This window comes from Corynebacterium sp. CNCTC7651, from assembly GCF_021496665.1.
Lineage (GTDB): Bacteria > Actinomycetota > Actinomycetes > Mycobacteriales > Mycobacteriaceae > Corynebacterium.
This window is the reverse complement of record NZ_CP071246.1, coordinates 622840-680510: the sequence shown is the minus strand read 5'-3', so window position 1 is coordinate 680510 and position 57671 is coordinate 622840. Positions and strand designations below refer to the sequence as shown.

Here is a 57671-nt window from a genome sequence, read left to right as displayed (position 1 = left end):
GTGATCGCGGCCGAGATCAATGAGCGCCGCGAAGAAGGCGACCTGAAGGAGAACGCGGGCTACGACGCTGCTCGTGAGCAGCAGGATCAGGAAGAGGCCCGCATTAAGCAGATCTCCGAGATCCTGGCTAACTCCACGACGGAGCGCTCCGGCGTCATCGAGGGTGTCGCACACGTCGGTTCCGTGGTGCACGTGTACTACGACGGGGATGAGAATGACCGCGAGACGTTCCTGATTGGTACCCGCGCCGCCTCCACCGACAACAAGGACTTGGAAACCTACTCCGAGAACTCTCCGCTGGGTGCCGCTGTGGTCGGCGCCGCTGAGGGCGAGACCCGCACCTACACCGCGCCGAATGGTCGCGAGATTTCGGTGACGGTGATCTCCGCTGAGCCTTATGATTCTGATAAGGCCTCCACGCCGCGCGCGAAGTAGCGTCGCTTATTGCCTTGCACGTACTGAAGATTGAAGGATAGAACCCGTGACTTCCTCCCCCGCACGTAAAACTGCCGCCGCCGCCCTCGCAGCGCTCGCAGCCCTCGGCATCGCTGCCTGCTCCCCGCCGAACCAGAACGATTCTGACCAGAAGATCGACACCGCGACGAGCCAGAACCCGAGCGCTCTCGCATCCTCCGGCCTGAGCGGCGAGACCTCCGCAGCTGCAGCTACCAACGTTGCTGAGGCTTCCTCCGTGCGCGCTTCCGAGACGGCGAGCGAGACCGCGACCGCGCTGAAGGCTGCGGACGGCACCCCGCAGTTCAACAACTGCGACCAGCTGGGCTTGGAGCGCCCGACCTCCTTGAGCCTGGATTGCAAGGACAACCGCGAGTACCTCGAGGACATCGTGTGGGATTCCTGGGACGCGAACGGCGCGAAGGGCACCGCAACCCGCATCACCGTTGACCCGGACCGCGTCATCGAGGGCGAGACCGTGACCCTCGGCGCACCGAAGGAGGTTGACGGCCGCCTGGTCTTCACCGTCATCTCCGTCGGCGGCAACTCCATCAACCCGGAGTCCAACTACTAAAAGCGGACACGAAATAAGCCCTGCACGCACTGTGCAGGGCTTTTTGCTTGCCGACGTTCGCTTGTTAGCGATCCGACAGCAGCGACAGCAGTCGCAGGATCTCGGTGTAGAGCCACACCAGGGTCACCGCGAGGCCCAGGGCCACGCCCCACGCTGCCTCCTGCGGTGCGTTGGTGCGCACGAGCTTGTCAGCCAGGTCGAAGTCCTGCAGGAATGCAAGAGCTGCGAGGACCACGCAGAAGACGCCGAACAGGATGGACATGGTGCCGCCGCCGCGCAGCGGGGACAGGCCGGTGAACAGGTACAGCAGGAAGTTGCCCAGCGCCATGATGAAGGCACCGAAGATCACGCCGGTGAGGATGCGGTTGAAGCGCGGGGTCACGCGGATCGCGCCGGTGCGGTACACAACCAGCATGCCGATGAACACGCCGATGGTGCCCAGGATGGCCTGGCCGATCATCATGCCGGCATCCGCGCCGCCAACGCTGAAGGCGCCGGACACGGCGAAGGAGAAGCCGCCGAGGAACAGGCCCTCAAACACGGCGTAGAGCAGGGTGATGGTGGGGGAGCCGAACTTCTTGCCAAAGGAGTGGACCAGAACGGTGATGAAGGCTGCGATGGCGCCGCCGAACGTCAGCACCGCGGCGAGCGGCTGCACACCTGCGCCCCACAGACCGAAGGACACGACGGCGGCGGCGATGATCACCGCGAGGGTGATGCCGGTCTTCGCCGTGACATCATCAATCGTCATCGGGCGGGACACCGGCTGCCCCATCGGGGCGCCGTACTGGTCGTATCCGTATTCGTAGCCGGGCTGGTACGGCTGACCGCCGCGCGAATTCTGAACCTCTGCCCCCGGCAAATTCTTCAAAACAGGGTTAGTGCTGCTCACGTACCCTCGTTCCTTTCATTGTCGGTGATGTAACTCACCTCTACCAACGCTTCGGCCGCCAGATTAGTTCCCAGATTGTTGAAAATGGTAGTTCGCAACGCCACCCGGCGTAGATTTGGGCGCATGCGGTGGATTTCGGACTATGCGGCGCGCCTGCGCCAAGGCCCGCGCCTAGGCGGGCACGTGGTGCGCGAGCACATCGCGGAGGCGACAGGCGACGCAAACGCGGCGGCAGACCCGTTCATTTTCCGCTTCGACGAGTTCGAGGTCCACGCCTACCACGCGGAGCTGCCGCTGCCCCACACCCTGTACGCCACGTACGGCCTATCCCGCGTGAATTCGACAGTCCCTGTCGCCGGCACACAGACCGAGCTGACCATGCGCGTGCCGGCGGACACCCCTGTCCCCTACGCGTGGCCCGCGGAACAGCTCGCGGCCATGGTCGCCTTGATCCGCCGGACCGGCAACGAAATTGCGCCGGGCCACCACCTGCGCCTCGCCGCGCCAGTGACCGAGGATGCGACGATCTGCGGCTTCACCTTTGTCACGGACCCGATCCTGGGTGTTATTGAGACGCCGACAGGAGTCGTCCGCTTCACCTACGCCGTAGGCGTGACGGCACAAGAGTTGGACGCAGCACTGTCCTGGGACCCGACCAAGTTCACCGGGGTGCTCGGCGATTATGTGCCGCTGGGTATCACGGACCCCGCGCGGGAAACCATTCTGTCCTACCCCGACGCCCGCGCGCGGGTGGAGGCGGGGACGTTGGAGGATGGATCGTCGATAAGCGCGGCCCACGCCAAGCTGCTGGCGGTGGACAGCAAGGGCCGCATCGACATGGACACTCGCGCGGCGCAGGCGCTTCTGCGCGCGGCTCGGCACCGTCTGGGGCGCGGCCGCTCCTTCGCCCTGGTGCGCGACGAGACGTGGCTGCTGCTCGGCCCGGACGCGCCGTTCGAGGCCGGCGCCACACACCTGCAGGTCCCCGCGACGCGCCCGCTTATCGACGAACTCCTAGCCACCTTCGACACCACCCCCGGCGTGTACCGCCTTCGGACCGTGCCGGTGGAGATCCACGTGGTGGGTGACCGTTAATGCCGCACTCGCAAACACCCACTCTGGTCTGGTTCCGCGACGATCGCCGCCTGACGGACAACGCCGCGCTTGCCTGGGCAGCCGAGCGAGGTCCTGTTGTGGGCCTCACGATCGATGAAACCGTCGGCCGGCCGCTCGGGGCGGCTGCTCGGTGGTGGAGGGCGCGCAGTGAGGCGTCGTTAAGCACGAAGCTCCCGCTGATCCGCGCGAAAGGTGACCCTCGGGAGGTGGTGCCGCGAATCGCCGCCGAGCTCGGTGCGCGGGTGACGTGGAACCGGTGAACACCGGCTCCGGCACCCCGTTTCGCGTGTTCACGCCCTTCTCCAAAGCGGTGCAGGCCTTGCTTGCCGACGTTCCCCCACAGCCCCTCCCCGCCCCCGACATCACCCCATCTTCAACCCATTACTGCAGCAGGAGAAGTTCGACCCGGAGGGAACGTACACCACCCGCTGGGTGCCCGAGGCGTTCACCCCGCTCTACCCAGAACCGATGGTGGACGTGAAAGAATCTCGCAGGCAAGCGTTGGAAAGTTACAAGGAAATGCGCGGGGGCATGTAGGTTCGACCGTATGCAACGCCAAGGTACGTCCCACGCTGCCGCCATCGTAGTGGTGCTGTGCACTTTCCTGCTGGGTCTCGCAGGCATCGCAGCGCCCGCGGCCCAGGCCCAGCAGGGCAACGTGGTGGTCTTCGGTGACTCCTTCCCGGCAAACCCGGACCAGCACCGCAACAGGATTGCAAAGATCCCCGGCTCCTCCAACCTGCCGTACATCGCGGACTACCCGCGCACCGGCAACTGCATCCAGGGCCCGGATAACTACCCGCGCCAGCTGGGCCTTATCACCGGTTACGACGTACGCGATTGGTCCTGCTCCGGCATCGCCTCGCGGCACATGATGAAGCGGGTCGACATGCCGATCGAGGCGGGCGACCTGAACCCGGGTACCCGCGCGGTAGTCCTCGCCGTCGGGTTCAACGATTTCTGGCCCACCGGCCTCCACGAGATCGGGCCGGGTTTTGATCCTGGGCGCATCCACGATGAGTACGCGGCCAACATGCGCGCCGTCGCAGCCCGGATCCGCACGGTGGCCCCGTACACCAAACTGATCATGCCGGGCATGCTCTCCATCTCCGAGCCGTACGGCCTCAACAGCGTCTGCGTCCTCAACGTTGTGCCGAACGTGCCGTTGGGCGTTCCGCTGCCGCTGCTGCAGGATGTGGAATCCTGGGTCCGCGACAACCAGGAGGATGCGGCGCGGGAGATCGGCGCCCACTTCATCGACATCAAGAGCCAGACCACGGGCAACAACACCTGCGCGCGCGACCGCGACCGCTGGGTCTCCGGATACGTTGACACCACCACCGCCCACTACCAAATGCCGTTCCACCCGGCGCGCGCCGGCTCCATCTACGTAGCCCAGCAGATCGCCCAGGTGCTGTAGTTCCCCGTGACCGACACTTTCCTAAAGCGCTACGACCGCATGTGCGACCATGCGGCCGCCCAGGTGATCGAAGGGTACTCCACGAGTTTCTCGCTGGCATCGAAGTTCCTGGCGCCGCCGGTACGCCGCGACATTGCCAACCTGTACGCAATGGTGCGCATCGCGGACGAAATCGTAGATGGGACAGCATCCGCTGCAGGTGTCGATCCAGCCGATGCACTCAGCGCGTACGAGGCGCAGGTGCTCGCCGCGCCGAGCACGCGCTTCCACACCGATCCGGTGCTCCACGCCTACGCGGCCACCGCGCGGCGCTGCGGATTCGATCCGGAACACGTGGGGGCATTCTTTGCGACGATGCGCAGCGACCTCACCCAAACCGACTACGCCGATGGCGATCTGGAGACATACGTCTACGGCTCCGCGGAAGTCATCGGCCTGCTGTGCTTGGGCGTTTTCCTGGCCGGCCGCGACACCGACCCCGCCGCCCGCGCCGAGATGGAGGCCGGGGCCCGCGCCCTCGGGTCAGCGTTCCAGAAAATCAACTTCCTGCGCGACTACGGCGAGGACCGAGACACCCTGGGCCGCCGCTACTACGATCTCGACGACGCGACGAAAGCCGCGGTCATCGACGAAATCCGCGCCGAACTCGCCCAGGCGAACGAAGCTATTCCCTTGCTGCCTCGTTCTGCACGCGCTGGCGTCGCCGCGGCTGCTGCCCTGTTCACTGAGCTGACCGATATCGCCGACCGCACCCCCGCCGCCGTGCTGGCCACCACCCGCATCAGCGTCCCCACCCACCGCAAGCTCGTGCTCACTGCCCGGGCGGTAACGGGGCGGCCATGACACAGCAGACACAGCACGCCATCATCATCGGCGCCGGTGTTGCGGGCCTTGCCACCGCGGGACTGTTAAGCCGCGAGGGCTACCGGGTCACGGTGCTCGAGCGCCTAGACACCATCGGGGGCCGCGCCGGGGAAGAAACCATCGAGGGCTTCCGCTTCGACACCGGCCCGTCCTGGTACCTCATGCCAGACGCGTTCGACCACTTCTTCGAGCTCATGGGCACGTCCACCGCGGCGGAGCTGGACCTCGTCGACCTCTTCCCCGCATACCGGCTCTTCCCGGAGCACCGGGCGCCTATCGACGTTCCCTCCGGCCGCGCAGAAGCCCAGGCACTGTTCGAATCGATCGAGCCGGGCGCCGGAGCAGCATTGGCCGACTACCTCGATTCAGCCGCACAGACCTACGACATCGCCGTCGACCGGTTCTTGTATACGAACTTTGACAGCGTGAAATCTTTCGTCGATAAGCGGATGCTCCCCCGATACCGTGAGCTGGCGAAGTTCCTCGCGGTGCCCTTGGATCGCTTCGTGGAGGCGCGGTTCGCGGATACGCGGCTGCGGCAGATGCTGACGTATCCTGCGGTGTTCCTGTCGTCGCGGCCGTCGCGCACGCCATCGCTGTACCACCTGATGAGCCACACGGACCTCACCCAGGGCGTGCAGTATCCGCAGGGCGGGTTCGCCGCTGTGACGGATGCGCTCTACCGGCTCGCGGTGGCGAACGGCGCGCAGATCCGCTGCGGCGCCGACGTTGCCGCGATCACCTACGCCGGCCCGCGCGCAACCGGCGTGCGCCTGACCAACGGCGAGGAACTCGCGGCCGACATCGTCGTCTCCTGCGCCGACCTCCCCTTCACCGAGACGCGCCTGCTGCCGAAATCGAAGCGCACCTACGATGAGGCCTACTTCGCCCCCCGCGATCCCGGCCTGGGCACGGTGTTGGTGATGCTCGGCGTGCGCGGCGAGCTGCCGCAGCTCGAGCACCACAATCTGCTGTTCAGTGAGGACTGGGAGGACGATTTCGACGCCGTGTTCAACGCGCCGGCAGCCGCCCGTCCGCTCGGCTCCTCGCGCTCCATCTACGTGTCTAAGCCCTCCGCGACCGACCCGTCGACCGCCCCGGACGGCTGCGAGAACCTGTTCGTGCTGGTCCCGGTCGCAGCCGCCGAATCACTCGGGCACGGCACCATGTATCGCGGCGACGGTTCCGAAGCCGTCGAGCGCATTGCGGACGCGGCGGTGGCGCAGATCGGCCAGTGGTGCGGCATCGAGGACCTGGCTGAGCGAGTGGTGGTGCGACGCACCCTCGGCCCCGCCGACTTCGCCGAACGCTATCACGCCTGGTCCGGTGGCTCGATCGGTCCCGCCCACACCCTGCGCCAATCCGCATTCCTACGCGGCTCGAACCGCTCAAAGAAGTTGAAGAACCTGTACTACGCCGGCGCAACGACGGCGCCGGGTGTCGGCGTTCCCATGTGCCTCATCTCCGCCGAGAACGTGCTCAAGCGCTTGCGCGGCGACCGCTCTCACGGGCCGCTGGAATCGGTGCCCCCAGTCGGACTCGAACCGACACTTGGCGGATTTTAAGTCCGCTGCCTCTGCCAATTGGGCTATAGGGGCCTTTGCTTATCGACGAAACTCCATGCAGCATACGGCACCCCACCCCGCGCCCTGCAATATGCCACCGAAAGGCCCGCCAGGCGAATCGGTTAGATCACGTAGAGTGGCTCCAACTTTGACATATCCGAATCTTCCACTTTCCGTGATCGAAATTCTTAGCCAATTATTACCCTACTTACCTTGCTAACAACTCTGATGTCGAATACATTATCTAGTAACGTTAAACGTGCTGGACGAAACGGAGGTGGATCGTGCACTTCACCACAGAGATGAACAATGACCTTTGCAAGGTCGGCCAGGCGATGCGCGATGCCGAGTTTGCCGTTTTTGGCCGCTTCGCGGAACCCGGGTGGGAGCTCGCAGACCTTGAGCAGGAAGCGCTGCTCATTGCCACTTCCTTAGGACGCAGCACACGCTGGGCGGAAGGCTGCATCATGGCGTACCACGCCCTGCAGATCTTTCCCCGCCTAGTTGCGTTGCAGCGCGACACCCGCCGCCTTGACATCTCCCGCGTTGAAGCCATTGCAGAAACTGCACTTATCCTGTTCAACCTGAACGAGGCAGAGATTTGGCAGGAGTTCGACCAGGTGCTGGTGGACATGTTCACCCCCACCAAAGTGGCACAAGCAATGCCTTCCCCTGCCGCCATCCGCCGTCGCCTCAACATGCGGTTGCGCCGCATTGATGCCGCACTCGCCCCAAACCCCAGGAAGAAGAAGGAACGCAAGGAAGCTCAGGAACGCGAGTTCCCCACCAGTTCGATCGACTTCTTCGGTTTCAACGAGCTCGAATCTTCCATGACGTTCACCAGCGATGCAGGCACCCTCGAACAGGTCCACACCTACATCAACGATGTCGCCAGAGCCCTCAACTTGCCTCTCGCCGAGGCCGCCAAGACCGTGTTCACCGGCCGGGGCGGTACCGCCCCCAAGGTGGTTCTCCACGTCTTCGCGCCGAAGGACGACCGCTCCTCCTACTACCTCCCCAACTTCGGGTGGACCGATAGCAGCGGCACGGCGGAGCTGGATGCCCTCATGGAGGAGCGCCCGCCAAAGATCGTTGACTTAGACGTCGCAGCCGAAGCCACCACGGAGTCCTACACGCCCACGGCGGCGATGAAAGCCTTCGTTCAGGCCCGTGACGGCCACTGCATCTATCCAAACTGCGATAAACCGGCAACGAAGTGCCAACTGGACCACAGGATCCCCTTCGGGGCTGGCGGCCCCACCACCGCATCAAACCTCTTCTGCCTCTGTGCAACACATCACAACAGGAAAACCGATAAAAAGGCGTTCTACCTGCCCGATCCCGCCACCGGAGACATCGTGTGGCTCTTCGCGGACGGCACCTACGCCACCACACAACCCGAAGGCATTCTCACCAGATTCACCGCCCCCACGTCACCACGATGGGCCACCACCCTTGCCCAAAAGCAGCAGAGACTCGCGGACGCTGCAGAGTTCGATGCGCGTTGCCATGCTGCCGTCGAAAAGTACGAGCACTCCCGGGACCTCTGGGAGTGCTACACGGAGCTCGACGCGCTGGAGAAGCAGTTTGGCAAGCGCTTCGACTACTGGCCACTCGGCCCCGACGAGGACGACCCGTACTGGGACACCCTGGAAGCTGCAGAAGACGCAGAGAACCCCGAGGGCGCAGTCCCGTTTTAAGTACTACGGTGGGGGTGGCTTCAACCCACTTAAGGAGTGCGCAATATGAATGCTCGCAATGATCGCGAACGCTTCGGCTTCATGGTCAACCCGGATTTGACCTACCGCCGAATCATCTTCAACACCGATGCTGCGAACCAGTTCCTCGGACCGGTGGTCCACGAGACGGTCCGCGTCGCTTTCGTCCAGCAGGACAACCAGTTCGATGCCGTCTTCTCTCCGGAAGCGCGCGAAAACTGCGCGCTGCCGAACCCGCTCGCCTCCATGGCACTGAACACCGCGACCACCGATAACCCGGACTTCCTCACCGACCCGACGAATGCCATCTCCGGCCCGGTGATCTTCCTGGGCCGCGGCGGCAAGAGCATCGACGACGACATCGTAGAGCAGATTAAGCAGGCCATCCGCGCGGTGCGCAATTACCGCGAGGACAACCCGGAGGAGTTCCAGCTCTGGCAGAACGCGGTGCTGAACATGGGCAGCCACCAGGAGTAACTACTCACTGAAGCTGAACACCTTCCCGCCGCCCTCGCCGACGGCCGTCGAACCACCGACGGCCACGGCGGGGGCGTCGAACATGTCGGTGAGGAAATCGGCCACCCACTGCACCAACTCCGTATCGCGCAGGTTCGGGCTGTTGATGGCTTTGGACTCGCGCGGCATCGGGACCTGCAGCGTCTTCGCCGCGGCACGGAAGTTCGCGCCCGGGTACAGGCGCTTCAAACGCACCTGCTTGGAGTCCGGCAGCTCCACCGGGTGGAACTTAATGCGCGTGCCCTGGCTCAGAATATCCGCAACCCCCACCGCACGTGCCTGGTGGCGCAGGCGCGCCACAGCCATGAGGTGCTCCACCTCCGTCGGCAAGGGGCCGAAGCGGTCCACCATCTCGTCGGCCACCTTCTGCAGGTCATCTTCGCTGCGGGCCTCCGCAAGCTTGCGGTACACCTCGAGGCGCAGCCGCTCCGCGCTGATGAAGCCCTCCGGAATGTGCGCGTCAACGGGCAGGTCGATGCGGATTTCCTTGGGGGCTTGATCGGTAGCGTCGACAAGCGTGCCCTGCATCAAAGCCTTGTAGGCCTCCACCGCCTCGCCGACAAGGCGCACGTACATGTCGAAACCGACACCGGCGATGTGGCCGGACTGCTCCGCGCCCAGCACGTTGCCGGCGCCGCGCATCTCAAGATCCTTCTGCGCAACGGCAATACCGGCGCCGAGGTCGTTGTTCTGGGCGATGGTGGCTAGGCGGTCATAGCTCGTCTCCGTGAGCGTCTTGTCCTTCGGGTACAAGAAGTAGGCGTATGCGCGCTCGCGGGAGCGGCCCACACGGCCGCGCAGCTGGTGCAGCTGGCTCAGGCCCATGTTCTGCGCGTTTTCCACGATTAAGGTGTTCGCGTTAGCGATATCCAGGCCGGTTTCCACGATGGTGGTGCACACCAGCACGTCGTACTCGCGGTCCCAGAAACCCTGCACCGTCTGCTCCAGCAGCTGCTCGCTCATCTGGCCGTGCGCCACCACCACGCGCGCCTCCGGCACCAATTCTCGCAGCTGACGCGCGGTTTTTTCAATGTCGGAGACCTTGTTGTGGATGTAGAAGACCTGGCCGTCGCGCAACAGCTCGCGGCGGATCGCGGCAGCCACCTGCTTGTCCTCGTAGGGGGCCCACGTAGGTGAGCACGGGGTGGCGGTCCTCCGGTGGGGTGGTGATGGAGGTCATCTCGCGGATGCCCGTCAAGCTCATCTCGAGGGTGCGCGGGATCGGCGTCGCGGTCATGGTCAGCACGTCCACGTGGCTCTTCAGCGCCTTGATGTGCTCCTTGTGCTCCACGCCGAAGCGCTGCTCCTCATCCACCACAATCAGGCCGAGGTTCTTCCACTGCACGCCAGTTGCCAAGAGGCGGTGGGTGCCAATCACCACGTCGACGGAGCCGTCCGCCAGCCCCTTGATGATCTCCTTCGACTCCGTCGCAGAAGTAAAACGGGACAGTTCGCGCACCGTGACGCCGAAACCGTCCATGCGCTCGGAGAATGTGGCGTAGTGCTGCTGGGCCAAGAGCGTCGTCGGTACGAGCACCGCGACTTGCATGCCGTCCTGCACCGCCTTGAACGCGGCGCGCACCGCCACCTCGGTCTTGCCGAAGCCGACGTCGCCCACGATCACCCGGTCCATCGGCACCGGCTTCTCCATGTCTTCCTTCACGGCCTCGATGGCGGCGAGCTGGTCCTCCGTCTCCACAAACGGGAACGCATCCTCCATCTCGTGCTGCCACGGCGTATCCGGGGCGAATGCGTGCCCCGGCGCCGCTTGGCGCTTCGCGTACAGCTCCACGAGCTCGCCGGCGATCTCCCGCACCGCCGCACGCGCCTTGCGCTTGGTGTTCTTCCAGTCGCTTCCGCCCATTTTGCTTAACGACGGCTGCTCCCCACCCGAATACTTCGACAGCAGGTCCAGCGACTCCATGGGCACCCACAGCTGGTCGCCCGGCTGCCCGCGCTTGGCGGGCTGGTACTCCAGCACAATGTATTCGCGGCGGGAATCTGCGATGGTGCGCTCCGCCATCTTCACAAACTTGCCGATGCCGTGCGTTTCATGCACCACGTAATCCCCCGGCGTGAGCGCCAGCGGGTCGACGCGGTTGCGGCGGCGCGGGGCGCGGCGCTTGGCTCCGGCGATGTCGCCGACGCGGTTGCCGGTGACATCGGTCTCGGTCACCACCACCAGGCCCGGGCCGCCGAACACAACACCGCTGTGGGATAGCGCCTGGTACAGGGTGACTGCGCCCTCCACGGGCTCAAGGCCCGGGGTGGCAACGCGGGCAGAGATCCCGTGCTCGCGCAGGCGCTCCGCAGTGCGGTCAATGGTGCCCTTCGCCGGGGCGATGAAGGCGACCTTGCCGTGGTTGTCCTGCACGTGCAGCTTCAGGGTGGCGTAGAGCTGCTCGATCGCCTTCGGCTCGCCCTTCGGTGCGGGCGCGGATTCGAATTCCAACGGCAGCGTCTGCGTATCGTCCGCCACGAACATGCCCGGTGGCGCGTACGTCCACCAGGCGTTGCCGGCCTTGCGGGCGGAGACCTGCAGGGACTCGTAGGAACGGTAGGAGGACGCGGAAACGTCGAGGCCCTCCACTGCCACTGGCCCCTCCGCGCCCATTGCCGCAGCCTCCCAACCGGCCTCGAGGAATTCGCGGTCGGTGGACTGCAGGTCCTCAATGCGGGCGCGCACCTTCTCCGGTGCGGTCACCAGCACCACGGACCCGGACGGCATGAGCTCCGGCAGCACACTCCACGCCTCGTTGGTCAGCGCAGGAAGCAGGGCCTCTTCGCCGTCCGCATGGGTGGATTCGCTGATCCTGGTCAGCAGACTGACAAGCGTGGGGTTGGAGGGGAATTGGCGGGCGAGTTCGTCGGCGCGGCGGGCAACGGAATCGTCGATAAGCAATTGCCTCGCGGGGAAGAGCTCGACGGTGCCGACCTCTTCGATCGTGCGCTGGTCCGCCACCGCGAAGCTGCGGATGTCGGTGACCTCGTCGCCCCAGAATTCAATGCGCACCGGGTTGGAGGCGGTGGTGGGAAAGACGTCGATAATGCCGCGGGTGGCAAATTCGCCGCGCTTGGCCACCATGTCCACATGCTCGTAAGCGAAGCGCTCGATGCGGCGGATCAGCGCCTCGAAGTCCTGCTCCTGGTCTAACGCAACCGTGATCGGCTCAACTGGGGGCAGCGCAGGCTGGCACACGGCGCGGGCCGGCGCGACGATGACGCGCGGCATCTCCCACGCAACCTTGGCGCGGCGGCCCACCACGTCCGCGGCCGGGGAAAGGCGCTCGTGCGGCAGGGTCTCAATCGCCGGGTAGTGGCCGACGTTGTCCTCGCCAGCGATGGCGCACAACTCGCCGGCAAGATCCTCCGCCTCGTGGCTGGTGGGCGTGACCACAAGGACCGGTGTCTCGCGTGCAATGGCGCCCGCCACCCAGGCGCGTGCCTGATCGATGGCGGTGATGTGCAGCGCCTCGTCCCCAACACGGGCGCGGACACCCTTGAGCTTCGGATCCGTCAGCGCGGCGGTGAGTACCCCGGCAAGCGGCGGGATGTCCTGCGGTGTGCGTGTGGTCATGCGTCCTTCTCGGTCTCAACATCTGCGACGTGCGGCAGCGCCTCCAGCCCGCGCAGCCCGTTCCAGCACAGGTTAGCGATGTGCTGGGCCGTGGAATACTTGTCCGGCTTACGCTCATCCAACCACCACAATGCAGTGTTGGACACGGTGCCAACGAGGGCCTGACCGTACAGCGTGGCCGCGCCCTCATCCAATCCGCGGTGCTGGAAGGCCTGCGCCAGGAGGTAGGACACCTGCGCGGTGACCATGTTCAAGATGGTGGAGTACGTCCGCTCCTCCCCCGGCAGCTGGCCGTGGGCCAGGATGATGAAGCCGTCCGTCTCCTCTTCGACGAACGTCAGCAGCGCCAGCACGCCGTTCTCAATGCGCTCGCGCCAGCGTCCCTCCTGGATCACGTCCACAATAGCGTCGTGCAAGCGCTGCATCTCACGCTCCACCACGGCGCGGTAGAGGCCCTCCTTGCCGCCGAAGTGCTCGTACACCACCGGCTTGGATACCCCCGCCCGGGCCGCAATCTCCTCCACCGTCGTGCCTTCGAACCCGCGTTCCGCGAAGGTGGCGCGGCCGATAAGGATGAGTTGCTCCCGGCGCTGCGCACCGGTCATTCGCTGACGGGCCATGACACACAAGCTTACGTCCCAGTTCATGTACCGCTGCTTGGGGTTCACCTGAGGATCGGATACACTGACCAACTGTTCTTTCCCCATGGTGTAATTGGCAACACTACGGTTTTTGGTACCGTCATTCATGGTTCGAGTCCATGTGGGGAAGCCAACACACTTTCACCCCCGCGGGGGTATTTTTCGGGCAACTTTTCGGCCTATTTCGCGCTACTTTCGGCAGGTGAGGTACCCAATCTCGCAACAAGCACGGAAAGGAAGCGCCATGTCCACCGCAACCCCGAACCCGAACGATCCGAAGCGCACCGGCGACGCTGCACAGACCCGCGCCACCGACTCGAACACTGAAGAGCACGTGAGCACCAACGCCGGCGGCGGCTCCAACAGGTGGCTGTGGTGGGTTGGCCTGCTGCTCGCCGCGATCCTGCTGTTCTTCGGCTTCCGCTCCTGCAGCGGCGGCGATCAGGAGCAGCCGACCTCCCCCACCGCGGAGGTGACCGCCACCGCAGGCGAGACCACCACCGCCGCGAACTAGTGCTTCTGTAGCGCCGGCTGCTGCCCCGGCTCGACCACGACGAACTGGCCCATCATGCCGGAGTCCTCGTGGAAGAGCATGTGGCAGTGGTACATGTAGGCCAAGGTGGGATCCGGGTAGTAGCCGATCTCAACCAGCAGGGTCACCGTCGCCAGCGGCGGGATGACGATGGTGTCGTGCCAGCCGTCGGGCAAGGCAATTGCGCCGCCTTCCACCTCAACCACCGCGAAGCGGGCGTTGTGGATGTGGAAGTTGTGCGGCCAATCGTCGTTTTCATTGGCCACTCGCCAGAGCTCGCGCCCCGCATGGTCCACCACAAAGTCCACGCGGTTCATGTCCATCGTCTGCTCGTTGATCTGGAAGCCGTTCAGGCGGAACTCGCGCTCCTCCACGGCGCCGTCCAAGGTGACCGCTTCGGCGCTCAATGTTTCCGGCAGCGGGGCCGGCTCGGCGGTGTCGGCGAGCGGGGCCTTAATTTCGAGCAAGTCGAAGGTGTCCGCGAAGCCGAACCCCTTCGCCGCCTCCGCCGGCAAACCGCCCCGGCGGGGGATGCCCACGCTGCGGAGCATGAGATCCTTGCCCGGTTCCAGGTCCACGATGATCTCGGCGCGCTCCCCGGGGCTGAGCAGGATCTCATCCACCTCCACAGGCGCGGGCAGCAGGCCCTGATCCGTCGCCACCACGTTAAACGGCACACCCAGCGCCAGATTGTGGAAGCGCATCGTCGCGCCGTTGACTAGGCGCAGGCGCACCCGGCGCGTGGCAGCGTCGAACCGCGGCTGCGTGATGCCGTTAACTACCGGCGTGTCCCCCAACAGGCCGTACGTGGGGTCGATCGTTTCGTCGAGGTGGCCGTCCGCGGTGAACTTCGCGTCGGTGATGATGACGGGGATGTCGTCCACCCCGTAATGTTGCGGCAGCCCCAGCGCGTCCGAGGGATCGTCCGCCACAATAATGCCGCCCGCCAACCCGCGGTACGCGTGCAGCGCGGACATTGCGTGCGGGTGCGGGTGGTACCAGCAGGTTGCGGCGGGCTGATCCACGTCCCATGCCGGCTCCCAGGTCTCGCCCGGACCGAAAGCGAGCGCCGGGCCGCCGTCCGCCGCCGCCGGCAAGTGCAGGCCGTGCCAGTGCACCACCGTCGGCTCATCCACGCCGTTGCGCACGCGCATCTCGATGCGCTCCCCGCGGCGCATGTACAGCGTCGGGCCGAGCCAGGCACCGTTGAAACCCCAGGTCGGCGTGTGCTTGCCTGGCAGAATCTCGTGCTCGCCGGCCTGCGCCGTCAGTTCGAAGCGGCGGGTGGCGCCGTCCAACTCCCCCTCCTCCAGCGGTGGGATGGGCAGCGGCCGCGGCTGCTCGAATGACGTGCGCGGGGCCGCGCAGCCTGCAAGGACGGCGGCCGCAGTCAGCACCGCCCCTTTCACGAACGTCCGCCTGCTGAACTGAGCCACGTAGAACCTCCCGGTAAGCCGACACTTATAAAGCACAAGGCTACGCCAGACCCTACTATCCGGAAGTTGTGTCGAAGCTGCCCAACGAAGACCGCAACGCGCGCCGGTTCATCTGGTCGAACGGCCTGCAGAACATCGGCGGCCAGATCGTCGCCCCGAAAACCGTGCTGCCGTGGCTGTTCACCGCCGCAGGCGTGCCCGCAATCTTCACCTCCTTCCTCGTCCCCATCCGCGAATCCGGCTCCATGCTCCCCCAGGCCGCGCTCACCCCGTGGGTGACATCGCAGCGCTCCCGCAAACGCGTGTGGCTCATCGGCTCCTGGGGGCAGGCCGCGGCCGCCGCAGGTATCGCCCTGAGTGCCCTGCTTTTCGACGGCACCTTGCTCGGCCTCCTCGTCCTTTTCCTGCTCGCGGTCTTGGCCGTCTTTCGCGCTCTATGCTCCATCGCCGGCAAGGACGTCCAGGGCCGCACGATTTCCAAGGGCCGCCGCGGGGAGATCACCGGCCGGGCTACGGCTCTCGCGGGAGCGTTCACCCTGGTAATCGGTCTTGTCCTGACGTTTCTGCCCAACGAGCTGCCCCAGTGGGCTGCCGCCGCCCTCCTCGCGGCGGGCGCCTCGACGTGGGCCTTCGCCTCCCTCCTCGTATTCCGAGGCATCAAAGAACCTGAGGCGGAGACCGACGGCACCAAGGGCGGGGGCAGCAGCCTGCGCGACACATGGGAACTGGTCAAAAGCGACAGCGACCTGCAGCGCTTCCTGCTTGTGCGTTCCCTGATGCTGGTCACGGGCTGTCCACGCCGTTCATCGTGGTGCTGGCCAGCGCGGAGGGGGCAGACCTGACCGGCCTCGGCGCATTCATCATCGCCTCGGGCGGCGCATCGCTTTTGGGTGGGCGGATTTCGGGGCTGTGGTCGGATCGATCGTCGAAAAGCACGATGGCCTGGGCTGCGGGCGTGGCCTCCGTGGTGCTCGTGCTTCTAGTGCTCAGCGCGCGCCTGGCACCGGAAGGGGTCAACGCGTGGGTGTTCCCGCTCGGGTTCTTCCTTGTCAACCTCGCACACACCGCTGTGCGGGTGAGCCGCAAGACGTACCTGGTTGATATGGCGGAGGGGGATCGCCGCACCGTGATTACCGGCGCGTCCAACACCGTGATGGGCGTGGTGCTGCTGGTGGTGGGCGCGGTTTCGTCGGCGGTTTCCATGCTCGGCCCGCAGGCTGCGCTACTCTTCCTCGCGGCGATCGGTTTCGCCGGAGTTGTCGGCGCGTCGCGGCTCAAGGACGTCTCGGCCGACACTGCCTAAGCGTTATGCTGGTGGGCATGCCTACCCATTCAGAACGCGCCGTTGTGGTGCTCGCCGCGGGTGCGGGTACCCGCATGAAATCGGACCGCCAAAAGACGCTGCACGAAATCGGCGGGCGCAGCCTACTGTCCCACTCCCTCCACGCCGCGGCCGGTGTTTCGCCGGATTATCTGGTTGCCGTGGTTGGCCACCAGCGCGACCAGGTCTCCCCTGCCGTAGACAGCATCGCAGAGGCTATGCACGTGACCATCCTGCAGGCGGTGCAGGAGGAGCAGAACGGCACCGGCCACGCAGTGCAGGTGGGCCTTTCCGCGATTCCGGACTTCCAGGGCACCGTGGTGGTGACCAACGCGGACGTGCCGCTGCTGCAGCCTGAGACAATCCAAGCGCTCGTGGAAAAGCACGAGCTCGAGGAAGCGGCCGTGACGGTGCTCTCCCTCGAGTTTTCCAACCCCACCGGCTACGGGCGCATCATCCGCGACGCGGACGGCAACGTCCAAGAGATCGTGGAGGAAAAGGACGCGAACGAAGAGCAGCGCCGCGTGCGCGAGGTCAACTCCGGCGTCTTCGCGTTCGACGGCGCCGTGCTGCGTGACGCACTGACCCGCATCACCACCGACAACGCGCAGGGCGAGCTCTACATCACGGACGTGTTGGGCATTGCGCGTGCCGACGGCAAGAAGGTCGCCGCCTTCACCGCCCCCGATGCGCGCGAGCTCGCCGGCGTGAACGACCGCGTGCAGCTCGCCGCCGCGGGCAAGGAACTCAACCGCCGCCTGGTGGAGCGCGCGATGCGCGCCGGCGCGACGGTGATTGATCCGGCGACCACCTGGATCGGCGTCGAGGTGGAGATTGGCCGCGACGTTATCATCCACCCGAACACCCAGCTGTGGGGTTCCACCGTGATTGGCGACGGCGCGGTCATCGGCCCGGACACCACGCTCACCGACATGGAGGTCGGTGCCCGCGCCAAGGTCGTACGTACGCAGGGCGAGCTGGGCGTTATCGGCGAGGAAGCATCCGTCGGCCCGTTCACCTACATCCGCCCCGGCACCGAGCTGGGCGCGCGCGGCAAGCTCGGCGGCTTCGTGGAGTCCAAGAACGCAAAGATCGGCGAGGGCTCCAAGGTGCCGCACCTGACCTACGTGGGCGACGCGACGATTGGCAAGGAAACCAACATCGGCGCCTCCAGCGTGTTTGCGAACTACGACGGCGTGAAGAAGCACCACACCGTCATCGGCGATTACTGCCGCACCGGCTCCGACACCATGTTCGTTGCACCCGTGACCGTGGGTGATGGCGCCTACACCGGCGCGGGTACAGTGTTGACTCAGGATGTTCCGCCGGGAGCCCTGGCTATCAAGGAGGGCCGCCAGCGCAACATTGAAGGCTGGGTGGAAGCCAACCGCCCCGGCACCGACGCGGCTGAGGCCGCACGAAAAGCACGAGAAAGTTAGGCAGGATACGCATGACTGGTTACTCGACTGAAAGCCACAAGGACCTCAAGGTCTTCTCCGGCCGCGCTCACCCAGAGCTCGCGGAGGCGGTTGCCAAGGAGTTGGGCATTGACCTTGTGCCGACCACGGCGCGGGACTTCGCCAACGGCGAAATCTTCATCCGCTTCGAGGAGTCTGTCCGCGGATCCGACTGCTTTGTCATGCAGTCCCACGCGCAGCCGCTGAACAAGTGGCTGGTGGAGCAACTCATCATGATTGATGCGCTGAAACGCGGTTCCGCCAAGCGCATCACCGCGATCCTGCCGTTCTACCCCTACGCCCGCCAGGACAAGAAGCACCGCGGCCGCGAGCCGATTTCCGCCCGCCTCATCGCCGACCTGCTCACCGCGGCCGGCGCGGACCGCATTGTCTCCGTGGACCTGCACACGGACCAGATCCAGGGCTTCTTCGACGGCCCGGTGGACCACATGCACGCAATGCCGATCTTGGTGGACTACATCAAGTCCAAGTACCCGCTGGACAACCTCGTGGTGGTCTCCCCGGACGCCGGCCGCGTGAAGTCCGCGGAGAAGTGGGCGAACTCGCTGGGCGACGCCCCGATGGCGTTCGTGCACAAGACCCGCGACATCGACGCCGCGAACAAGGTCGTGTCCAACCGCGTGGTCGGTGAGGTCGAGGGCAAGGACTGCATCCTCATGGATGACATGATTGACACCGGCGGCACCATCGCCGGCGCCGTCGGCGTGCTGAAGGAGGCCGGTGCCAAGTCCGTCGTCATCGCCTGCACCCACGGCGTGTTCTCCGACCCGGCGCGCGAGCGCTTGAACGACTGCGGCGCGGAGGAAGTCATCACCACCGACACCCTGCCGCAGGACACCGAGGGCTGGAAGAACCTCACGGTGCTCTCCATCGCCCCGCTTCTGGCGAAGACCATCCGCGAGATCTTCGAGAACGGCTCCGTGACCACCCTGTTTGAGGGCCAGGCGTAACACACGTGGCCCGGTTACGCCGGCCCCGGCGTGCTGGTGGCGTTCCTTGTCGCGCCGTACGATAGGGCGCATGTTCCGCCCCGATCTCGACCAGCTGCCGGCCTATGTTCCCGGCGCGCGCAATGAGCAAGCCGTCAAACTTTCCTCCAACGAATGCGCCGAGGCACCCCTGCCAACCGTGACGCAGGCGATGGTGGACGCACTCGCGGACGTGAACCGCTACCCGGACATGGGTGTCGCCGAGCTCCGCACTGCGCTCGCGGAGCACCTTGGCGTTAGCTTCGATCAGGTGGCCGTGGGCACCGGCTCCTCGGCCCTGTGCCAGCAGCTGGTCACCGCCGCCGCGGGCCCGGGGGACGAGGTGGTGTTCCCCTGGCGCTCCTTCGAGGCGTACCCCATCTTCGCCCGCATCGCCGGCGCGACCCCGGTGCCAGTTCCGCTTGGCAGCGACCACGGGCTCGACCTCCCCGCCATGGCCGCCGCCATCACGGAGCAAACCCGCCTGGTATTCGTCTGCAACCCGAACAACCCCACCGGCACCACCATCTCCACACAGGTGTGGAACGAGTTCATGGCGCAGGTTCCGGCAGACGTGATCGTCGCTCTGGATGAGGCCTACTTCGAGTACAACCGGGCTGAGGACACGCCCGTCGCTACGCAAGAGATCACCCGCTACCCCAACGTGGTGGGGCTCCGCACGTTTTCCAAGGCGTACGGCCTCGCCGGCGCGCGCGTGGGCTACGCCTTTGGCCCGGAGCCCATCATCGCAGCCCTGAACAAGGTGGCCGTGCCGTTTTCCGTCAGCACCGCGGCGCAGGCGGGTGCGCTGGCATCGCTGCCGCTTGAGAGCGAGCTCGCCGCCCGCGTCGACGCCACCTGCGCGCAGCGCGACCGCTTGGAGGAGTTCTTCGCCGCCTCCGGCACCCCGCACTCGGAGACCAACTTCGTGTGGGTGCCGGCAGGCGCGCTGAACACCACGCCGCAGGAGTTCGCCGCCGCGCTTGCGGATGCGGGCGTGCTCGTGCGCGCTTTTGACGAGGGTATCCGCATCACCGTGACCAACGAAGCTGAGGCGGACGCCTGCATGGCGGCGTGGGAGAAGACGCAATGAAAATGACTATCGGCGAGTTCCTCATCGACCGCCTCAAGGCCATCGGCATCACCGAGATCATCGGCGTGCCGGGCGATTTCAACCTGAGCTGGCTGGAGCAGATCGAGGAAGCGGACGGCATCCGCTTCGTCGGCGCCTGCAACGAGCTCAACGCCGCGTACGCGGCAGACGGCTACGCCCGCCAGCGCGGTGTGGGCGCGCTGCTCACCACCTACGGCGTGGGCGAGCTCTCCGCCCTGAACGGCATCGCGGGTTCGCGCGCGGAGCACGTGCCGGTGGTGTCTATCGCCGGCGCTCCCCCGCAGTACGCCACCGAATACCGCTGGAACTTGCACCACTCCCTAGCAAACGGCGACTACACCAACATGCTGGACGCCATCAGCCCCTTCACCGAGGTGGCTACCCGCCTCTTCCCCATGAACGCGGTCGAGGAGGTGGACCGCGCGCTGCGCGCCTGCCTGCGCGAGAAGCGCCCGGTGCACATCCAGATCCCTTCGGACATCACGCACCTCGAGATCGAGGCCCCGGACGCACCGTTTGATTGGGAGCTGCCGGGTAGTGATAGTGAGCGTCGGCAAGCAGCAGTGCACAAGATCCTCGCGCTGCTGGACGCCGCGGAACGCCCCGTGCTGCTCCTGGACCAGGATGCGGACCGCCACGGGTTCCTGCCGCTGCTGGAAGCCCTGGTAGAGCGCGGGATCCCCTACGCACACATGTCGTCCGGCAAGGGGCTGCTCAGCGAGCGCCACCCGCTGTGCCTAGGCACCTACAACGGCGAAGCGTCCTCCCCCGGCGTGCGCGAGCGGGTGGAAAACTCGGACTTCCTGGTCACCTTCAACCCGCGCTTCATTGAGGCGAATTCCGGCAGCTTCACCCACCAACTCCCGGAGGATCACGTGGTGAACATCGGCAACCAGCACATCAGCATGGACGGTGAGTTCTACGTGGGCATCAACTCCCTCGACGTGCTGCAGGATGTGGTTGCGGCGCTGCCCGTTCAGCCCATCGAAGGTGCATCTTTCCAGCCCGAACCCTTCCACCCGCAGCCCGATGCCCCGCTCACCCAGGCGCGCGTGTGGCAGCAGATCGGCGAATTCATCCGCGAGGGCGACGTCGTCATCGCTGAGGCCGGCACGTCCAACATCGGCCTCGGGCCCATCCGCTTGCCGGACGGCGTGCAGTACATCAACTCTCCGATCTGGGGCTCGATCGGCTTCACCCTCCCCGCACTCCTGGGCAGCCAGATGGCGGCACCAAAACGCCGGCACCTGCTCTTTATCGGCGACGGCTCCTTCCAGCTCACCGTCCAAGAGCTCTCCACGATCCTGCGCGAGGGCCAAGAACCGATCATCTTCCTGGTGAACAACCGCGGCTACACCATCGAGCGCTTCATCCTCGGCATGAAGCGCGAGTACAACGACGTCGCCAATTGGAAGTACGCCGACTTGGTGGAAGTTTTCGCGCCGGGCTCCGGGATGCAGACATTCCAGGCGCGCACCGAGGGCGAGCTGGAGCAGGTGCTTGCCGACGTTCGCGGGGGCGCCTTCATCGAACTCCACCTCGACCCGTTCGACGCACCCGCCGGACTGCAGAAGTTCGGGCCCGCAACGGCCGAGTTCGACTTCGGTCCGCGCGGGCCCCGCAACCCCTAGTTGATCGTGATCACGTGCGGCTGGCCGAGGGCCTTCAAGCCCTCGACGCCGAACTCCACGCCGTAGCCGGAGCTCTTGGCGCCGCGACCTCGAGGGCCCGCTCGCGGTCGGAGGAAGCCATGGTCACTCCTTACTTGGTAACTCTCGCGTAGGGGTCGCGCACACCGATCATCTGCACCTCGGTGTACTCGAGCATGCCCTCGCGGGCGCCCTCACGGCCCAGGCCCGATGCCTTCACGCCGCCGAACGGCACCGACGCATCCGAGATCACACCCGAGTTGAAGCCGAGCAGACCAAACTCCAAGTTGTCGGACGCGCGCCACAGCATGTCCGGGTCCTCCGAGAACACGTAGGAGGCCAGGCCGTACTCCGTATCGTTGGCCATCTCCCACGCCTCCTCTTCGGTAGCGAAGGTGAAGATCGGCGCGATCGGGCCGAAGATCTCCTCGGTGAACACGCGGGCTTCGCGGGAGGCACCGCGGATCACGGTCGGCTCGAAGAAGAAGCCGTCGCCCTCGATGCGCTTGCCGCCGGTGAGAATCTCGCCGCCCCGGGCAACCGCGTCAGCCACCAGCTCTTCCATCCGGTCCACGGCGCTGGCCTCGACCAAGGGGCCGACCTCCACTCCTTCCTCCAGCCCGTTTCCCACCTTCATCGCGCTCACCGCTGCGGTGAATTTATCCGCGAACTCATCCACCACCGATTCGTGCACCAGAATGCGGTTCGCCGCCGTGCATGCCTCGCCGATGTTGCGCATCTTGGCCGCCTTCACGCCCTCAACCGCAAGATCAATATCCGCGTCGGCGAACACAATCGCCGGCGCGTTGCCGCCGAGTTCGAGAGAAATGCGCAGAATGTGCTCCGCCGCCTGCTCCATCAGCTTCGAGCCCACCGGTGTCGACCCGGTAAATGACACCTTGCGGCAACGCGGATCCGCCATGATCGGGCCAGACACGTCGGAGGCGGACTTGGCCGAAACGATGTTGATCACGCCGTCCGGCACCCCGGCCTCCACCATCGTCTGCACAAAGTACTGCATGGTCAGCGGAGTAAGCTTCGCCGGCTTGATCACCACCGTGTTGCCAGCCGCGAGCGCGGGCGCGATCTTGCGGGTGGCCATGGACAGCGGGAAGTTCCACGGCGTGATCAACAGGCACGGGCCGACCGGCTTGCGCACCGTCAGCATCCGGTTCGGCTTGGCCGGGTAGTGGTTCGTGTCTCCGAAGAAGTGGTTCGCCTCCTCCGAGAACCACAGCAGGTAATCCGCGCCGTAATCCACCTCTCCCTTGGCCTCGGTGAGGGACTTGCCCATCTCCATGGTCATCAGCGCAGCGAACTCATCCTTGCGTTCTTTCACCAGGTCATAGCCCTTACGCAGGATCTCCGCACGCGTGCGCGGGGCGGTGCGCTCCCACTCGCGGCGCGCGGCAACCGCGGCGTCGAGGGCCTTCACCGCGTCTTCTTTCGTGCCGGAAGCCATAACGGCCAACAGCTCGCCGGTAGCGGGGTTGTGGACCTCGTAGGTTTCCCCATCCGTACCGTTTACCCACTCGCCGCCGATAAACAGTCGAGTCTCTACTTTGCTCAGAAGTGCTTTGGTATCCATTCCTCCGTTTTACCAGGGCATTATGCTTTCCGACGTTCCTTCGAAACCGAAAGGCCGCCATGACAGCCACTACATCCAGCAGCGAACGCCGCCGCGTCGTCGCCGCTACCACCATCGGCACCGCCATTGAGTGGTACGACTACTTCCTTTACGCTGCCGTTGCCGGCTTGGTGTTCAAGTCCGTCATGTTCGGCCCACTCGGCCCCGCGGCGGCCACCATTGTCAGCTTCCTCACCGTCGGCCTGTCCTTCCTGTTCCGCCCCCTCGGCGCGATTCTGGCCGGCCACTTCGCCGACAAGGTGGGCCGCCGCACCGTGCTGATGGTGACGCTGTTCTCCATGGGCCTGGCCACCACGCTCATCGGCCTGCTGCCCACGTACGCGCAAATCGGCTGGCTCGCTCCAGCTGCCCTTGTGCTGCTGCGCATCATCCAGGGCATTTCGGCCGGAGGTGAATGGGGTTCGGCTGTGCTCATGTCGGTGGAACATGCGCCCGTCGATAAGCGTGGGCTCTACGGTGCAGGACCGCAGGTGGGCGCGCCTGCCGGTCTCCTGCTGTCCTCCGGTGCCCTTGCCGTGATGAATATGGTGGCGCCTGGCGATGCCTTCGTGGAGTGGGGGTGGCGCGTGCCGTTCCTGTTCTCCTTCCTGCTGATGCTGCTGGGCTGGTGGATTCGCACCGGTGTCGAGGAATCCCCCGTGTACGCCGAGATGGCGCAGGACCGCTCACACGAGACCACCAACCCCGTGGGCGCGCTGTTCAAGCGGCACTTCCCGCTCGTGCTGGCAGCCGCGCTGGCCTTCGCGGCGAACAATGCGGTGGGTTACATGACTACCGGCGGCTACGTGCAGAATTACGTGACCAATCCGGACGGACTGGCGGTCCCGCGCGGCGACATCCTCTGGGCGGTCACCGCCTCGGCCGCGACGTGGATGCTTAGCACCGCCTTTGCCGGCTGGCTGTCCGACCGCATGGGGCGCACCCGCACCCTCACCCTGGGCTTCATCGTGCAGGCTATTGGCGTGGCGGTGCTGTTCCCGCTGGTGGATACCGGCGAAGTACCTAAGATCTACGTTGCACTGATCTTCCTGTCGCTGGGTCTAGGCCTGTCCTACGGTCAGATCGCGGCGCTGTACGCGGAGTTCTTCCCTGCATCAGTCCGCGCCTCGGGCGCCTCTATCAGCTACGCGCTCGGTGCAATCCTCGGCGGCGCGTTCGCCCCGACGATCGCCGCCAGCCTGTACGAGGCCACCGGCAGCACTCGAGCGATCACGGTGTACCTAATGGCGATGACCCTTATCGGCCTCGCGGTCTCCCTGCTCATGCGCGAACGCAAGGGCATCCCGCTCGGCCACGAGCACGAGGCGCTGCAGGCCCAAGGACATTTTGTGTGGCAACAGCCCGCTGTTAGGATGTAGCAGTCTCGGCGAGGGCCCTTGACTGGGCCGTTATCGGCGCGATTCTTGCATCACAGACCTGCGTATTCTTTGCGGCCTGCGATCACTCGACGAGCACAGAACCGTTAAGTGGTCGCAGGCTTTCGTCGTAAAGCAAGCGGCCCTTCGAAACCAAGAAGGAGACCATTATGGCTACCACCCCTCCCGTTATTAAGGCAGAGAAGCGCGAAGAGTTCGGTAAGGGTTCCGCCCGCCGCCTGCGCCGCGACGGCAAGATCCCGGGCGTGCTGTACGAGTCCGGTATGGAGAACGTGCACTTCGCCGTGGACCGCATCGAGATGACCGCGCTTGTGCGTAACGACGGCGCAAACGCCATCCTCGAGCTCGAGGTTGACGGCGACAAGCTGCTGTCCATGGTGAAGTACATCGACCAGAACGTGCTCACCTTGGAGATCGACCACATCGACCTGCTGGGCATCAAGCGCGGCGAGAAGGTCACCGTCTCCGTCCCGGTTGTCACCGAGGGCGAGGCCGCTGACGACGCTGTGGTGCTGCAGGAAGTCACCGAGCTCGAGATCGAGGTCGACGCGCTGCAGATTCCGGACGAGATCACCGTTTCCATCGAGGGCAAGGAGATCGGCGACCAGATCTTCGCATCCGACATCACCATGCCGGCTGGCGCAGAGCTGCTCTCCGACCCGGAGACCCTGCTGGTCAACGTCACCTTCGAGCAGGTTGACGAGGAGCTCGAGGCCGCTGCAGAGGACGCTGAGGAAGGCGGCGCTGAGGCTGGTGCTGACGCCGACAACCCGCACGACGTTGAGATCGCCGATGGTGGCGAGGGCGACGAGGGCGCTTCCGAGTAAGCGCTAGCATGGGGAGCCATGTCTGACTCCCCCGCGCTCATCGTTGGCCTGGGTAACCCGGGCCCCCAATACGAGGCCACGCGCCACAATGCCGGTGTGGTGGTGATCCAGGAGCTGTGCTCCCGAGTCACCCCCATGCCGGCTTTGCTGTCTGCGCATAAGCGCACAAATACTGAGGTGGCGGAGCTGGCTGCAGGCCGCTTGGTGCCTGGGCGTCAGGTGGTGCTCGCGCGGACGCGGGCGTTTATGAACTTGTCCGGGGGGCCAGTGAAGGCACTGATGGATTATTTCCGCGTCGCGCCTGGTGATCTGTACGTGGTGTACGACGAGTTGGATTTGGAGCTTGGCGAAGTGAAGCTCCGCCTGGGCGGGGGCGATCATGGCCATAACGGGCTGAAGTCCGTGACCAAGTCCCTTGGCGGGAAGCCGTACCACAAGGTGGCGGTGGGGATCGGCCGCCCGCCTGGGCGGATGGCACCGGCAGACTATGTGCTGAAACCCTTCGGTGCGAAAGAGCAGGTGGATTTGGCGATCGCTGTGGCGGACGCGGCCGATGTGCTGGTCGGCGAGGTTTCGCGTTAGGCCGCCCAACCCGGGTGTTTGTACAGTAAGCGCGCCAGGAGTTCCTCCACGTTGCTTTCCGGCGGTAGCGACTCCGGATCGTGCAATTGGCGGTCCGGGTACGGCGGTTCCTCAAAGTCAGGTTCCTCCGGGATTGGGGGAACTTCCGGCAGCGTGGCTTTGATTGGAAAGTCCATCCCGTATTCCTTTTCCAGTGCCGCGATACGCTGTTCCGCGCGCCCTAGGTCAAGGTCCACCTCAAAATCATCGAGGATCTTGTGTCCTTTCGCGTGGAATTCTGCAGATAGAGCGCGGTTGCGGCGCGCACCTTCCAGGCTGGTGCGCCACTGCGGGCAGGTCGGCGTGACTTGGTCCAGGATTCCATCGGGTTTGACGATTTCGTAGGTGCCGTCCGCAAAGAGCCACACCACTTCACCCGTTTCCGGGTCCCGGATGTAATACGCACGATGATCGGTTTTGCAGTTATGGTGCGTCTGGCACAGGGCAAACAGGTTGGACGGCGTGGTGGCGCCGCCTTCATCGAAGGGGATCCGGTGGTCAAGCTGGCAGTTCTCGGCTGGCCGCCGACAGCCTGGGAAAATGCACGTACCGTCTCGTGCGACGACAGCTGCGCGCATTGCAGGTGTGGGTTTGTACGCCTCGGTGGTCTGCTGAGATATCTCGTCCAGGTCCACAACTTTCGGGTTAACCCTGTTCAGCCACTCATCCAGCACAACAGTGTCGTCCGGACCTGTCCATCCAAAGCCGGGAATATACGCTGGCTCGCCGGCTTTCCTGTCCCTCGGCGCGAAGATTTGGAGCGCCACGCGTGACGACGCTTCAATCTCACCCGTCAGCAACTTGATCGCCGCCTCCGGCATTGACACCGAATGCTCGCGAGCCGTGGCCAGGAGGTGTTGCTTGATGCGGTACGCGCTCACCGAGTTGGTGAGCAGCTGCATCATTCCGCGCGCGGCCCCGCCGGCGATGAAGGTTTCGAAAGTTACTTCGTCCGCTGCCTCGCCGGTGCGACGCTTACGCTTTTTCGGGTCATAGGCGCGGGAGGGATCGAGGCGTTTGATGATGTCCCGCATGCGCTTTGTCACCGTGGCGCGGTGCGGCAGCTCTTGGTCAACGCGCGTGGGGGTGAACGTGCGCGCCAGCATGACATCGAACTCCTGGAGGGTCTCCTCCGTCACGTCCGGGCCAAGCTCATTCAAGACCCCATCGATAGCGCACAGGTGACTGAAGTCGAGCACCTTTGTTTCTGCCTGGAGCTCCCGAAGCAGCGGCAGGGACTGCAGGCGGCTGTGCGAAAGAATCCCCTGCTCAATCATGCCTTTGCCCCAGCGGGTGGCGGACATGATGCGGGCAACTTCAAGCTCCAGGTCTTCTACAGTGGCGCCGGGTTGCGCGTAACGGGAGAAGACGGCCCAGTGGGCATCACGCGCCAGTTGCCCAGCCGCAGCTTCCGCGTCTCCTGGGCGCTGCGTGCGAAAGCGCGGCGCCAGTTTCACTGTGGTGACCATACAATCCCCCCTTTCCGTTACCACACATCATATAGATATAGTGTTCGACACGCAATACTCCAGCCATATTTTTTCTTACTCGTTTAGATACTACGTTCTACGTCTCCACCACTAGGCCGGGCACGATATCCAGAACTCTAGAACACGTCCCCAACCCGCCATCGGCGCAACAATCGAACACACGCGCTACGCTGAGTTGGCATGAGACTTGCAACACTTCGCACCGCCACAGGCACCACCGCCGCCCGCATGACCAGCGATGGGACGGCGATCGCGCTTAATTATCCGGACGTCGGCACGCTCCTTGCCCAAGATTCTTGGCAGGAGCTCGCGCTTGTCGACGGCACGGAGCTGACCCCCTCCCCCAGGGATTTCGCGCCGGTGATTCCCCGGCCGGGCAAGATCATTTGTGTCGGATTGAATTATGCGAAGCACATCGATGAGATGGGGCACGAGAGGCCGGATGTGCCGACGCTGTTCATCAAGTTTCCCGAGGCGCTGATCGGCCCGTACGACAATGTCGAGGTGCCCGCGTTCAATGCGGATACGTTGGACTTTGAAGGTGAGCTTGCGGTGATCGTCGGCAAGCGGGCGCGGCACGTGGCTGAGGCGGATGCGGCGGAATACATCGCTGGGTACGCCGTAATCAACGACTACACGCAGCGCGGGTACCAGAAGCGCACGCAGCAGTGGCACCAGGGCAAATCGCTGGAAAAGACGGCTGGGTTCGGCCCGTGGCTGGATACGGAATGGCAGCCGGGTCCCGCGATCACGACGACGCTGGAGGGCACAATCATGCAGCACTCCCCCACCGATGACCTGGTATTTAGCCCCGCGAAGCTGATCGAGTTCATCTCGCACATCTACCCGCTGGAGCCGGGCGATGTGATTGCCACGGGCACGCCGGACGGCGTTGGGCACGCGCGCGACCCGAAGCGCTACATCCAGAACGGCGAGACGGTGCGGGTGGAGATCGACGGACTGGGCGCGATCGAGAACACCACGCGCGTGGTTTAGTAACCACTCAACATGGTCTCGATGTCCGCTGCCGGCGCCTCCATGAGTTCGCCGCGGTCCGCGCCGACGAGGCAGTAGTCATTCTCCGAGGTCATCGGCCGCAAATAGGGGTACACCCAGGGCAAGTCCGGGTGCGTGCGCGTGAACTCGGTTTCGATTCCGCGGGCCCAACGTCCAGAGAACGCCCGGCTCAGCACGTCGGGACGGCTGGAACGCAGCAGTTCGCGGTTCCTCGCGGAGGTCCCCGCTTCCCGCGCGAGCAGGAAGGCAGTCCCGCATGCGACGCTCGTCGCACCGAGGGCAAGAAGCTTATCGACGTCCGCTTTAGACCTCACCCCGCCCGCAGCAATCACCGGTTTGCCCAGCGGGATGATTGAACCGAGCAGGGTCTCGAGGCTATCCGTACCCGGCTCGGCGGTAGGCGACCACGTGCCGCGGTGGCCGCCAGCGAGCGGCCCTTGGACGATGAGGCCGTCAATGCCGCGGGTGATTGCGGTTTCCGCTTCCTCGGTGGTGGTCACGGTCGCCCACGCCTCTGATCCGAACTCGTGCAGCTGCGCAATCTGCGCATCCGTGAAGCAGCCGAACGTGGAGGAGACGATGGCAGGGGCCACCTCGAGAACCGCAGCGAACTTCTCGGCAAAACCAGAGGTCGCATCAGCTTTGGGGATGTCTTTGTTGAGCTTGGTGGCGGTGGAGTGAACGTCGGCAAGCAAGGGCTCCGGCTGCGGAAGGAAGAGGTTCGCGCCGAACGGTGCGCGGCAGGCGGCGAGCCACTCCCGGGCTTCGGCGGCGGAGCAGGTGCCGAGGGCGAGGAAGCCGAAGGTGACGGCATTGACCAGTGCGGGCGTAGTGGGGCCGCCGGCCATGGGCGCGGCGACGGCGCGGGGCAGAGTTACGGGCATGGGTACATTATGGGGCGTGTTCGGATTCTTGCGACGACAAAAGCCCCAGCCCATCGACGCGGAGTGGCTGGTGGTTGGCCTGGGCAACCCCGGCGCCAAGTACGAGGCCACGAAGCACAACGTGGGCTACATGACGGTGGATCAGCTGCTGGATGGTTTGACGCTTGAGCGAGTGCGCGGCGTGCCGGTGCAGGTGGCGGTGCGTGACGGAGTGGCGTACGCGAGGTCGACGACCTACATGAACACCTCCGGCGAGGCGATCGCGCCGCTGGGGATCGCGCCGGAGCGCATCATTGTGGTGCACGACGAGCTAGATCTGCCTGCGGGCAAGGTGCGCGTGAAGCTCGGCGGGAACGAGAACGGCCACAACGGGCTGAAGTCGCTGACGGAGCAGCTGGGCACGCGCGACTACGTGCGGGTGCGCGTCGGCATCGGGCGGCCGCCGCAAGGGGTGGCAGTGCCGGATTGGGTGCTGGGGCCGGTGAGCGGCGAGGAAAACATTGACCTCGCCGCCGAGGCGGTGCGCCTGATCGTCAGCGAGGGGCTCACTAAGGCGCAGAACGAGATCCACGCAGCGCGTTAGCTGAGCTGACGAACGCCACAGGCTTGGCCAGCCATTCGCTGTAAAAGGAGTCGAACGCGTTCTTCCTGGTGCCCGGCAGAGGGTGTCAGGAGTTTTGTGTGTGAGGCTCTGATCTGAATGGAGTTTCACCGATAATGACTACGGTGTCACCAAAGAAAGGCTATGACCCGTCGAGGGTCAACGCGATCAGCGAGAAGCTGATGAATAACCCCGAGCTCGCTAAGCTCATCGGGGAGCTCTCCACCTCCACCGATGACGCCAGCGAGCTGGTGAAGGGTCTTCTACAAGCATCGATCAACGCTGGCCTGCAGGCGGAGATGGATGCTCATTTGGGCTACGAGCACTCCGACCGCAAAGCCAAAGCCCAGGTCGATGCCCGGGGTGGTGGTAACCACCGCAATGGGTCGTACACCAAGACCGTGGATTCCGGCTACGGTCCGCTGGAAGTGACCGTGCCCAGGGATCGGGCGGGCACGTTCCGGCCGCAGATGGTGCCCAAGGGCGCTCGCCGGCTCACCGAGCTCGATGACATGATCATCTCCCTGTACGCGGGTGGGATGACCGTGCGCGATATCCAGCATCACCTTGCAACCACCCTGGGTGTGGATATGAGCCCGGATACCATCAGCACGATCACCGACGCGGTGCTCGATGAGGTGATGATCTGGCAGAACCGCCAGTTAGATGAGTTCTACCCGGTGATCTTCCTCGACGCGTTGCGGGTCAAGATCCGCGACGGCCACCGCGTGGTCAACAAGTCCTGCTACATGGCCGTCGGTGTGGACATGGACGGCATCAAACACATCCTGGGCTTGTGGATCGCCGATACCGAAGGTGCCGCATTCTGGGCGTCCGTGTGCGCTGACCTTGCAAACCGTGGGGTGCAGGACGTGTTCATCGTCTGCTGCGACGGGCTCAAGGGCCTGCCCGAGGCGGTGGAGGCAACCTGGCCGAGTTCCATGGTGCAGACCTGAATCGTGCACCTGATTCGGGCGGCGAACAGGTGGGTGTCCTACCAGGACCGCAAACCCGTCTCCAGCGCACTGCGGGAGGTCTACACCGCACCCAACGAAGACACCGCGCGCGCCGCCCTAGACGCGTTCGAAGCATCTGAACTTGGGCGGCGCTACCCCCAGTCGGTGAAGGTATGGCGCGACGCGTGGGATCGGTTCGTGCCGTTTCTGCAGTTCCCGCCGGCAGCCCGCCGGGTGCTCTACACCACGAACTCCATCGAGTCGCTCAACGCGGAATTGCGGAAAGCCACCCGCAACCGGGGCCAGTTCCCGAACGACACTGCGGCGCTGAAGACGCTGTGGTTGATGATCTGCAACATCGAAGACAAGCGTGCCGCCCAGCGTGCGAAGAAGGCGAAACGGGCAACTGAGTGCAACGGCTATATTGAAGGGGCGAAAGCCACCGGGTGGAAACAAGCCATCAACCAACTAGCCGTGGCATACCCCGACCGATTCGCGGACTACGTGTAAACCAAGCCCCCGCACACAAACAATCGGACACTCTCGCCCGGCACGGAGTGGTTGTACTACTGCGCCACGGACTCGCCAAATCGGCCGTCGCGCACGGAACCAAGAAATACACCGATAACAGCCATGCGGCCGATGGTACGTAGAATCGCAAGGTTATGAGCACCCTCGCCGAAGCCAACCGCCGCCGCACGTTCGCCGTCATCGCCCACCCGGACGCCGGTAAGTCGACGTTGACGGAGGCGCTGGCGCTGCACGCGCACATGATTTCAGAGGCCGGAGCGGTGCACGGCAAGGCTGGGCGCAAGTCCACGGTGTCGGACTGGATGGAAATGGAGAAAGACCGCGGTATCTCAATCGCGTCGTCCGCCCTGCAGTTCGAGTACTCACCGGAGGGCCACGAGGGCGAGCCGTTTGTGATCAACCTGGTTGATACCCCGGGCCACGCCGACTTCTCCGAGGACACCTACCGCGTGCTCTCCGCCGTCGACGCCGCCGTGATGCTGATTGACGCGGCGAAGGGCCTCGAGCCGCAGACCCTCAAGTTGTTCCGCGTGTGCAAGGCGCGCGGCTTGCCGATTGTCACGGTGATTAACAAGTGGGACCGCATCGGCCGCGAGCCGTTGGAGCTGGTGGATGAAATTGTTACCGAAATCGACCTCCAGCCCACCCCGCTCTACTGGCCGGTGGGCGAGGCCGGCGATTTCCGCGGGCTGGCCCACGTCAGCGAGGACGGTGAGGTGGACGGGTACGTGCACTTTATCCGCACCGCGGGCGGCTCCACCATCGCACCCGAGGAGCACTTCTCCCCCGACGAAGCCGCCGCGAAGGAGGGTGACGCGTGGGACACCGCAGTCGAGGAAGCTGCACTTTTGCTTGACGACGGCGCCGTGCACGACCAGCAGCTCTTCGAGCAGTGCATCACCTCCCCCATCATCTTCGCTTCCGCGATGCTGAACTTTGGCGTGCACCAGATCCTGGACACGCTCTGCGCCATCGCCCCGGCACCGCAGTCGCGCGAGGGCCGCTCGCTTGACGACGATTTCTCCGGAGTCGTCTTCAAAGTCCAAGCAGGCATGGACCGCAACCACCGCGACACCCTCGCGTTCATGCGCGTGGTGTCCGGCGAGTTCGACCGGGGCATGCAGGTGACGCACGCGCAGTCCGGCCGTGGCTTTTCCACGAAGTACGCCCTGACCGTCTTCGGCCGCACCCGCGATACCGTGGAGACGGCCTACCCGGGCGACATCATCGGCCTGGTGAACGCGGGTGCGCTTGCACCTGGCGACACGATTTACGCGGGCAAGAAGGTGCAGTACCCACCGATGCCGCAGTTCGCGCCGGAGCACTTCCGCACGCTGCGCGCGAAGTCCCTGGGCAAGTACAAGCAGTTCCGCAAGGGCCTCGACCAGCTGGACGCGGAAGGCGTGGTGCAGATCCTGCGTAACGACGCACGCGGCGATGCCGCACCGATCATGGCTGCCGTCGGCCCCATGCAGTTCGAGGTCATGCAGGCGCGCATGGAGCTGGAGTACAACGTGGAGACCATTACGGAGCCCGTACCCTACTCCGTCGCCCGCCGCACGGATGCGGAGAGCGCGCCCGAACTCGGGCGCCAGCGCGGCGTGGAGATCTTCACGCGCTCGGACGGCGAGCTCATCGCGCTCTTCGGCGATAAGTGGAAGCTAGCTTTCGTCGAAAAGGAGCACCCCGAGCTCACCATGGAGCCGCTGGTAGCGGACTAGGCGCTACGGCGTGAGGCGGCCTCCGGTGACGGCGAGGGTCTCGCCGGAGATGTAAGACGCGTCCTCGGAAGCGAGGAACACGTACGCACCTGCGAGCTCCGCGGGCTGGCCGGGGCGACCCATGTCGGAGTCTTGGCCGAACTTGTCCACCTTCTCCTGCGGCTGGCCTTCCGCCGGTTGGATGACGGTCCAGATCGGGCCCGGTGCCACGGCGTTGACGCGGATGCCCTTCTCCTTCAGCAGCTCGCCGGACAGGCCCTTAGCGAAGTTGTTGAACGCCGCCTTCGTGATGGCGTAGTCAAGCAGGGGCTGCGACGGGTCGTACGCCTGGATGGACGTGGAGAAGATGATGGACGATCCCGGCGGCATGTGCGGCACGGCTTGCTTGGTCACGTAGAAGGCCGAGTAGATGTTGGTCTTCATGGTGGCGTCGAAGTCTTCGTCGGAAATGTCCAGCAGCCCCTCGTTGTACACCTGGCGGGAGGCGTTGTTGACCAGGAGGTCCAGGCCGCCCAGCTCCTCGACAGCGCGCTCGACGGTGGTCCTGCAGGTTTCGCGGTCCGTAAGGTCGCCCGGAATGCCGACTGCCTTCTGGCCGGCCTCTTCGATCGCGGCGATGATGCGGTCTGCGTCTTCCTGCTCCTCCGGGAGGTACGCGATGGCGACGTCAGCGCCCTCGCGAGCAAACGCGATGGCGGTGGCGGCGCCGATGCCGGAATCGCCGCCGGTGATGAGGGCGCGGCGGCCGGCAAGCTTGCCGGAGCCCTTGTAGGTAGAAAGACCGAGGTCAGGCTCGGTGGTCATTGCTACATCGAGGCCCGGGTTTTCCTGGCGGTCTTCCTTGGGAAACTCTGCTGGGTACTTCGTGCGGGGATCAATAAGTGCCATGCGGCCACACTACTCGTGCTGGTCGCGGCGTGCCTCCAGCTCTTTGACGGACTTACCAATCCACCGCTCAAGCTGGAGACGCCACGCGGCACCCGCGTTGGAACGCGGGGCTGCGTGGATGACGCGGGAGGAATCGATGCCAGCCTGGATTTCTTTGGCGCGCAGCACCTCCGCGTCGATCTTCACGCCTTCCAGGAGCACGATGTTCATCACCCAGACAAGGCCCAGGATGGCCAGCACGGTTCCGAACGCGCCGTAGGTGGAGCGGATGCCGACGTAGCTGAGGTACCAGCTGAAAGCCACCCAGATGAGGATCACTACGGTCAGCGCGAGGGTGGAGCCAAGCGTGAGCAGCCGGAACTTGCCCGGCTTCACGTTCGGCGCAAGGTAGTAGAGCACGCTGACCAGAGCAATCGCGGTGAAGAGGATCACCGGGCCGCGCAGGTACGCCCATACCGGGAGGAAGATGCCGGTGAGGTAGTCCAGCGTGCCCTGGAGCTTCAACGGTTCAGCAATTGGGCCCAATACCGCTTGAACAATGTTGTCGGTGAGCAGCGCGCCGAGGAGGATGATGACGGCGCCGACCACCATCACCAGCGTGATCACCCACATGGTGAGCCACGTGATGACGATGTTGCGGCCCTCGGTGCGGCCGTAGATCAAGTTGGCGTTGCGGGAGAAGGAGCGCACGTATGCAGAAGCGGACAGCAGCGAAATGAGCAGTGACACCACCAGGGCGACCGTGCTTTGCGCCGCGGTGCCGACAATGTTTGAAAACAGCTCAAAAGCTTGGGGCTGCAGCTCTTCCGGGACGTACGTGTGGATCACGTCCGCCATCAGCGAGCTGGCGGCATCCTCCTCGCGCCGCAACAGGAGTGTGGCGATTGAATATGCCGCAAGCAGCATCGGCGCGACGGAAAGCACGGAGTAATACGTCAAGGTGGCGCCGCGGTCCACCATGCCGTCCGTGCCCCAATCCGCCACCAGCCGCTTGAACACCAGCTTCCACCCCGGCCACGACAGTCGGTTGCCGCGAGCGAGCGGGTCCACCGTCTTCGCCTCGGGCGGCACAAGGTCCACCTCGCCCACGCCGTAGGGCATGATGAGCTCGGCGCGATAGGAGATGGATTCTTGGGGTTGGTCGGGCTGTGGTTCCGGCATGACCATTACTTTAGGGGGCTGGTGGCTACACTCGCGCGCATGGGTTTTATGGACTGGCTGCGGGGCACTGGGCGCGAACAACTGGTGGAGATGCCGACACAGTTCGAGCGTGTGGAAGTGCAAGAATTGCACGTCCACACCGCGAACCTCTCCCCGGATACGGACGAGAAGCTTGTCATTCTCTCCACCACGCCGGCGGCGCTGGAAGAGATCAGGTACCTGCGGGGCGCGGTGCAGTTGGTGTCAGAGGGCGAACGGGCTGTGACCTTTGTGCCGTCGAAAAGCGCGATAGCCCCGGTGCTGGATCCGCACCAGGGCTGGATCATCCCAGTCTCCCCTGCCACGGCTCACGAGCTGCAGGCGCTGCCGGCGGGGCCGGGTGAGCACGAGCTGGGGAGTATTCACCTGGGGCTGGTGCTGGGCTAGCTAGACCAGCCCGATCCAGTTCCAATACGTTGCGGACAGGAGCAGAATCAGCAGGTAGCCCACGATGGTCAGCGGGATACCGGTGCGCAGGAACTGCTGCGGCGTGAACGCGCCCGTACCGTAGGCCAGCATGTTCTGCGGCGCGGACACCGGGAGCAGGAAGCCGAAGCAGATCACGAACTGCTGGATGATCACGAAGCCGACGCCGCCGTTGGGCGCATCCAGCGTCGCGGCCAGCGCGATGAACACCGGGATCAGCGCGGACGCGAGCGAGGTGGCGGAGGCGAAGCCCAGGTGGATGATGATGTTGAAGAGGGAGACCAGCGCGATCGTCGCCAGGATCGGCAGGTTGTCCAAGCCGATGGCGCCGAACGTGACCTCGGACAGCCACGCTGCCGCGCCCGTCTTCAGCAGGAACGAGCCGAGCGAGATGCCGGCGGCAAACACGATGAGCGTGCCCCAGTTGATCTTCTCCTGAGCGTACTTCCACGTCATCACACCGATGCCCGGCAGCAGCATGATGCCGACGGCGACCAAGGTGATGATGGCGGAGCTGATCGGGTGCAGCACGTCCTCGGTGGCCCAGAAGAACAGCAGGGCAACGGCGATGGCGGTGAGGCGCTTCTCCGCGCCGGTCATCGGCCCCATCTCCGCAATTTGCTTTTCGACGAGCTCTTTTCCGCCCGTAATGGACTCAGTTTCCGGCTTGATGGCCCAGCGCATGATGAAGTAGAGCGCGATGGACATGAGCACGGACCACGGTGCCGCCCAGAGGAACCACTGGCCCCACGAGATGGTTTGCCCCATCTGATCCTCGATAAAGCCGACGGCGACGAGGTTCTGCGCGGCGGCGGTCTTGATACCGACGTTCCAGATCGAGACAGCCTGCGTGGCGGTGATGATGAGGAGGGCGGAGAGCTTCGAGTCCGTGGGCAGGCCGAAGGCTGCGACCATGCCCAGAAGGATCGGGACGACGGCGCCGGCGCGAGCGGTGGCCGATGGGACGAAGAACGCCAGGATGATCGAGATCACGATCGCGCCAATGACGATGTGGGAGACCTTCTCGCCCGCGAACTTCAGCACGTAAAGCGCGAGTCGGCGGTGCAGGCCGGTTGCCTGCATGGCTGTGGCCAGGGCGAGGGCGGCGGCGACAAGCGCGACGGCGGAGGAGGAGAAGCCCGTCATCGCGGTGTTCAGCGCGGTCTTCGAGCCGACGATCTGCCCCGGATTCTCAGGGTCCGGGGCGAATGTCAGGAGCAGTGAGATCAGGCCGACGATCATTACGGCGCTGACCGGGTAAGACACTGCTTCGGACACCCACATGATGACCGCGAAGGCGAGCATGGCGAGCGCGATCTTCCCGGGCCAGTCAAGGCCCGGGATGGGGATAAGCAGCACCGCGATCAAAGCGGCAAAAGAAAGGAAGAACGCGATGTTTTTCCCAGCCGAGCGTTCTTTCGGTTTGTCGGCGGTTGGAGCGGCAGCGGTGGTGGTTGCCGTAGACACGGGGTACCTCCTCGACGAAAAGTGGTGGTACCACCCATTTTAATCGTCCTGACAGGCACGGCAGAGCTTGCTTTAAAGTGAACCACCAGCTGGAGGTTGTGAAAATTCTCAAAAATTAGAACGTTCGTTCCCCGTATGCGAAGGCTTGTCGGTCGATGGTTTTACGCTGCACGGCTATGAGGTACTACAGCGCCACAGTCCAAGTCCCCACCGCCGACGGCCGTCGCTTGAACTCCAACGCCGGTCCCCTGTTCGATGAGCTCGAGCGCTCGTGCTGGGTAGCACTCCGGCGTGTCGACGGTAGCCCTATGCGGCGAGACGAGGATTACACCGTGCCCCTCGGCATTGCGATCCCCCATCCGAACTATGAGATGGGTGCGGACGACGCAGTCGGGGCCGCCATGCGTCAGTGGGGTGTGTCCCGATTTGAGCTCGTCTCCACCAGTCCCGCCACGTCGGCGGATGCTCTATTCGGTGGAGAGACTCTACTTCCGCACCGTCGAGAGATGGCGGATGTGGCGCATGCACTCGATCTTTCTCAGCTCGTCACACTTCACCGCTTCCCGGATCTGTGTTACGAAGAGCTAGCGTCCGAAATCGACCTTCCCACGGCTCAAGCGATTGCCGCCGGCACGACCTACGGCGAACCGCTGGACAACGAGCTTGCGTACATTCTCGCTGACTCCCAACCAAGGGCCTTCCGCCGGGCCGGCGTCCCAGTGCACTACCTCGTGCGAGAAGAAACCGCGGCACCGCGGCGCGATGCGGTACGCGCATTAACTTCCGCGCTCTACAGCGCTGGACGGGTGCCAACCCCGCACGTTTACCACTTCGACCTCAACTACGTGGACCGCACGCTGGATAGCCGAGTGTTCACCGGCGAGCGGCAGAGGGGTGTCACCGCGCAACTTAACAGATCCTTGGTCGAAAGCCTGCTCGGAGGGACTGTGGTTGTGCACTACGGCCACCATGACAATGAGAGCGATTACAGCGCGGACCAGTACCAAGCCGTACGCGCGTTGTTGAGCGCACTGTACGCTGAACCAACCATCCAGGTGGTTTTGGTCGTTCCAGCGGGTAAGAGGAACGTCGAAAAGCGCATGCGAACAAGTTATCCCCGTGCCTTCCTGGGCTTTGAGCCGACCGCTGCCCCGAGCCTTCGCCATGAGCCTGAGGCGACGGTGCTGTGGCTACAGGAGCGCGCTAGGGAGGCGGGGTTGCACCCGGACGAGCGCCTAGACGAATTGGTTGAAGAGAGCTTCGCTACGGGCACCGAACCGCAGGTGTTGTTTGAACAATGGCGCCAAGAGAAGCTGATCCGCGAGGCTTACCCTCAGTACAGCCACCTCGACGTGCCCCAAGGCTCGGAGACTGAGCCGGACGCATCCGCATGGGATCGACTGGATCAGCTCGTTGGATTGGACGACGCGAAACACGTGATTCACGCAACGGTGCAAAAGCACCGCATGCGCCCGCATTACCGAGCGGCTGGGATCGAACTCCCGCCGATGTCATTGCACGCCGCGTTTCTCGGTGCGCCAGGAACAGGAAAGACAGAGGTCGCACGACTGTACGCCGAGATCCTCCGCAGTGAAGGCGTGGTCTCGGAGGGCCGGGTCTTTGAGGTTTCCGGTGCCCATTTGACCAACTTCACCGAGCTTTTCAAGCGCGCGAAAGGATCGGTGATCTTTATCGATGAGGCGTACGGACTCATTGGGAAAAGCGTCACCGATCTGATCGCACAGATGGAGAACAATCGCACTGATACGGTGGTCATCCTTGCAGGGTACAAGGACGAGATGGATGCCCTGTTACGGACAAACCCCGGTTTTAAGTCCCGCATCGGGGTGACGGTGCATTTTCCGGATTACACGCCGGAACAGATGGTGGAGATCTTCCGCGGTTTCGTGTCCGGTGCGGGGCTCCTGCTTGACGACGCCGCACTGCCAGCCGTTCGAGACATCCTGACCCGCACCGGGCGGCCGGAAGACCAAGGCAACGCCCGCCACGTCCGCGATGTATTTGAACAGACAATGGGCAATCTATTGCTACGAATCGAGCGGGAATACCCGGACCCGTCAACCTGCGCCCCGGAGGTTTTGCGGACGGTGATGCCGAAGGATGTGCCTGGCTACGGCGAGTCGGTGGCTTTGGCATCTGCCCCATCTGCGCGCGCAGAGTTGGAAATGTTGATTGGGCTTGAGGAAGTGAAAACCCAGGTGAAAAAGCTTGTGGCCCTTGCATCAGCGCAGAAGCAGCGGCGCGATGCGGGGCTTCCTACCATGCCAATTTCCATGCATATGGCGTTCAAAGGCAATCCGGGAACCGGCAAGACTGAGGTAGCACGGCTGATCGCCCGCATCCTGCGGGAAGAGGGCATTCTGTCGGTGGGCGACCTGGTCGAATGCGGCCGCCAGGACTTAGTCGGCCAGTACGTCGGCCAAACCGCACCGAAAGTACATAGCCTGTTTCGCCGAGCGCGAGGCTCCGTGTTGTTCATCGACGAGGCCTACACCCTCCTAGATATGGGCAACGGCGGCTTCGGCCAAGAAGCAATTGACACCATTGTGAAGGACATGGAGGACTACCGGAACGAGGTTGTAGTGATCTTCGCCGGCTACCCGAAACCCCTCGAGCGTCTCTTCGCAGCCAACCCCGGCTTCAACTCCCGCGTGAAGCACCACATCGCCTTCCCCGATTACAGCACCGACGAACTCATCGAGGTGCTGGACCTCATGGTGGCAGCGAACAAGCTCGATCTGGAACCGGATGTGTATGCGAAAGTTGAGACGATCATCGAAGAGGCGCGTTGCAGCGATAACTTCGGCAACGCCCGGTTCGTACGCCAACTCCTCGAATCTGCTCTGGAAAACCAGGCACTGCGCGGTGGCGGGCAAGTGTTATGCGCACAGGATTTCGAAGCTGAGCCCCGCGGGGTTCAGCGCCACACGCTCGGGTTTCAGTTTTAATAATCTTGGCTCCACTGAAGAAGCAGCGAAACGAGGAAAGACATGCCAGGAAACGAAGTGGACAAGGCGTTTAGGTCCCTCTGCTCATTTTGGGCTGAGCGGTTCCCCCAGGATTCTGCGCCCACTGCCTTCGGCCGGTATCTCGCCTGGGCATCCGAGGTCATCGAGGCCGAGGGTAGCGACATCGACAAATTGGTTTTCCACGAGAAGGACTATGAAGCATTTGGGGAGCGCGGGCTTAGGAAGGAAATGCAGCGGATCCGCAACTTCATGCTCGGTGGGGAGATGAACAAGCCGAACGCTCGACGGGTCTGGCCTAACGTTCCGCAGCATTTTAAGGGCGACCCACGTCGGGCGCGGTTTGTAAGTATCTTGATGAACCCCGGCAGGGATACCCACCTTCAGCGAATTTCGACAGATTCGCTCAATCCCGGTAGCGAGGAAATTCGCTCACTTCTGGATACTGGGGCAACGTTCAGTCTCGAAAATTCGGAACATTACGCGAGTCTCTACAGTGGCAAGCAACTCATAGATTGGCCACCTCCCAGCGAAAAGGAGCAGTTAAACCGCTTGCTCGAGCAGGGCGAAATTCTGGCATCGCTCACCGATGCAGACCTCGCATTTAAGGACCGCTGGAGAAATTGGACTGATCAGGTCAAGCTCTACACCCAAACCGAACCGGACTTGCCTGGATTGACGTTTGAGAATCTGGAATGTTTCGCGGAAATTGAATTGTTCCCGTATCAGTCAGTCAGGTGGCCCGACATCCCGGCTAGCGTGAAAAACCAGTTCGACCACTTCGAGTCGGTAAAAAAGGCGCAGGCCCTAATCATCGCCTTGGCAGAGGACACGCTCGAAGGAGCTGAAGGGGATGTCATAAGACCAGAAAGATCCAGGATCTTTGTGGTTCGCGGAGGTGCACAACTTGATTACTTCCTCAAGCAGACTGCAAACGAGAGGCTTCGTCACTCCATGGGCAGGCTCTTGGATGCTGGCCTTTTATACACGTTCGCCAGTTCCCAAACCCGGGCTTTGAGCGGGAATAACCTCCGGAGGGCTTTCCCGAAGATGAGGGACGAATACCTGGAAGCCGGGGGTGAGGATGGGCCACCGGCTAACAGTAAATTCACGTTCCTCGGTGAGCCCTTCAGCGTTTAACCCCTCCCCCGCGACCAGGCTCCCCAGAGTTTGGCGTAGCGCCCGCCTACGGCAAGGAGTTCTTCGTGTGTGCCGCGCTCCACGATCTCGCCTGCGTCCATCACCAGGATGAGGTCCGCGTCGGCGGCTTGATCGAGGCGGTGGGCGATGACAACGCTGGAGCGACCATCGGTGATCACGCTGGCCGCGTCCTCGAGGGCACCGGCGCCGGCTGAGCCCGCCTCGGCGGTAGCCTCATCCATCACCACGATCGCGGGGTCCATGAGGAAAACGCGCGCGAGCGCGAGCTGCTGCGCCTGCACTGGGTCCAGGCGCTCGCCGCGAGAGCCAACTACGGTGTCCAGCCCGTCCGGGAACTCGCGGTACCACTCCGCTCCGACGGCGTCCAGCGCCTCGCACAGCTCATCGTCGCTGGCATCCGGCTTGGCGACGGTCATATCCTCACGCAACGTTCCCGAAAACACGTGGACGTCCTGGGAAACGAGGGCCAGGCGGGCAACGCGCTCGGAATCGGACAATTGGGTGACTTCGGTGCCGTCGATAAGCACGAGCCCCGAATCGGGGACGCGCAGACCCGCGATGAGGGCGGCGACCGTGCTCTTGCCTGCGCCGGACGCGCCGACGAGCGCGACCTTCTCCCCCGGCGCAACGCGGAGGTCAATGTCGCGGACGGCCCAGTTACCGTCGTAACTGAACCAGACATCCTCGAGGTCGATGCGGCCCTGCGGGGGCGGCGCGCCGCAGTCCGGCACCCGCGGCGGCGGGTTGTGCACCACGCCGACGATGCGGGCCAGCGAGGCATAGCCGGAGTTGAGGGTGTCCAGAGTGTGGATGATGCCCATCATGGGGCGCTTGATGCGGATGATGATCATCATCGCGCCGGTGACTTCGCCGATGGTCAGCTGGCCGCCGCGCACCGCGAGGTAGCTCATGGCAAGACCGGCGACAAGCATGCCCAACTCGATCGCGGCCATTTGGGCCTGCGTGACCATCATGGTGCTGCGGGCGGAGTAGCCGTTCTCCACCACTCGGTAGGACGCGTCGCCGATGCTCGCCTGGGCCCGGTCTTCCCGCTGGAAGGCGTGCAGCGTTTCCAGGCCGTGGATGGATTCGAGCACGCGGGTGGCGCGCTCCGCCATGGAGGCACGCTCCTTGGCGTAGCGTTCAGGCGCGGACTTCAGGTACTGGCGGAAGCTCAAGTAGTACGCCGGCGCGGCGAAGAGCGGGACTACGAGATAGTACGGATCCAAGCCCACCAGCGTGATGGCGGTGGCGATGAGGACAAACACCGCAGACGTGACGGCAGGCAGCGCGTCCGAGATGGAGCTGGAGAGCTCCGCGACATCGTCGGTGGAGCGGGACAACAGGTCCCCGGAGCCGGCCTCCTCGACTCGGTGCGTGGGCAGGTGCAGGGCGGTATCCACCATGTCCTCGCGAAGGTTGGCAATCGCGCGCTCCGCAACGGTGGACAGGATGTAGAACCCGGCCGCGTTGAGTGCGGCGGAGGCGATCGCGGCGAGCGATACTGCGATACCGATCCACAGGATGCGGCCAACAACATCGCCGCCGTCAAGCACCACGTCAACAACGCGTCCGAGCAGGAGCGGCACCGCCATCGAGGCAGCCGCGCCGAGGGAAAGCACCAAGACCGAGAGCCAGAACCGGCTGCGGGCTTGAGGCAGCCCACGCAGCTGGCGGGAGATCTCGTGGCGCACCTCTGCGCCAGTCGCCGTGGGGAAACGCATTACTCCGCCACCGCCTTCCACGCTGGTGAAGAGGTGTAGACCACGGTGGTGCGCCCGGCGCGATGGGTGGCCACGTTCTCCGCAATCGCCTGCTCCGTCACCGAGTCCACGGCCGTGGTGGGATCCTGCAGAATCAGCACGTCTGGGTCCTGCGCGATCGCGCGGGCAAGTGCGACGCGCTGGCGCTGCCCACCTGACAGGCCCGCACCGTGCTCCCCCACCTCGCGTTCCGCGGCGGCGAGGATGTCCTGGCCCGCGGCAACCTCGAGAGCTGCGCGGGCGGCGCTTGGATCATCCGCGACGTTGTTCAGCACCGTGCCCTCGAAAAGGTGGGCGCCGTGCGGTACAACCAAGGCCTGCGCACGGTCGATCTGCGCAAGGTCCGCCGGCGGGGCGCTATCGATGACGGTGAGGCCGGTTGGAAAGGTGGGGGCGGGCAAGTAAGCGCTGAAAAGCGGGGGCTCCAAGAGCAGCCGTGTGATGCGCGCGGCGCTCGCCTGTGCCGGAGCCCAGTTTGCGGCGATGTCTTTGCCCAAGATGGTCATCGGGGTGATGACAAACTGCGTGACGCCGATGATGGTGATCAAGTCCCCGACCGTGATCGTCTCGCGGACCGCGAAAAGCGCCGCGAGGATCGACGCCGCGATGACGTAAATCGTGCCCAGCGCCTCCGTGGTGGCATCCAGCTTCGCGTGGGAGGCGTTGGCACGGATCGTCGCTTGGCGCGCGCGTATCGACGCTTCCTTGTACCTCCCACTGACCACATCCACCGCGCCGAGGCCCTTGATAATGCGCAGGCCCTCCACCACATCGGTGGCTGTGGCGGCAGCCTCGGCGAGGGCCTTTTGCCGCTTACCCGACGTATGCCGCAGCGGTCTGCCTGCTGCGATGGTGCCGAAGACGACGAGGGGCCCGCCGGCGAGAATCGCAATACCCAGCCAGAGATGAATAGAGCCGACCACATACGCCACGTAGGTGATGGTAAGCAGGTACCCCACCGGGAACACCATGAGCATGACAGCGTTTGAGACGCGCTTGACGTCGGTGGACGCGATGGAAAGCAGCTCGCCCGGGGTGTAGCGCTTCCCGCCCACCCCGCGCGGATCCAGAATGCGGCCGGTCACGGCCATGCGCAGGTCGTGCCCAACCGTCAGCATTCCCTTGGACAGCCAACCGCGGCCGAACCAGCCACCCACAGCACCGACGGCCATCACCGCGGCGAGGAGCAGGATGTAGCGCCAGAGGTCCGCCAGGGATTGTGAGGCGATGGCGTTATCGATGGCACGGCCGACAATCACGGGCGCGGAGGCGTTGGTAACCATCATGGCGGTGATGCCGAGCGCTGCCGGGACCGTATAGCGCCACCGGCTGTTGATGGTCTTGATCAGCCAGCGGGGGTCATCGGCGCGGGGCAGCGACGGTGGGGTGTAGTGCAAAACTGGGTTCCTAAAGGGAGCGGATGATGTCAGTGAGACTGTATCCCGTGCGGCCTAGCAGCACTGCTGCTAGTGTTTCGAAGCGAGCAACGCGCGCAGGGGGTGCGCGATGCCTGACTTGGGGGGATTCACCATGCCTTTTATTGCGTACGAATTGTTCTACCGCACCGCCGACTCCATTGCGGATGACGGCGAGAAGGTGGCCATCATCGTCCACGACATCACCACCCAAGAGGTGGATGTGGCACTTGCGAAACCGGGCACGCCATCTGCGCCGAAATGGTTCGGGGACGAGCACGCGGAACGCGTGATCGAACAGCTGCAGGCCATCCTGCAGGGGAAAGACGACCACACCATCGAGATCAACGACCCGACAGATCCCGCGTTCACGCTGCGTCGAGGCGCACCGTTTGAAGCAGAGGACTTGTCTACGGCTACCTACGCCATTGCGAATGACTCGGGTGAAACGAAGCTGTTCCTCGCCTTCATCATTGAGTTCCGCCCGAACCTGCGCTTGCCTAATTGGTTCCCGGTGGCTGTCTTTGTGTACGACCCGCGGGTGAGCCGACTGGTTAGCCACGTGTACGGCCCGGAGAATCCGCTCGCGCCGCGGGGGTACGACCGGAGGCAGCAGAAAATCGTGGGCAAGCGGCTGGACCAGCTGTTCAAGCAGATCGCGACAGCGCACATGGACCCCAGCCCCGGCGTGATCACCCCGTTCAAGAACATGGGGCCGCAATTCCGCTCTATGGGCATTCCCTCCATTGACGCGCCGCATATTCACGACGCACTTGACCAAGCAGTGGAGATGGTGGAGGAATTTGCGGGTCAGCAGGCGTCGTAAAGCACAAGCCCTAAAGCCGGTCCGCTGCCGGATTTTGCGCGAGGGGCCTACCATGGCCCCCATGACCCCTTTGAGCTCTATGTTGAACGTCAACTTCCACTCCGGCGCGGAGGATCTGCGCTCGATCGCCTGGAGCGGGCCGGCTGACCAGTGGTTGCCCACCTCGTGGCAGCAATCGCTCACCGACCTCAGCTACTCCGTGACCGGTTTGTGGGACTCGCTCGTGCGCGCAATCATGCTCTTCTTCTAGTGCTGCGGGGGCGCACTGGCGCGGGTAACGTATCCGGGAAGTTGTTTTGTCTTTGGAAGCTTGGAGCGTTCACGTGAAAATTGCAGTTCTCGGTGGGGATGGTTTTTGTGGTTGGCCCGCATCGCTGCACCTCTCTGACATTGGCCACGACGTGGTCATCGTGGACAACCTCTCCCGCCGCGCCATCGATGAAGAACTCGGCGCAGAATCCCTGACCCCGATCGCGTCCATCGAGGACCGCCTCGCGGCGTGGAAGGAAGTCTCCGGCAAGGAGATCGGCTTCCAGAACATCGACGTGGCCCAGGACTACGAGGGCCTGTACACCTTCATCACCGAGTACCAGCCGGACGCAATCATCCACTTCGCCGAGCAGCGGGCCGCGCCGTACTCCATGAAGAACCACCGCACGAAGCGCTACACGGTGGACAACAACGTCAACGCCACCCACAACCTCCTGGTTGCCGTGGTGGAGTCCGGCCTGGACATCCACATTGTGCACCTGGGCACCATGGGCGTGTACGGCTACGGCACCGCGGGCATGCAGATCCCGGAGGGCTACCTGGACGTGCAGGTGGACGCGGGCGAGAACGGCATTGTTGAGCAGCAGATCCTCTACCCGACCAACCCGGGCTCGGTCTACCACATGACCAAGGTGCTGGATCAGAACATGTTCGCGTACTTTGCCAAGAACGACCAGCTGCGCATCACCGACCTGCACCAGGGCATCATCTGGGGCACCCACACCCCGCAGACGGAGCGCGATGAGCGCCTGATCAACCGCTTCGACTACGACGGCGATTACGGCACCGTGCTCAACCGCTTCCTCATGCAGGCAGCAGTGGGCTACCCGATGACGGTGCACGGCACCGGCGGCCAGACCCGCGCCTTCATCCACATCCGCGACATGGCCAAGTGCATCCAGCTGGCGGTGGAGAACCCGCCGGCGAAGGGTGACCGCGTGATGATCATCAACCAGATGACCGAGACCCACCGCGTGCGCGACCTGGCCAACCTGATCGGCAAGATCTCCGGCGCCGAGGTGCAGATGGTGCCCAATCCGCGAAACGAGGCCGCGGAGAATGAGCTCCACGTAGCAAACGACACCTTCATCGGACTCGGCCTCGAGCCGACCTTCCTCGCAGAGGGCCTGCTCGAAGAGGTGGAGGACGTCGCCCGCAAGTACGCGGACCGCGTGGACCGCTCCAAGATCCCGGCTCGTTCCCTGTGGACGAAGCAGCAGCACGAGGGCGTGCCCGAGGGCGAGAAGTAGTGCGCATCGCGGTTCTCACCGAAGTCTTCCTCCCCAAGATCGACGGCGTAGTCACCCGCACCACCCGCCACCTGGAGCAACTGGCGGAGATGGGCCACGAGGTGCTCATCTTCGCCACCGGTGACGCCCCGAAGGAGTATGCGGGCTTTGAGGTGGTGAAGCTGCCGTCGTTAAGCCTGTGGCCCGTCTACCCCGAGATCAAGTTCGGCCTGCTGGGGCCACGTTTGCCGCGCCGCCTCGCGCAGTTCGAGCCGGATGTGGTGCACGCCGTGAACCCGATCTGGACGGCCGGCTGGTCCACGCTCATTGCGCAGCGGCAGGGCCTGCCTATCGTGGGGTCTTTCCACACCGATGTGCCGGAGTACTGCCTTAAGCTGGGCATTCCGTGGGTGAAGCCGATCTCCGAATGGGGCCTGCGCACCTTCCACGGCACGTGCGAGTACAACCTGGTCACGTCCGGCCCAATGATGGAAAAAGCCGCGCAGTACGGCATCGAGAACGTCGAGCTGTGGCCGAAGGCCGTGGACACGGTGAGCTTCACCCCGGACGCGCGATCCGACGAGATGCGCGCACGCCTCACCGGCGGGCACCCCGATGCGCCGCTGGTGATCTTTGTGGGCCGCATTTCTGCCGAGAAGTCAGTCGAGCGCACGCTGCCCATCTTGGAGGCGCTGCGGGAGCGGGTGCCGGAGGCGCGCCTCGCGCTGATCGGCGCAGGTCCGATGTATGAGGAGCTGCAGCGCCGCTTCGACCGGGACTGGATCACGTTCACCGGCTACCTGTCGGGTGCGGATCTGCACGCGGCCTACGCATCCGGCGACGCGCTGCTCTTCCCGTCAACGACGGAAACGCTGGGGTTCGCGGCGCTCGAGGCCTTCGCGTCCGGCGTGCCGGTGGTTGCGGCAAACGCGGGCGGACTCCCCTTCGTCGTCGCGGACGGTGAGACCGGGTCCTGCTAGCCGCGGGTTGCCACCTCGGCCCAGTTCGGGTTCTCGGCGATCTCGGGCGCGGGGCCGCTGAAGGCCGGGGCGGCGGAGGAATCGTCGTGAAGCTGCCAGCGCAACCACGCGGTGGCGTACGGGTCGCCGAACTCGAGCACGTCGGGGTGATCCGCACCGAGGCGCCGGGCGAGAACGCCGGGGCCGGTCGTCGCGTCGAACGCTTCTTGCACGCCCTTCCACGGGCTGACCATCATGCGGTCTTGGCGCCCGTCGCCCGCCATGATGAACACCGGCACCTCTACCTCGTTGACGCGGTAGGGCCAGCCGTTGTTTTTTGCAATGTTCGCCGAGGCCGGGCTGGCCACATACACGGCATCGATAGCGCCGTTTTCCGCGGTGGCGTTGAACGCGCCTACCCCGCCCTGGGAGTGACCGTAGAGCGCAATTCGCTCCACATCGGCCCGCGGTTCGAGGCTGGAGAGCGCATCAATGGTTCGCAGCGTTGACTGCGCGTCACCGGCATGCGGTTCTTCATTGCCGACCACCACGAACCCCCAGCTCGCGAGGTGCTCGAGGATCGGCAAATAGTCACTGGCCGGCGTTGAGGTGCCGTTGACCATCACCACCGTTGGCCAAGGGCCGTCACCTTCAGGCACCGCCACGGTGTAATCATCCACGAGGTTCACCGTTACAGCGTGAGGCCCCGGAGCTTGGTACGCCGCCTCGATCGGACCGCCCGTTTCGACGTGGTCGGCGTACCCTGCGGCAACGCCATCGTCCCCGGTGACGCTGTCTGCGTGAACCCACTGCATGAATCCCACAAACCCGGCGAACGCAATGACAAGAGCCGCCACTATGCAGGCGGCAATGATGGCGGCTCGTTTCATGCAGGCGAGGGTAGCAAACTACTGGATCTCGCTCGGCTCCTTGCGGGCCGGGTAGATCTTCGGGCGCACGCCTGCGATCTCCTCCACAACGCGGACGACCTGGTTGGAGTAGCCGTACTCGTTGTCGTACCAGACGTACAGCACCAGGTGCTTGCCGGAGGCGATGGTAGCCAGGCCGTCGACCACACCGGCGTGGGTGGAGCCGAGCAGGTCGGTTGACACAACCTCCGGGGAGTTGATGTAGTCGATCTGCTGGCGCAGGTTGGAGTCCGTGGACACACGGCGCAAGAAGTTGTTGACCTCTTCCTTCTCAACCTCGGTCTCCAGCTCGAGGTTGATCACGGCCATGGACACATCCGGCGTGGGCACGCGGATGGCGTTACCGGTGAGCTTGCCGGCGAATTCCGGCAGCGCCTTGGACACGGCCTTGGCGGCACCGGTCTCGGTGAGCACCATGTTCAGGCCAGCAGCGCGGCCGCGGCGCGGGCCCTTGTGGAAGTTGTCGGCCAGGTTCTGGTCGTTGGTGTAGGAGTGGACGGTCTCCACGTGGCCGTGGGTGACACCGTAACGGTCGTTGATCACCTTCAGCACCGGGGTGATGCCGTTGGTGGTGCAGGAGGCTGCGGAGAGGACGCGGTTGTCGCCGATCATGTCCTGGTTGATGCCGTAGACAATGTTCGGGATGTCGCCCTTGCCCGGGGCGGTGAGCAGCACACGGTCCACGCCCTTGGCCTCGAGGTGGCGGGACAGGCCTTCGCGGTCGCGCCATGCGCCGGTGTTGTCCACCACGATGGCGTTGTCGATGCCGTACTGGGTGTAGTCGATCTCGGACGGGTTGTTGGCGTAGATCATCTGGATCGGGGTGCCGTTGGCCCAAATGATGTCGTTGTCACGGTCAACGGTGATAGTGCCGTTGAAGGCGCCGTGGACGGAGTCGCGGCGCAGGAGGGACGCGCGCTTCACAATGTCCTCGTCGCCCTTCTTCCGCACCACAACAGCGCGCAGGCGCACGCCACCGTAGGTTGCCTCGCGGGCGATGAGGATGCGAGCTAGCAGGCGGCCGATGCGGCCGAAGCCGTACAGCACAACGTCGCGAGCCTCGAGCTCGGAAGAGGTGCCCACGACGTCGGCAAGCTCCTGCTCCAAGAACGCGCGCAGGTCCTGGCCCTCGGACTTGCGGTACTCGCGGGCGAGACGGCCGAGGTCGATGGAAGCGGTGCCCAGATCCATCTCGACGAGCTCCTTGAGGATCGGCAGCGTCTCATCCAGAGGCAGCTCCTTCTCCTCGATGCGGCGTGCGTAGCGGTGCGCCTTAATGATGTCGATGTCCGTCACACCGATCAAGAGGCGGCCGTAGATCGAGGTCACCGCGTTGTGCTCGCGGTGCAGGCGGCTGATCAGCGGCAGCATCTCCTGCGCAAGCTCAAGCTTGCGGTTCCAGTCATCGCGGGGGTTGGTGGTCTCGGTCACGTCGCTCCTTAACAATGTGAGACTCGGGGGCAGATAACGCCCGTAGGTCACCCCCAAGTCTAACGTTTCCGCCCTCCTAGCGGGCCCCCTTTGAGTTTGAAACTCCCCGCGTGCACCCCGGTGCTGTTTACCCAGAGTTCACTGTAATGTAACGTTTGGAGCGTATTTTCAGGGGTGTCATAGCTTTCCCTAAGCAAGGAGCTCCTATGTCCACCGTCACCTCCCCATCCCGCTCGCTCTCTGCAGCAATCCTCGCCGCTGCATTGATCGCCCCACTCGCGGCCACGCCAGCGGCTGCTGCTGATGGCACCACTTACTACTCCACTAAGCAGCCATACTCTCCGGCTGCCACTATCTCTAGCTACAGCAAGGCTCCCGCTGGCTTTACGCAGATTTACACTTCCTCAGTCGACCGCCATGGCTCTCGTGGTCTTTCCAGCTTCAAATACGATGACCTAGCTCAGCAGATGCTGGAGGACGCTAAGGCAAAGGGTCAGCTCACTGAGCTCGGTGAGCGTTTGATCCCGCAGGTTGAGGCCATGATCAAGGCCAACGAGGCACTCACCGGCCCGGGAGAGCCCGGCTACGGCAGCTTGACCGCTTTCGGCCGCAAAGAACTCCGCGGGATTGGTCAGCGCAACGCTGAGCGAAATGCAGCGTTGCTCAAGGACATTGAGGCCCAGAACCTCTCCGTCAAGTTCATGTCCTCTGGAGAGGATCGCGCAATCGAATCTGGCCAGCAGTTCGGCGCTGGTCTTCTTGAGAAGGCCCCGGGGATTGCCGACAATTTGGTCGATGGCGTCGACGGCGAGACTGTGAAGCTGGAGGCACGAAAGGACCTCCTCTACGCACACAAGGACAAAAAGTCAGATTCTTACAAGGCCTACAACGCATGGAAGAACGGCGACGAACTCAAGGCGAAGGTAGACGCTGCGTATGTCAAACCGGACTCCCAGAAGGCAGCGAAGGCGCTCCTGGGAAAGATTTTCACCCCTGAGTTCATTGCAGACTTGGAGATGGAGTCCGCTGAACCGAAGTACGTCGGACGCGGTGACCAAGAAAAGACTGTCACCGGCGTTGTCGACGCAGCGCTGCAGTTCTACAACCTTTACATCATCGCGCCGGCGATGGAGAATGAGGCCGCTAAGCCTGCTGAGGGCTGGATCTTTGATCAGTACATGGACGACCAGGATTGCAGACTTGGAGATGGAGTCCGCTGAACCGAAGTACGTCGGACGCGGTGACCAAGAAAAGACTGTCACCGGCGTTGTCGACGCAGCGCTGCAGTTCTACAACCTTTACATCATCGCGCCGGCGATGGAGAATGAGGCCGCTAAGCCTGCTGAGGGCTGGATCTTTGATCAGTACATGGACGACCAGGATGGCCCCACGTTTGCCTACCTGTTGGATGTCGAGGACTACTACGAGAAGGGCCCAGCCATCGAAGGCCAGACCGTAGCGTACGACAACTTTGTTCCGTTGCTGGAGCACATGATCAACGGCGTCAAGGACCGCGCGTCGGGTGGCAAGGTCGCTGCGGAATACCGCTTCGGCCATGCTGAAACAATTATTCCGCTCGCCGCATTGCTGAAGCTCCCAGGCTCCCAGAAGGGCGTTCCAGCTGATCAGGTGATGGATTACTCCAACTCCGATTGGCGCGGCGACAGGGTTTCTCCGATGGCCGCGAACATTCAGTGGGATGCATTCCAGAACGCTGAGGGCGTGACCTTGGTGCGCATGCTCTATAACGAGGCAGAGATTCCGTTCCACGCAGGCTGCATGCCGGTGATGGATGATTCGACCTTCTACTATCGAAGAGCTTGAGGCTTGTCTGCCACTTGGCGCGGTCTCCGATCACTCGAAGGCGCGCCCCGAGCTGGGCGGGACGCAGCCTCAGGGATCTTCGACCGCTGGCACCGTCGCAGCTGCCGTCGGCGGAATCATCGCGCTTCTTGCGGTTCTCGGCTTCGGTGCCGTGCAGCTGGGACTCCTCGATCTCGCCGCACTCCCGCTGCCGAAGCTGCCGTTGTAATTAGCGCAGCACCTCGCGGTACTTCGCCGGGTCCGGCTGGGGCTCGAACTGCGCCGACTGGTCTTTATCCACCAGCACGGCGCGCACGCCCTCGGCGAAGTCCGGTTCGCGGCGCATCAGCTCGCCCAGCACGCGCTCATTCTCCAGCGCACCGGCGAGGTCGAGCTTCGCGTTCGCCTCGAACAGCTCCGCGGCGGCGACGAGGGCTGACGGCGAAGCCTTGGCGGTGAGTTCCTCCACGAAGGTCTTGAACTCGCCGTCGAGACGCGCTTCGATCTCCTCCCAGGAACCGCCGAAAGCTGCCTCGATGTCGTCGAACCAGCGGGCAAGCTCGCTGTCGCCGGCCTCGAGGGCAACCTCATCCAGCACTCCAAGGCCGTCCTCCGCAATACGGTCCACCAGGCCCTCCACCGTTTCCACCTTGTGCGTGGCCAGGCCGAGAGCGAGCATGTCATCCGGCGTGAGGCGGTAGCCGGTCAAACCCAGGAACTTGCCCAAGTTGGTCGACGGGCGCTTCGGCAGATTCTGCAGTGTCCAGCTCATGCCCACGTCCGTGACGTAGCCGATGTTCATTTCCGGCATGGAAGCGAACGCACCCTCCGCCACCACAAAGTGGGAACCATGGGCCGAAACACCCATGCCGCCGCCCATGTTCACGCCGGAGATCAGCGCCACATACGGCTTCGGAAACTCGGCGATGTAGTTGTTCATCGCATACTCGAATGCGAAGAACTCGTCGATGTACGCCTCGTTACCGTCCAGAATCTCTTGGCGGGCGGACTTCACGTCCCCGCCGGAGCAGAAGTGCTTGGAGTTGGAGTGGATGACCACCTGTTCCACGGCGTCGTCGGTTGCCCACTCGCGCAGCGCTGCATCGATGGCCGTGACCATGTCGTAGTTGAGCGAATTCAGCGCTTTGGGGCGGTTGAGGGTGAGCACACCGGTGGTGCCGCGCACTTCAGCAATCACAAATTGTTCGTTCGGTTCAGTCATGCGACTAGTGTTCCACATCACACCCCTGCTGCGCAGGTAGGCTGCGGGGCGTGAATTCACCGAAACTCGTAGCTTTGGACATGGATGGCACGTTGCTCACCCCGGCGGGTGAGATCCCGGACAGGTTTTGGCAGGTGCTTGCGGATGCCCGCCGGGCCGGCATGCTCGTCGCCCCCGCCTCCGGCCGCCAGCTGGCCACGCTGCGGGACATGTTCAGCCGCGACGCACCGGAGACGTTTATCGCAGAAAACGGCGCGGTGGTGTGGCACCAGGGCGAGGTTGTTTCCACCACCCCAATGGCGGAATCGCCCGTCTCGCGCCTTGTCGCCGCGCTCGAGGATGCGCCGTTTACCGCCTACGCCGTGATCTGCGCACCCGAGGTGTGTTTCACCAGCGACGATCTCCCCGCCGAGATCGAAGAGGAAATTGCCAAGTACTACCATTCCCGCGAAACGCTCACCTCGCTGACGGATGCCCCGCTGGACAACATCATCAAGATCGCCCTCTACGTGCAATCCGACGCGGAAGCGGATGCGCTTCCCTGGGTCGAAGCGCTGGTTCCGGAGCTGCGCGCGCTTGTGAGCTCGAAGCATTGGCTGGACATCATGCACCCGGACGCGGATAAGGGTGCTGCGCTTACCGCGCTTGCCGACGCTCTTTCGATCCACCACAACGACACGGCAGCGATCGGTGATTACCTGAACGATTACGGCATGCTCAAAGCCGCGGGCTACGCGGTGGCGATGGGCAACGCCCATGAGGACCTCAAAGCCATTGCGGATGAGGTTATTGGGAATTGCGCGGAAGAAGCTGCCGTCGAAAAGCTTGGTGCGTGGCTCAAGTGATCGACTTCTTCCAACCCGCCGACGTGGTGGCGCCGCAGCTGCTCGGCTGCGTGATCACCATGAACGGGGTGAGCATCAGGCTCACTGAGGTGGAGGCGTACCTCGGCGCGGCAGATTCGGCAGCGCACACGTTCAACGGCAAAACAGCCCGGAACGCGGCGATGTTCGGCCCGCCCGGGCGACTGTACGTGTACTTCTCCTACGGCATCCACCACAACGGCAATATCGTCTGCGCGCCGGAGGGCGACGGCCAGGGCTGCCTCATGCGCGGCGGCGAGGTCGTGGCGGGCGAGGATTTGGCGCGGGAGCGAAGGCAGCGCCCGGAGCGGGCACCGATCCCTTACGACAACCTCGCGCGCGGGCCCGGCAACCTCGGCCAGGCCCTGGGGCTGCAGCTGGTGGACAACGGGACGCCGGTGCAGCTCACCATGCGAGACAGTGAGCCGGAATGGGTGGCCGGCCCGCGCATCGGCATTTCCAAGAATGCCGGCGCACCGCTGCGGTTCTGGATCCCGGGCAACCGCACGGTATCCACACCGCGCGGCTACCCACGCTAGTTTTTCTTGGACTTCTTCTTGTGCTTCTTCGGCTCCTCGAGCTTGGCGGCGGCATCCGGCACGTAGCGGAACTCGTCGCGCGGGGGGCGCTCGTAATCCGTGGTCTCCGGGCGCGGCGGGATCTCCGGCAGCTCCGGCTGGATGTGCTCGTACGGGATGGTGGACAAAAGGTGCGAGATCACGTTGATGCGGGAGCGCTTCTTGTCCTCGCTCTCCACCGTGTACCACGGCGCGGAGGGGATGTCGGTGTGGATGAACATCTCATCCTTCGCTCGGGAGTACTCCTCCCATTTGGTGATGGATTCCAGGTCCATCGGGGAGAGCTTCCACTGGCGCAGCGGATCCTCGCGGCGGGAGACGAAGCGGTTGTACTGCTCCTCATCAGACACGGAGAACCAGTACTTGCGGAGCATGATGCCGTCCTCCACCAGCAGGCGCTCGAAGATCGGAGCCTGGTGCAGGAAGCGGCGGTACTCCTGGGAGGTGCAGAAGCCCATGACGCGCTCCACGCCGGCGCGGTTGTACCAGGAGCGGTCAAAGATCACGATCTCGCCTGCGGCGGGGAGCTTTTCCACGTAGCGCTGGAGGAAGTACCACTGGCCCTGCTCGCGCTCGGTCGGCTTCGGCAGCGCCTCGATGCGACAGGTGCGCGGGTTCATGTACTGCGTGATGCGCTTGATTGCGGAGCCCTTACCTGCGGCGTCGCGGCCTTCCATGATGATGACAAGGCGCGCGCCCGTCTCCACAACCCAGTGCTGCATGGCCACCAGCTCAGCCTGGAGCCGGAGCAGCTCCTTCTCGTAGGCCTTGCGGGATAGCTTCGGGGGTTTCTTATCGCTCATACCCACAACCGTAACGGATCGGTTGCGGGGGCATTTTGCCGGCTAGTTCAGGAAGTACTCGGCAAGGTAGATCGTGTCCCCGTCGCGGGCCACGGCAACGCCGAAGCGCTTCGGCTCCTTCGTTGGCGTCGTCTCTACGGCGTCGATGACCTCTTCCTTGGTCAGGAAGCCGATACGCTCCTGCGCGTCCTGCGGGCCCAGCTTGTAGATGTTGCCCGTTCCGCGGTCCGTCGCCGTCACCCCGCGGCCGACATCACCGGTGAACTTTGCTTCGCCCCGAGCGGCCTGCTGCGCCCACTGCTCTGCAATTGCCTGCGCCTCCGGGTCCTTGCGGTGGCCCTCTTTGGCAAGTTGTTTCTCGGATTCGTCGAGAAGCGTCTGCTCTGTGCTGCGCTGCACCTCTTCCGTGGTGCGGCCGGTCAGCGAAATGCGGTCCGGCAGGGTGATGCCCACTTTTTTCGCGCCGTCGATGACGCCGCGCGGAATTTCAATGTCCGGCAGTTGCGGGATGGTGATGTTTGCGCGGGAGGAAAGCCCGTTGAGCTCGATGGATGCGATGGGCTTGGGCAGAGTGCTGTCGGAGCTGGTGTCCTGCGCGAAGGCCGGAGTCGCGCCGAAGGTGAGCGCGGCGGCGAGGGCGAGCGCTCCGATACCCGCCGCCGTTCCGCGATTATGTCCGTTATTCCACATGCGACAGATTGTGGCACATAAATCACAGCAGTAACGCGCGACGCGCCGAGCTACCCTTCCAGCCGCTCCCCCAGTTCAAGCCATTCCATCTCCAATTCATCGCGCGCGTCCCGCGCTTGGGACAGCTCGCGCGTCTTGGCGCCGATCGCCTCAAAATCCGGGGCCGCCGCGGCAGACAACTCCCCGATCTCCGCCTCCAGCGCCTCGGCCTGCGCATCGGCCTTCTCGATCTTCTTTTCCAGCGCGTTCATCCGTTTCCGCAGCTCCCGCTCCTCCTGGGAGGAAAGGGCGCTGGGCTTACTGGGCTTTTCGACGTTCGCTTTCACCCCGTCGCCCAAATCCAGCACCCCAGCTTGGCCCTGGGCAGCGGCGCGGCGGTCAAGGTACTGCTGGATGCCGCCCGGGAGGTTGGTCAGCTGCCCGTCACCGAAGAGCGCGTAGGTGACGTCGGCGATGCGCTCAATCAAGTAGCGGTCGTGCGAAATGACCACGAGCGTGCCCGGCCAGTTGTCCAGCAGGTCTTCGAGCTCCTGGAGGGTGTCAATGTCCAGATCATTCGTCGGCTCGTCGAGCAGCAGCACATTCGGCTCGCTCATAAGCACGCGCGTGAGCTGCAGTCGGCGGCGCTCACCACCGGAGAGGTCACCCACCGGGGTACGCTGGCGCTTCGGGCTGAAGCCGAGGCGCTCCGCCAGCTGGGAGGCAGACAACTGCCCTTTGCCCAGCTCGATATACGTGGCCACATCCTCAATCGAATCGATCACACGGCGTGTGGGATCCAGGTCGTCGAGCTCCTGGCACAGCCAGCCGATGCGCGTGGTCTGCCCCTCTATGCGCTTGCCTGCCGCCAGCGGGTACTCCCCCGCCAGCGTGCGAAGCAGCGTGGTCTTGCCGGAACCGTTGACGCCCACCAGGCCAATGCGCTCGCCAGGGGCAAGTCGCCACGTGAGATGGTCCACCAGCGTGCGCCCGTCCGGCGCGTCAATGCGGGCATCCTCCAGCTCAATGACCACACGGCCCTGACGCTGCTTCGAAAACGCCATGAGCTCCACAGAGTCGCGCGGCGCGGGCACGTCTGCGATCAGCGCTTCGGCGGCTTCAATGCGGTAGCGCGGCTTGGAGGTGCGCGCCGGCGCGCCGCGGCGCAGCCACGCCAGCTCCTTGCGGGCCAGGTTGCGGCGGCGCTGCTCCACCGCATCCGCCTGCCGGGCGCGTTCCGCGCGGGCGAAAGTCCAGTCGTTGTACCCGCCCTCGT

50 protein-coding genes, 1 tRNA gene and 3 pseudogenes (2 of these 54 only partly in view) are annotated in these 57671 nt (G+C 64.2%); 35 read left to right on the top strand and 19 right to left on the bottom strand.

Features of this window, described 5'->3' with window-relative positions:
- Nucleotides 1-435, top strand: partial view of a transcription elongation factor GreA gene (greA, locus tag JZY91_RS03340; protein ID WP_234948554.1) — the 3' portion only. It extends 87 nt beyond the left edge of the window; the window shows 435 of its 522 coding nt (coding positions 88-522); its start codon lies off the left edge, out of view; it ends in the stop codon at nt 433-435.
- Between the two features lie 46 nt (nt 436-481).
- Complete coding sequence (locus JZY91_RS03335; RefSeq protein ID WP_234948553.1) at nt 482-1027, top strand: hypothetical protein; 546 nt, start codon at nt 482-484, stop codon at nt 1025-1027.
- A 64-nt stretch (nt 1028-1091) separates the two neighbouring features.
- On the opposite strand, the gene JZY91_RS03330 is transcribed toward JZY91_RS03335, so the two are convergent.
- Nucleotides 1092-1919: a Bax inhibitor-1/YccA family protein gene (locus JZY91_RS03330; RefSeq protein ID WP_234948552.1), complete on the bottom strand. Its 828-nt coding sequence runs from the start codon at nt 1917-1919 to the stop codon at nt 1092-1094.
- Nucleotides 1920-2042: 123 nt separating this feature from the next.
- Between JZY91_RS03330 and JZY91_RS03325 the strand changes: the two genes are divergently transcribed.
- From JZY91_RS03325 to crtI, 6 genes are all read left to right on the top strand, one after another.
- Complete coding sequence (locus JZY91_RS03325; RefSeq protein WP_234948551.1) at nt 2043-3014, top strand: suppressor of fused domain protein; 972 nt, start codon at nt 2043-2045, stop codon at nt 3012-3014.
- Nucleotides 3014-3295 carry a deoxyribodipyrimidine photo-lyase gene (locus JZY91_RS03320; protein ID WP_234948550.1) on the top strand — a complete coding sequence of 94 codons (282 nt, stop codon included), beginning with the start codon at nt 3014-3016 and terminating at the stop codon, nt 3293-3295. The genes JZY91_RS03325 and JZY91_RS03320 overlap by 1 nt, the downstream gene beginning before the upstream one ends.
- Nucleotides 3296-3404: 109 nt before the next feature.
- Entirely contained in the window at nt 3405-3572 is a 168-nt protein-coding gene (locus tag JZY91_RS11810; protein ID WP_370639278.1) for a hypothetical protein, read from the top strand.
- A gap of 10 nt (nt 3573-3582) precedes the next feature.
- Nucleotides 3583-4455: a GDSL-type esterase/lipase family protein gene (locus tag JZY91_RS03315; protein ID WP_234948549.1), complete on the top strand. Its 873-nt coding sequence runs from the start codon at nt 3583-3585 to the stop codon at nt 4453-4455.
- A 39-nt stretch (nt 4456-4494) separates the two neighbouring features.
- Nucleotides 4495-5298, top strand: a complete 804-nt coding sequence (locus tag JZY91_RS03310) for a phytoene/squalene synthase family protein (protein WP_234949032.1) — start codon at nt 4495-4497, stop codon at nt 5296-5298.
- Entirely contained in the window at nt 5295-6884 is a 1590-nt protein-coding gene (gene crtI / locus JZY91_RS03305; RefSeq protein WP_234949031.1) for a phytoene desaturase family protein, read from the top strand. The genes JZY91_RS03310 and crtI overlap by 4 nt, the downstream gene beginning before the upstream one ends.
- Here crtI and JZY91_RS03300 read toward each other — a convergent pair.
- Nucleotides 6844-6917, bottom strand: a tRNA-Leu gene (locus JZY91_RS03300). The two genes, crtI and JZY91_RS03300, sit on opposite strands and share 41 nt — an antisense overlap.
- Before the next feature lie 251 nt (nt 6918-7168).
- Here JZY91_RS03300 and JZY91_RS03295 point away from each other — a divergent pair.
- Nucleotides 7169-8584: an HNH endonuclease signature motif containing protein gene (locus tag JZY91_RS03295; RefSeq protein ID WP_234948547.1), complete on the top strand. Its 1416-nt coding sequence runs from the start codon at nt 7169-7171 to the stop codon at nt 8582-8584.
- A gap of 45 nt (nt 8585-8629) precedes the next feature.
- A complete protein-coding gene (locus tag JZY91_RS03290; RefSeq protein ID WP_234948546.1) occupies nt 8630-9079 on the top strand; it encodes a hypothetical protein in 450 nt (149 codons plus the stop codon).
- On the opposite strand, the pseudogene mfd reads toward JZY91_RS03290, so the two are convergent.
- Together mfd and JZY91_RS03280 are read right to left on the bottom strand one after the other, a co-directional pair.
- Nucleotides 9080-12695: pseudogene (gene mfd / locus JZY91_RS03285) on the bottom strand (transcription-repair coupling factor).
- The gene (locus JZY91_RS03280; RefSeq protein WP_234948545.1) at nt 12692-13315 is read right to left on the bottom strand and encodes a TetR/AcrR family transcriptional regulator; all 624 of its coding nucleotides are present in this window, start codon (nt 13313-13315) and stop codon (nt 12692-12694) included. Before JZY91_RS03280 ends, mfd begins: the two are co-directional and overlap by 4 nt.
- A 265-nt stretch (nt 13316-13580) precedes the next feature.
- Between JZY91_RS03280 and JZY91_RS03275 the strand changes: the two genes are divergently transcribed.
- A complete protein-coding gene (locus JZY91_RS03275; protein ID WP_234948544.1) occupies nt 13581-13850 on the top strand; it encodes a hypothetical protein in 270 nt (89 codons plus the stop codon).
- On the opposite strand, the gene JZY91_RS03270 is transcribed toward JZY91_RS03275, so the two are convergent.
- On the bottom strand, nt 13847-15277 hold the full coding sequence (locus JZY91_RS03270; protein WP_234948543.1) for a multicopper oxidase family protein: 1431 nt from the start codon (nt 15275-15277) through the stop codon (nt 13847-13849). The two genes, JZY91_RS03275 and JZY91_RS03270, sit on opposite strands and share 4 nt — an antisense overlap.
- A gap of 95 nt (nt 15278-15372) precedes the next feature.
- Here JZY91_RS03270 and JZY91_RS03265 point away from each other — a divergent pair.
- The 5 genes and pseudogenes from JZY91_RS03265 to JZY91_RS03245 all read left to right on the top strand — a co-directional run bounded on the left by JZY91_RS03265 (nt 15373) and on the right by JZY91_RS03245 (nt 21816).
- Nucleotides 15373-16607: pseudogene (locus tag JZY91_RS03265) on the top strand (MFS transporter).
- A gap of 17 nt (nt 16608-16624) precedes the next feature.
- Nucleotides 16625-18064 carry a bifunctional UDP-N-acetylglucosamine diphosphorylase/glucosamine-1-phosphate N-acetyltransferase GlmU gene (gene glmU, locus JZY91_RS03260; protein WP_234948542.1) on the top strand — a complete coding sequence of 480 codons (1440 nt, stop codon included), beginning with the start codon at nt 16625-16627 and terminating at the stop codon, nt 18062-18064.
- An 11-nt stretch (nt 18065-18075) separates the two neighbouring features.
- A complete protein-coding gene (locus JZY91_RS03255; RefSeq protein ID WP_234948541.1) occupies nt 18076-19053 on the top strand; it encodes a ribose-phosphate diphosphokinase in 978 nt (325 codons plus the stop codon).
- Between the two features lie 70 nt (nt 19054-19123).
- Nucleotides 19124-20164 (top strand): histidinol-phosphate transaminase, encoded by a 1041-nt coding sequence (locus JZY91_RS03250; RefSeq protein ID WP_234948540.1) that lies wholly within the window; start codon nt 19124-19126, stop codon nt 20162-20164.
- Nucleotides 20161-21816 (top strand): alpha-keto acid decarboxylase family protein, encoded by a 1656-nt coding sequence (locus tag JZY91_RS03245; RefSeq protein WP_234948539.1) that lies wholly within the window; start codon nt 20161-20163, stop codon nt 21814-21816. The genes JZY91_RS03250 and JZY91_RS03245 overlap by 4 nt, the downstream gene beginning before the upstream one ends.
- A 130-nt stretch (nt 21817-21946) precedes the next feature.
- Here JZY91_RS03245 and JZY91_RS03240 read toward each other — a convergent pair whose 3' ends face one another.
- Nucleotides 21947-23422: an NAD-dependent succinate-semialdehyde dehydrogenase gene (locus tag JZY91_RS03240; protein WP_234948538.1), complete on the bottom strand. Its 1476-nt coding sequence runs from the start codon at nt 23420-23422 to the stop codon at nt 21947-21949.
- Between the two features lie 59 nt (nt 23423-23481).
- On the opposite strand from JZY91_RS03240, the gene JZY91_RS03235 reads away from it, so the two are divergent.
- The 3 genes from JZY91_RS03235 to pth (JZY91_RS03225) all read left to right on the top strand — a co-directional run bounded on the left by JZY91_RS03235 (nt 23482) and on the right by pth (JZY91_RS03225) (nt 26267).
- Nucleotides 23482-24840 (top strand): MFS transporter, encoded by a 1359-nt coding sequence (locus JZY91_RS03235; RefSeq protein ID WP_234948537.1) that lies wholly within the window; start codon nt 23482-23484, stop codon nt 24838-24840.
- A 167-nt stretch (nt 24841-25007) separates the two neighbouring features.
- Nucleotides 25008-25685 (top strand): 50S ribosomal protein L25/general stress protein Ctc, encoded by a 678-nt coding sequence (locus JZY91_RS03230; protein WP_234948536.1) that lies wholly within the window; start codon nt 25008-25010, stop codon nt 25683-25685.
- Nucleotides 25686-25703: 18 nt separating this feature from the next.
- Complete coding sequence (gene pth / locus JZY91_RS03225; RefSeq protein WP_234948535.1) at nt 25704-26267, top strand: aminoacyl-tRNA hydrolase; 564 nt, start codon at nt 25704-25706, stop codon at nt 26265-26267.
- On the opposite strand, the gene JZY91_RS03220 is transcribed toward pth (JZY91_RS03225), so the two are convergent.
- The gene (locus JZY91_RS03220) at nt 26264-27775 is read right to left on the bottom strand and encodes an HNH endonuclease signature motif containing protein (protein WP_234948534.1); all 1512 of its coding nucleotides are present in this window, start codon (nt 27773-27775) and stop codon (nt 26264-26266) included. The genes pth (JZY91_RS03225) and JZY91_RS03220 overlap by 4 nt on opposite strands.
- Before the next feature lie 201 nt (nt 27776-27976).
- Here JZY91_RS03220 and JZY91_RS03215 point away from each other — a divergent pair, with 201 nt between their 5' ends.
- A complete protein-coding gene (locus JZY91_RS03215) occupies nt 27977-28792 on the top strand; it encodes a fumarylacetoacetate hydrolase family protein (RefSeq protein WP_234948533.1) in 816 nt (271 codons plus the stop codon).
- Here the strand turns inward: JZY91_RS03215 and JZY91_RS03210 are convergent.
- Entirely contained in the window at nt 28789-29697 is a 909-nt protein-coding gene (locus JZY91_RS03210) for a nitronate monooxygenase family protein (protein ID WP_234948532.1), read from the bottom strand. The two genes, JZY91_RS03215 and JZY91_RS03210, sit on opposite strands and share 4 nt — an antisense overlap.
- Here JZY91_RS03210 and pth (JZY91_RS03205) point away from each other — a divergent pair.
- From pth (JZY91_RS03205) to JZY91_RS03195, 3 genes and pseudogenes are all read left to right on the top strand, one after another.
- Entirely contained in the window at nt 29696-30280 is a 585-nt protein-coding gene (pth, locus tag JZY91_RS03205) for an aminoacyl-tRNA hydrolase (protein ID WP_234948531.1), read from the top strand. The genes JZY91_RS03210 and pth (JZY91_RS03205) overlap by 2 nt on opposite strands.
- Nucleotides 30281-30414: 134 nt before the next feature.
- Nucleotides 30415-31764, top strand: a pseudogene (locus JZY91_RS03200) (IS256 family transposase).
- 155 nt (nt 31765-31919) lie between these two features.
- Complete coding sequence (locus tag JZY91_RS03195; protein ID WP_234948530.1) at nt 31920-33506, top strand: peptide chain release factor 3; 1587 nt, start codon at nt 31920-31922, stop codon at nt 33504-33506.
- A gap of 3 nt (nt 33507-33509) precedes the next feature.
- Here JZY91_RS03195 and JZY91_RS03190 read toward each other — a convergent pair whose 3' ends face one another.
- Together JZY91_RS03190 and JZY91_RS03185 are read right to left on the bottom strand one after the other, a co-directional pair.
- Nucleotides 33510-34394, bottom strand: coding sequence for an SDR family oxidoreductase (locus JZY91_RS03190; RefSeq protein WP_234948529.1), 885 nt, complete (start codon nt 34392-34394; stop codon nt 33510-33512).
- A gap of 9 nt (nt 34395-34403) precedes the next feature.
- On the bottom strand, nt 34404-35555 hold the full coding sequence (locus JZY91_RS03185; RefSeq protein WP_234948528.1) for a YihY/virulence factor BrkB family protein: 1152 nt from the start codon (nt 35553-35555) through the stop codon (nt 34404-34406).
- Between the two features lie 39 nt (nt 35556-35594).
- On the opposite strand from JZY91_RS03185, the gene JZY91_RS03180 reads away from it, so the two are divergent.
- Complete coding sequence (locus tag JZY91_RS03180; RefSeq protein ID WP_234948527.1) at nt 35595-35981, top strand: hypothetical protein; 387 nt, start codon at nt 35595-35597, stop codon at nt 35979-35981.
- Here JZY91_RS03180 and JZY91_RS03175 read toward each other — a convergent pair whose 3' ends face one another.
- Complete coding sequence (locus tag JZY91_RS03175; RefSeq protein WP_234948526.1) at nt 35982-37487, bottom strand: DASS family sodium-coupled anion symporter; 1506 nt, start codon at nt 37485-37487, stop codon at nt 35982-35984.
- Nucleotides 37488-37663: 176 nt separating this feature from the next.
- Between JZY91_RS03175 and JZY91_RS03170 the strand changes: the two genes are divergently transcribed.
- The gene (locus tag JZY91_RS03170; RefSeq protein WP_234948525.1) at nt 37664-40456 is read left to right on the top strand and encodes an AAA family ATPase; all 2793 of its coding nucleotides are present in this window, start codon (nt 37664-37666) and stop codon (nt 40454-40456) included.
- 42 nt (nt 40457-40498) lie between these two features.
- Nucleotides 40499-41614, top strand: coding sequence for a hypothetical protein (locus tag JZY91_RS03165; RefSeq protein ID WP_234948524.1), 1116 nt, complete (start codon nt 40499-40501; stop codon nt 41612-41614).
- Here the strand turns inward: JZY91_RS03165 and JZY91_RS03160 are convergent.
- Together JZY91_RS03160 and JZY91_RS03155 are read right to left on the bottom strand one after the other, a co-directional pair.
- Nucleotides 41611-43359, bottom strand: coding sequence for an ABC transporter ATP-binding protein (locus JZY91_RS03160; RefSeq protein WP_234948523.1), 1749 nt, complete (start codon nt 43357-43359; stop codon nt 41611-41613). The two genes, JZY91_RS03165 and JZY91_RS03160, sit on opposite strands and share 4 nt — an antisense overlap.
- The gene (locus JZY91_RS03155; protein WP_370639251.1) at nt 43359-44795 is read right to left on the bottom strand and encodes an ABC transporter transmembrane domain-containing protein; all 1437 of its coding nucleotides are present in this window, start codon (nt 44793-44795) and stop codon (nt 43359-43361) included. The genes JZY91_RS03160 and JZY91_RS03155 overlap by 1 nt, the downstream gene beginning before the upstream one ends.
- A gap of 133 nt (nt 44796-44928) precedes the next feature.
- Between JZY91_RS03155 and JZY91_RS03150 the strand changes: the two genes are divergently transcribed.
- From JZY91_RS03150 to JZY91_RS03135, 4 genes are all read left to right on the top strand, one after another.
- A complete protein-coding gene (locus JZY91_RS03150) occupies nt 44929-45639 on the top strand; it encodes a hypothetical protein (RefSeq protein WP_234948522.1) in 711 nt (236 codons plus the stop codon).
- Between the two features lie 61 nt (nt 45640-45700).
- Nucleotides 45701-45889, top strand: a complete 189-nt coding sequence (locus JZY91_RS03145; RefSeq protein ID WP_234948521.1) for a hypothetical protein — start codon at nt 45701-45703, stop codon at nt 45887-45889.
- A 73-nt stretch (nt 45890-45962) separates the two neighbouring features.
- Nucleotides 45963-47159, top strand: a complete 1197-nt coding sequence (locus tag JZY91_RS03140; RefSeq protein WP_234948520.1) for an NAD-dependent epimerase/dehydratase family protein — start codon at nt 45963-45965, stop codon at nt 47157-47159.
- Complete coding sequence (locus tag JZY91_RS03135) at nt 47159-48118, top strand: glycosyltransferase family 1 protein (protein ID WP_234948519.1); 960 nt, start codon at nt 47159-47161, stop codon at nt 48116-48118. Before JZY91_RS03140 ends, JZY91_RS03135 begins: the two co-directional genes overlap by 1 nt.
- On the opposite strand, the gene JZY91_RS03130 is transcribed toward JZY91_RS03135, so the two are convergent.
- Nucleotides 48115-48987, bottom strand: coding sequence for a S9 family peptidase (locus tag JZY91_RS03130; RefSeq protein WP_234948518.1), 873 nt, complete (start codon nt 48985-48987; stop codon nt 48115-48117). The two genes, JZY91_RS03135 and JZY91_RS03130, sit on opposite strands and share 4 nt — an antisense overlap.
- 18 nt (nt 48988-49005) lie before the next feature.
- Entirely contained in the window at nt 49006-50457 is a 1452-nt protein-coding gene (locus tag JZY91_RS03125) for a glyceraldehyde-3-phosphate dehydrogenase (RefSeq protein WP_370639250.1), read from the bottom strand.
- 467 nt (nt 50458-50924) lie between these two features.
- Between JZY91_RS03125 and JZY91_RS03120 the strand changes: the two genes are divergently transcribed.
- The 3 genes from JZY91_RS03120 to JZY91_RS03110 are packed head-to-tail and all read left to right on the top strand — an operon-like array spanning nt 50925 to nt 52489.
- Nucleotides 50925-51677, top strand: coding sequence for a histidine-type phosphatase (locus tag JZY91_RS03120; protein WP_234948517.1), 753 nt, complete (start codon nt 50925-50927; stop codon nt 51675-51677).
- Nucleotides 51664-52281: a histidine-type phosphatase gene (locus JZY91_RS03115; RefSeq protein ID WP_370639277.1), complete on the top strand. Its 618-nt coding sequence runs from the start codon at nt 51664-51666 to the stop codon at nt 52279-52281. The genes JZY91_RS03120 and JZY91_RS03115 overlap by 14 nt, the downstream gene beginning before the upstream one ends.
- Nucleotides 52250-52489, top strand: coding sequence for a hypothetical protein (locus JZY91_RS03110; RefSeq protein WP_234948515.1), 240 nt, complete (start codon nt 52250-52252; stop codon nt 52487-52489). The genes JZY91_RS03115 and JZY91_RS03110 overlap by 32 nt, the downstream gene beginning before the upstream one ends.
- Here JZY91_RS03110 and JZY91_RS03105 read toward each other — a convergent pair whose 3' ends face one another.
- Nucleotides 52490-53482 carry a 3-hydroxyisobutyryl-CoA hydrolase gene (locus JZY91_RS03105; protein ID WP_234948514.1) on the bottom strand — a complete coding sequence of 331 codons (993 nt, stop codon included), beginning with the start codon at nt 53480-53482 and terminating at the stop codon, nt 52490-52492.
- Between the two features lie 50 nt (nt 53483-53532).
- On the opposite strand from JZY91_RS03105, the gene JZY91_RS03100 reads away from it, so the two are divergent.
- Complete coding sequence (locus JZY91_RS03100; RefSeq protein WP_234948513.1) at nt 53533-54327, top strand: Cof-type HAD-IIB family hydrolase; 795 nt, start codon at nt 53533-53535, stop codon at nt 54325-54327.
- A complete protein-coding gene (locus JZY91_RS03095) occupies nt 54324-54884 on the top strand; it encodes a DNA-3-methyladenine glycosylase (protein WP_234949028.1) in 561 nt (186 codons plus the stop codon). The genes JZY91_RS03100 and JZY91_RS03095 overlap by 4 nt, the downstream gene beginning before the upstream one ends.
- Here the strand turns inward: JZY91_RS03095 and ppk2 are convergent.
- The 3 genes in view from ppk2 to JZY91_RS03080 are tightly spaced (at most 50 nt apart) and all read right to left on the bottom strand, a layout consistent with a single transcriptional unit that may run on beyond the window.
- Nucleotides 54881-55726: a polyphosphate kinase 2 gene (gene ppk2, locus JZY91_RS03090; protein WP_234948512.1), complete on the bottom strand. Its 846-nt coding sequence runs from the start codon at nt 55724-55726 to the stop codon at nt 54881-54883. The genes JZY91_RS03095 and ppk2 overlap by 4 nt on opposite strands.
- A 42-nt stretch (nt 55727-55768) precedes the next feature.
- Nucleotides 55769-56416 (bottom strand): hypothetical protein, encoded by a 648-nt coding sequence (locus JZY91_RS03085; protein WP_234948511.1) that lies wholly within the window; start codon nt 56414-56416, stop codon nt 55769-55771.
- A 50-nt stretch (nt 56417-56466) separates the two neighbouring features.
- On the bottom strand, nt 56467-57671 hold the 3' portion of the coding sequence (locus JZY91_RS03080; RefSeq protein WP_234948510.1) for an ABC-F family ATP-binding cassette domain-containing protein. Its footprint extends 607 nt past the window's final position; only the last 1205 of its 1812 coding nucleotides appear in the window; its start codon lies off the right edge, out of view; it ends in the stop codon at nt 56467-56469.

Bases quoted from the DNA above. Each gene is read 5' to 3' on its own strand.
- JZY91_RS03325 (WP_234948551.1), top strand. From the start codon at position 2,043: ATGCGGTGGATTTCGGACTATGCGGCGCGCCTGCGCCAAGGCCCGCGC.
- JZY91_RS03320 (WP_234948550.1), top strand. From the start codon at position 3,014: ATGCCGCACTCGCAAACACCCACTCTGGTCTGGTTCCGCGACGATCGC.
- JZY91_RS03315 (WP_234948549.1), top strand. From the start codon at position 3,583: ATGCAACGCCAAGGTACGTCCCACGCTGCCGCCATCGTAGTGGTGCTG.
- JZY91_RS03310 (WP_234949032.1), top strand. From the start codon at position 4,495: ATGTGCGACCATGCGGCCGCCCAGGTGATCGAAGGGTACTCCACGAGT.
- crtI (WP_234949031.1), top strand. From the start codon at position 5,295: ATGACACAGCAGACACAGCACGCCATCATCATCGGCGCCGGTGTTGCG.
- JZY91_RS03290 (WP_234948546.1), top strand. From the start codon at position 8,630: ATGAATGCTCGCAATGATCGCGAACGCTTCGGCTTCATGGTCAACCCG.
- JZY91_RS03280 (WP_234948545.1), bottom strand. From the start codon at position 13,315: ATGGCCCGTCAGCGAATGACCGGTGCGCAGCGCCGGGAGCAACTCATC.
- JZY91_RS03275 (WP_234948544.1), top strand. From the start codon at position 13,581: ATGTCCACCGCAACCCCGAACCCGAACGATCCGAAGCGCACCGGCGAC.
- glmU (WP_234948542.1), top strand. From the start codon at position 16,625: ATGCCTACCCATTCAGAACGCGCCGTTGTGGTGCTCGCCGCGGGTGCG.
- JZY91_RS03255 (WP_234948541.1), top strand. From the start codon at position 18,076: ATGACTGGTTACTCGACTGAAAGCCACAAGGACCTCAAGGTCTTCTCC.
- JZY91_RS03250 (WP_234948540.1), top strand. From the start codon at position 19,124: ATGTTCCGCCCCGATCTCGACCAGCTGCCGGCCTATGTTCCCGGCGCG.
- JZY91_RS03245 (WP_234948539.1), top strand. From the start codon at position 20,161: ATGAAAATGACTATCGGCGAGTTCCTCATCGACCGCCTCAAGGCCATC.
- JZY91_RS03240 (WP_234948538.1), bottom strand. From the start codon at position 23,422: ATGGATACCAAAGCACTTCTGAGCAAAGTAGAGACTCGACTGTTTATC.
- JZY91_RS03235 (WP_234948537.1), top strand. From the start codon at position 23,482: ATGACAGCCACTACATCCAGCAGCGAACGCCGCCGCGTCGTCGCCGCT.
- JZY91_RS03230 (WP_234948536.1), top strand. From the start codon at position 25,008: ATGGCTACCACCCCTCCCGTTATTAAGGCAGAGAAGCGCGAAGAGTTC.
- pth (WP_234948535.1), top strand. From the start codon at position 25,704: ATGTCTGACTCCCCCGCGCTCATCGTTGGCCTGGGTAACCCGGGCCCC.
- JZY91_RS03220 (WP_234948534.1), bottom strand. From the start codon at position 27,775: ATGGTCACCACAGTGAAACTGGCGCCGCGCTTTCGCACGCAGCGCCCA.
- JZY91_RS03215 (WP_234948533.1), top strand. From the start codon at position 27,977: ATGAGACTTGCAACACTTCGCACCGCCACAGGCACCACCGCCGCCCGC.
- pth (WP_234948531.1), top strand. From the start codon at position 29,696: ATGGGTACATTATGGGGCGTGTTCGGATTCTTGCGACGACAAAAGCCC.
- JZY91_RS03210 (WP_234948532.1), bottom strand. From the start codon at position 29,697: ATGCCCGTAACTCTGCCCCGCGCCGTCGCCGCGCCCATGGCCGGCGGC.
- JZY91_RS03195 (WP_234948530.1), top strand. From the start codon at position 31,920: ATGAGCACCCTCGCCGAAGCCAACCGCCGCCGCACGTTCGCCGTCATC.
- JZY91_RS03190 (WP_234948529.1), bottom strand. From the start codon at position 34,394: ATGGCACTTATTGATCCCCGCACGAAGTACCCAGCAGAGTTTCCCAAG.
- JZY91_RS03185 (WP_234948528.1), bottom strand. From the start codon at position 35,555: ATGCCGGAACCACAGCCCGACCAACCCCAAGAATCCATCTCCTATCGC.
- JZY91_RS03180 (WP_234948527.1), top strand. From the start codon at position 35,595: ATGGGTTTTATGGACTGGCTGCGGGGCACTGGGCGCGAACAACTGGTG.
- JZY91_RS03170 (WP_234948525.1), top strand. From the start codon at position 37,664: ATGAGGTACTACAGCGCCACAGTCCAAGTCCCCACCGCCGACGGCCGT.
- JZY91_RS03165 (WP_234948524.1), top strand. From the start codon at position 40,499: ATGCCAGGAAACGAAGTGGACAAGGCGTTTAGGTCCCTCTGCTCATTT.
- JZY91_RS03160 (WP_234948523.1), bottom strand. From the start codon at position 43,359: ATGCGTTTCCCCACGGCGACTGGCGCAGAGGTGCGCCACGAGATCTCC.
- JZY91_RS03150 (WP_234948522.1), top strand. From the start codon at position 44,929: ATGCCTTTTATTGCGTACGAATTGTTCTACCGCACCGCCGACTCCATT.
- JZY91_RS03145 (WP_234948521.1), top strand. From the start codon at position 45,701: ATGACCCCTTTGAGCTCTATGTTGAACGTCAACTTCCACTCCGGCGCG.
- JZY91_RS03130 (WP_234948518.1), bottom strand. From the start codon at position 48,987: ATGAAACGAGCCGCCATCATTGCCGCCTGCATAGTGGCGGCTCTTGTC.
- JZY91_RS03120 (WP_234948517.1), top strand. From the start codon at position 50,925: ATGCTGGAGGACGCTAAGGCAAAGGGTCAGCTCACTGAGCTCGGTGAG.
- JZY91_RS03115 (WP_370639277.1), top strand. From the start codon at position 51,664: ATGGAGTCCGCTGAACCGAAGTACGTCGGACGCGGTGACCAAGAAAAG.
- JZY91_RS03110 (WP_234948515.1), top strand. From the start codon at position 52,250: ATGATTCGACCTTCTACTATCGAAGAGCTTGAGGCTTGTCTGCCACTT.
- JZY91_RS03105 (WP_234948514.1), bottom strand. From the start codon at position 53,482: ATGACTGAACCGAACGAACAATTTGTGATTGCTGAAGTGCGCGGCACC.
- ppk2 (WP_234948512.1), bottom strand. From the start codon at position 55,726: ATGAGCGATAAGAAACCCCCGAAGCTATCCCGCAAGGCCTACGAGAAG.
- JZY91_RS03085 (WP_234948511.1), bottom strand. From the start codon at position 56,416: ATGTGGAATAACGGACATAATCGCGGAACGGCGGCGGGTATCGGAGCG.